Below are 54,883 nucleotides of genomic sequence, written 5' to 3' on the forward strand. Positions count from 1 at the left end.
GAATTACTGACTCTTCGGTAATTTAAATTGCCGCTCTAGAAATGTTTTACCGGCCTTCCATTTCGCCTAGCGCGTATGGCGATGGCGCCAGCTGCGATGACTATTGCTGGTAAATCTCGCACCAATTGAAACAATTCCTTACAATCTTGCTTTCTAAATATCATCATTTCTTTGTGTCGAAAAAACGACACTCAGGCTATCAACCGCAATTTAAGTGAAAATATGACAATTTTTTGCTTGAGACACCACCATATGCCACGCTAACGCTGGCTTGCGCGCCTGAGCAAGCGCATCAATCCACCGAGTACCGGCAGTTTCTGATACAGCTCTTCCGCCACATCCCAATAGTCCCGATGCACCGCCACGCGGCCCTGCGCATCAAAACGCACATGCGTTGCCCCACGCACGCATTGTTCACCCGCCACAAAACGCCGCATATGAAAGCGGAATTCCCAGGTCAGGAATGCCTGGCCCTGCTGCTGCATGCATTCGAGCACCACGAAGCGCGGCCTGTCGACTTGCACGAACATGTGTTCAAAAATGGCCAGGATAGCCGCATGGCCCTGCACTTCATTGAATGGATCCTTGAAACTGGCGTCTGGGGCATACACGGCACCCAACTGGGCCAGGTTTTCCAGGCTGAGGTTTTCATAAAACGCCACCAGGCGCGCCAGGGCGTGCTCGCCATCGAGCGGTGCCGCCGCTACTGTACTCATCATTGTTGCGTCACCTTATAAACCCGTCACCTTGTTGATCAGCCAAAAATATGCGCGATACGGCAATAGCCTCGCCAGCCGCATGCTATTCGTAAAACGTTTGGGAAAGTGAATATGAAACTGGCCCCGTTCGATGCCCCGCAGCATGGCGGCAGCCGCATCGTGCGCCGTCATCAGGGCCGGCATCTTGAAATCATTGCCAGCGGTCAAAGGCGTATCGACGAAGCCAGGATTGATCTGATACACATCGATGCCGCGCGGATGCAAGTCCAGGTACAGCGATTCCGTCAGGTTGATCAGCGCCGCCTTGCTGGCGCCATACACCAGCGCCTTGGGCAAGCCGCCATATCCAGCGACTGAAGCAACGATGCCGATACCGCCCGCCCCCTGCTTCAGCAGCAGCGGCAAGACCGGCGCCAGACAAGCAAAGACGCCGCCCACATTCAAGTCCATCAAACTCTGCGCTTGCGCCAGGTCAAAATCATCGGCGCGCATGGCGGTATAGCCACCGGCCACCACCAGCACCAGGTCGATGCGCGACCATTGCTGCTGCAGCGCCCCGCACACGGCCTGCACTTGCGCAGGCTGCGTGATATCGAGCGGCATGGCCAGCGCCAGCGGCTGCCCTGCGCATAGCTGTTCCAGCCTGGCCTGATGGCGCGCCGACAGGGCCACGCTGGCGCCCTGCTCGAGCAGCAAGCTGGCGCAGGCGGCGCCGATGCCGGTCGATGCACCGATGATCCACACCCGCTTGCCTACCCAGCTATCGATCTTGCGGTTCATGGGGCCTTATCTCCTTATATATATGTTGTAACGGCGCCCGCCACAACAGCAGCGCAGCGGCAACCTTCAAAATGCAGGGCAGCAAGGCATAGGCGGCGGACAAGGCGGGCAGCCCGCCGCCCTGCCCCGGCACATAGCCGAGCCAGGCCAGCAGGGGCAAGGCGATGCCGGCCGCCAGTGCCAGGCTCATCTGCACGCCCCAGTTCCACCAGCCAAAATACGCCGCTTCATGCCGGCCCGCGTGACCGGCCGCACCGATCAGGCCAGCCAGCAAGGCAGGAGGCAAGGCCAGGTCGGCGCCCAGCGCCAGACCAGACAACAGGCAGATGGTGCCAAAACCCCACATAGCTCCTGCATCCAGGCCATATGCCCAGACAAATACCAGTGCAGCGGCCAGCATGCTGGCCGACCAGGCGCGCGCCTCGCCATAGCGGCGGGCCAGCGCTACCCACAACGGCATCGAGGCGGCGGCCGCACAGAAATACACGATCAGAAACAGGCCGGCATAGGGACCCAGGCGCAGATAATCGCCGGCAAAGAACAGGAACAGGGTGGCAGGGATGGCGGCTGCCACACCGTTGATGAGCAGGATGGCAAACAGATGCCGGAAAGCACGCTGGCGAAATGGCACGCTCCAAGAGGTGGCCAAGATGTTGGGGGGCGCCACCGGCCGCGGCGGACGGGGTCCATAGCGCAGCAATACCGTAGCGCAAGCGAGCAGGCACACGGCAAACACCAGCGACAAGCCTTCATAGCCGAGTACGGAAGTCAGCCCTGCCGCCAGGATCACGCCCACCAGGCCACAGCCCTCGCGCACCGCCGTCACTCTGGAACGCTGGTCCAGCGCCTGGCTCAGCGCCGCCCCCCAGCTCTGGTGCGCGATGCTGGCCAGGCCGTAAGCGGCATACACCAGCAGCAAGGAGGCCAGGAACCAGGCCAGGGTGGCGCCTTCAGGCATGACAGGTGGATGAAACAGGGCGCCAAAACCCAGCAAGAGCAAAGGCAAGGCCAGCGCGATGCAAAGGGCATAGCTGCGCGCGCCACGGGCGATCCAGGCGCCCAGGGCAGGATCGATGAAGGCGGCAGCGATGCGGGCGGCCAGCAACACGGCGCCGATCTGCGCCAGGCCCAGGCTGCTGCGCTGCGTATAAAACGGCGCAACATATATATAGATAGGCAAGGCCAGCATGGCCAGCGGCAGGCCAAACAGGCCATACGAGAACACGGCAGGCAGCGCCAGCGGACTGCCTGATGTGCTCATGACATACTCATGGCAAGGCAGATGCCTGCGGCAGCGCATTCTGCAGCAAGGCGCTACGCAGCTTGGGCGCCGTGGTGTCGGGCGAGAGCCAGATGGCAAAGAAGGCGCGCGCAAAATCGCCATCGGTCACATCGGCCATCACCTTGCCGTCCAGATAGAAGCGTACGCCAGGCGCCACGCCGGCACGGTAGGCGCCGGCGATGCGCTGGCCTTGTTTCACGTCCGGGAAGATGCGCTGCATGGTACGCAGCCATTCCAGGCGCTGCGCTTCCGTGCCGGCCTGGATTTTCTGCATCTGTTCATAACTGGCTTCGGCGATCTTGCTGCCATCGAGCCCGCGCGCATAACGCAATTCCAGCACGAACGGTGCGGTGGCCGACGCAAGGCCCTGATAGCCTTGCGGTCCTACCCACAGCTGCGCCTGGTAAATACGCATGCCAAACCAGGTATAGTCGCCTTCGCCCGACAGACGGGCTTCGGGCACGTCGGCACTGATAAAAGCGGCAGGCGATGAGGGGCTTGCTGGCGGCGCGGCATGGGCCGCCACCGACAGGAATGAGAATAGAAAAACAGACAGCAAACGGCGCATGGTCATCCTTTCAGCAGGGTAAATTGCATGACATCCGTATTATGAGCCTGAAAGGCTGCCTCGCAATAGGCCAGATAAAATTCCCAGGTCAGCAGGAAACGGCCATCGAAGCCCTGTTTTTCCAGCGCCACGCGCTGGGCCAGGAAACTGGCGCGCCACTGGCGCAGGGTTTCCGCGTAATCGAGACCGAAGCTAAAGGCATCGACCACGCGCAAGCCCTGCGCTTCCGCGCCGCGGCGAAACTCGGCAGGCGAAGGCAGCATGCCGCCCGGGAAAATGTATTGCTGGATAAAATCAGTGCTCTTGCTATAGCGCTCAAACAGTTCATCGGCGATGACGATGGTCTGGATGCAGGCGCGTCCGCCCGGTTTCAGATTACGCGCGACACACTCAAAATAGCCGGGCCAATAACTTTGCCCCACGGCTTCAAACATTTCTATCGAAGCGATGGCGTCATACTGGCCGGCGCTGTCGCGGTAATCGCACAGCTGCAAATCAGCCTGCTCAGCCAGGCCGGCTGCCTGCAAGCGCTGGCGCGCATAAGCCAGTTGTTCGGTAGACAAGGTCAGGCCCGTGACATGGGCGCCCTGCTCGCGGGCCGCCGTTTCTGCAAAGCCACCCCAGCCGCAGCCGATTTCCAGCACCTTCGCGCCGGGATGCAGCTGCAACTGGCCGGCAATGCGGCGGTATTTGGCCAGCTGCGCCTGCTCCAGGCTATCTCCTTCGCTGAACAGCGCGCTGGAATACGTCATCGATGGGTCTAGCCACAGCTGATAAAAGGCATTACCGATATCGTAATGGGCGTGGATATTTTTCTTGCTGCCCGCACGCGAATTGCGATGCAGCAGATGGCGCAGACGATACAACAGGTTGCCCCACCAGCTGCCATAGATCAGCGATTCGATCTGGCTGCGGTTGCGTATCATCAATTCAATCAAGCCGGGCAGATTGTCGGTACGCCAGTCGCCGGCGATAAAGGTTTCGGCAAACCCAATATCTCCCGAACGCAAGACGGCTGAACACATATTCCAGTTATGCAAGTCCAGGTGGATGGGTGCGCTGCCGTCGCCATACAGCAGCACGGCGCCATCTGGGGTGCGCAGGCGCAAGGCGCCAAATTTCAATTTATCGAGCAGCGACAAAATCATGCCCGCGGGGGCGGACAAGTCCAGGTGCTCGTACGATGCGCTACTGCGCGCATGCAAGCCGTTGGGCAGGGATTCCGTATTCATCGTACACCTTTCATCGTGACAGCTTTTCTTGGGGAGGATGGGGTTTGCTAAAAAACGGCACGCGTCGTAGCCACAGCCGCAGCGCCTGCCAATGGATGCGGGCCATCACGCCGAACGTCATCAGCGGATAACGCAACAGGGCGCGGCCCAGCGCGCGGTCGCGCAAGGGCACGGCAATACCGGACAAACTCGTTTGCAGCAAGGGACCGCTGGTATCGTCGTAATCGACGCAGGCCAGGTGGCGTTCGCCCTGCCCTGCGTCATCCTTGCTGCGCAGAAAGCGGAAGCGGTAACCGCCCTCGACCTTGCAAAAGGGCGAAACGTGAAAGATCTTGTTGGCGCGCAACTCGCTGCCATAAGCAATCGCTGCGCCATGATCGAGCAGGTACAGATGACGTTCGCCAAAGGTATTGCGCACATCGCACAGCACGGCGCGCAAGGCGCCATCGGCACGGTGGCAAAACCAGAAACTGACGGGATTGAATACATAACCGAATACGCGCGGCATGGTTTGCAGCCAGATTTCGCCATCGGCATCGCTCACGCCTTGCTCATGCAGCAAGCCATCTATCCAGTCCAGCAAGGGCGTTACACCATCGCCATGGTCGCTATCGCGAAACGACAGCACATTGGCGCCGTTGCGCGAAATAAGCCGCGCGCTGAAATCCTGCCCCCCCATGCTGCGCAAGGGCAGGCGCAAGTAATAGATGCCATAACTAAAGAAATGCCGGCGCGGCCGCAAGCGCGTATGGCGTACTTGCCCCAGACACAGCTGCGGCTGCGCCATGGCGGGCAGCGACGAATCACGCGGCATGGTCCAGCTCCGACGCCGCCAGGCTCGCCAGGGTGGCAGCCACGGCCAGGCCCGATTTCAAACCATCTTCATGGAAGCCGTAACCGGTCCAGGCGCCCGCGAACCAGGTGTTTTGCATGCCCTGGAAGTTGGCCAGCCGCATTTGCGCCGCAATCGCCGCGCCATCGAACACCGGATGCGCATAGGAAAATTCAGCGATGACCTTGGCTGGATCGGGTTCGTCGAGCGGGTTCAAGGACACCATGACGGGCGTACTGAAGGGCAAGGGCTGCAACTGGTTCAGCAAATAATGCACGCACACTTGCGGCGCGTCGCCTTCTTCCACCGCCGGGCGGCCCTGGTAATTCCAGGCCGACCAGGCGCGGCGGCGTTCAGGCAAGCACGAGGCGTCCGTATGCAGTACAGCCCGGTTCGGCTGGTAGCGTACGGCTTGCAGCACCTTGCGCTCGTCGTCGCGCGCATCCGACAACAAGGCCAGCGCCTGGTCGCTATGGCAAGCCAGCACTACATGATCGACATGCTCCACACCGTGCGCCGTCAACAGTTCAACCATGCGCGCACCGCCCTGTGGCTGGCGGCGCACGCCCAGCACGGGGCAAGCCAGGCGCTGCTGGGGGATACCGGCCAGCAATTTCTTCACGTACACGCGCGAGCCGCCGCGCACGGTGCGCCACTGGGGCCGGTCATTGACTTGCAGCAAACCGTGGTTGTGGCAGAAACGGATGAAGGTGGCCAGTGGAAAGGCCAGCATCTGGCGCGCCGGGCAAGACCAGATACAGGCAGCCATCGGCAGCAGATACCAGTGGCGAAACTCAGCACCATAGCCATGCAGGTCGAGAAAATCACCGAGACTCATGGCCGGCGCCGGCAACTGGGCGGTGGCGATGGCGCTGGCCTGGCGGTTGAAACGTAAAATGTCGCGCAGCATGCGCAGGAAGGCAGGCCGCAGCAGATTGCTGCGCTGGGCAAACACGGTATCGAGATTGGCGCCCGCCCATTCCAGCACGCGCGCGCCAGGTTCACTACCGAGCGGCATCTTGACGGAAAAAGACATGTCGCTGTCGGCCGCCTCGACACCGAGTTCATCAAACAGCTGCACCAGCTTCGGATAGGTGGTGTGGTTAAACACCAGGAAACCCGTATCGACGCCGTGCGTGACGCCGTCCAGGGTGACATCCACCGTATGGCTGTGACCACCGAAATAATCTTCCGCCTCATACAAGGTGACATCCTGCCCCCCTTGCGCCAGGCGATAAGCACATGACAGCCCTGCAATTCCCGCTCCGACGACCGCGATTTTCATATCAGCACCTGTGTGATGTTAATCCTGGGAAAGATGGGCTGCATCAATAATTAATAGTCAGATAATTGTTGATCTATGTCAATGCGTGTTCCAGGAGTTCACAAACTTATACGCAGGCAACTTTCAATCGGATTCAGCTATTTCATAAACGCACTGCGGATACCGGTGCAATGTTGCTAATCGAACAGTAAAGAGGGTGGTCCGCTGTGTGCTCTGGTAGAATACCCAGTCCAAGTGTCCGGCGCCGCCGGGCCTAGCGTAAGCACCCGCCACCATCTATCCATGTTTAGTTTCTTCAAGAAAAAACCCGTAGCCCCTGAAGCCGCACCCGCTGCTGCGCCCGCGCTGCCGCCTGCAGCCGTGCCCGACACTGCGCCGGCCAGCCCACCTTCTTCCGCCAGCCTGAGCGGTGCTCCGGCCGAACTTGTACCCGCCATCGTGGCCGTCGAGCCGGAGAAAAAATCGTGGATGACGCGCCTGAAAGCGGGCCTGTCGAAGACCTCGTCCACCTTGTCAGTGCTGTTCGTGGGCGCGAAAATCGACGATGCGCTGTATGAAGAGCTGGAAGCGGCGCTCTTGATGTCCGACGCCGGCATCGACGCCACCGACTATCTGCTCACAGCACTGAAGAAAAAGGTCAAGGAAGACAAGCTGCTCGATGCGAGCGAGGTCAAGGCCGCCTTGAAAGCGCTGCTGATCGAACTGTTGAGGCCGCTGGAAAAACGCTTTGAGCTGGGCCGCCACAAGCCGCTGGTGATGATGATTTCAGGTGTGAATGGCGCTGGCAAGACCACCACCATCGGCAAGCTGGCCAAGCACATGCAGTCGAACAATCAATCGGTACTGCTGGCTGCGGGCGACACCTTCCGCGCCGCTGCGCGCGAACAGCTGATGGTCTGGGGCGAGCGCAACAACGTTACCGTCATCTCGCAGGAATCGGGCGATCCGGCCGCCGTGGCCTACGACTCGGTGCAATCGGCGAAAGCGCGCGGCATCGACGTGGTGATGGTCGACACGGCTGGCCGCCTGCCGACCCAGTTGCACCTGATGGAAGAATTGAAGAAGATCAAGCGCGTGATCGGCAAGGGCATGGATGGCGCACCGCACGAAACCCTGCTTGTCATCGATGGCAACACGGGCCAGAATGCGTTGACGCAAGTCAAAGCCTTCGACGATGCATTGCAGTTGAGCGGCCTGGTAATCACCAAGCTGGACGGCACCGCCAAGGGTGGCGTGCTGGCGGCGATTGCCCGCGTGCGTCCCGTGCCCGTGTATTTCATCGGAATCGGTGAAAAGATTGAAGATTTGCAGCCTTTCGTGGCTGCCGAATTTGTCGAAGCGCTGCTCGGATAAGCCTACATGATTGAATTTCAGCACGTCTCAAAGCAATATTTCCCCGATGCAGTGGCGCTCAGCGACATTTCGCTGAACATCGCCAAAGGCGAGCTGGTGTTTTTGGCCGGCCCCTCGGGCGCCGGCAAATCCACCCTGCTGAAAATGATTGCCGCCATGGAACGCCCCACTTCGGGCAAGCTGATCGTCAACGGACAAGATATCGGCAAGATCAAGCCGGCTGGCGTACCTTTTCTGCGCCGCAACCTGGGCCTGATCTTCCAACAACAAAAATTACTCAATGACCGCTCGATCCTGGCCAACGTCATGTTGCCGCTGCTGGTCGTGGGCGCGCACAAGGTAGCTGCAGAGCAACGCGCCCGCGCCGCGCTCGATAAAGTCGGCTTGCTGGACCGCGCACTGGCGCGTCCGCTATCGCTGTCGGGCGGTGAACAGCAGCGCGTGTCGATCGCGCGCGCCATCGTCAACCGGCCACAGATTATTCTGGCTGACGAACCGACCGCCAACCTGGACCGCGCCGCCGCCGACAAGGTGCTCGATGCCCTGAAAGCCTTCCATTCGGTGGGCGTGACCTGCCTCATTTCCAGCCATGACGAACAGATGCTCGATGCCGCCGCGCGCGTGATCCACCTGAAAAACGGTCAACTGGTCTCCATCGAAAAAGCCACGCAAGCACCCGTATTCGCGCCACCCGATCCGAACTTTGCACCAGGTCTGGGCAACATGGAAGGAGAGGCGCCATGAGAGGCTGGTTCCGTCAACACCGCTTTGCGCTCGGCTCGGCGCTGATTCACCTGCGCAAGTCGCCGAGCGGCTTTTTGTTGAATGTGTTCGTGGTGGCGATTGCCCTGTCGCTGCCGTTTGCCGGCTTGACCATGCTCGACAACGTACGCCCGATGTCGGAACAGATGTCGGTCGATCCGGAAATGAGCGTGTTCCTGAAAATCGATACGCCGCGCGAACAGGCCAAGGGCCTGGCTGGCGAAATCCGCAGGATTGTGCAGGGCAACAAGAAAGCCAAGATCGTTTTCATTCCCCGCGAAGACGCGCTGGACTCGCTGAAAAGCAAGAATGGCCTGGCCGATGTCTTGAATACCCTGGGCGAAAATCCCTTGCCCGACAGCTATGTACTGAAACTGGACGCCTTTAATAGCGCCACTGAAGCGCAAGACGTCGATGCGGTAGCGGAACAATTGCGCCAGTTGCCCGGTGTGGAGTCGGTGCAAGTCGATTCAGCCTGGGTCAAGCGCCTGGCCGCGCTGCTGGGCGTGCTGCGCCTGGTACTGTTGTTGCTGGCCATCACCCTGGGTGCGGCCGTGATCGCCGTGGTCTTCAATACCATCCGCCTGCAAGTGATGACGCAACGCGATGAAATCAGCGTATCAAAGCTGATCGGCGCCACCGACACGTTTATTCACCGGCCGTTTTATTACACGGGCGCCCTGCTGGGCCTGTGCGCAGGCGCGCTGGCGCTGGGCGCCGTGGCGCTGGCGTTGCGGCCATTGAATACGGCAATTGCCGAATTTGCCCGCCTGTATGCGTCCGAATTCCAGCTGGCGCCGCTGGCGCCGCTGCCGATGGCGGCTTTGCTGGCGATGAGCGCCGGCCTGGGCCTGATTGGCGCCTTCCTGTGCGTGCAGCGCCACCTGGCGCGTGTCAATTAAATCTGCTGTGAAAGGCGGCGCTGCCGGCGCCGCCTTCTTCCTCCCTACTCCCCACCCATTGCCATAAATTCACTTGATATTTAGCAAGTATTCTTAAGGTTCGCTTCAGGCAAGTCCCGTAGACTGGCCTCATCAAAAAGTGTCTGGCATATGCAACAACGGCTCAGGCTGCGGCTTGCAGGGGCTATGTGGTCTGATTATCAAGTATCACAGGGCCATAGTATTTAGGCTATCAGGGTGATTGGAGGAGCTGATTGGCACTCATCACCAGAGAGTGCTAATATATGGCATACCGTTAGCAGAACAGTCATGCGCACCAGGAGTAAATGGTGGCGCAATCTGCACCGAGCAACACAAACACAGAACACATAATGGCGCCATGTACAACACATGGCCACATGGAACAAAGCAAGACTACGAGGAGTAAACATGACTACGATGTCCGCACTGGTTCCGAGCAAGAGTAATGCACTGGGCCTCGGTTTTACAGGCAATCTGGGCAATATCGACGCCTACATTTCGGCCGTGAACCGTCTGCCCATGTTGACCCACGAAGAAGAAATCTCGCTGGCCACGCGCCTGCGTGAAAAGAATGATCTGGGCGCCGCCCAGGAACTGGTGCTGTCGCATCTGCGCCTGGTAGTATCGATCGCCCGCGGCTACCTCGGTTATGGTTTGCCGCACGCTGACCTGATTCAGGAAGGCAATATTGGTTTGATGAAAGCCGTCAAGCGCTTCGACCCGAACCAGGGCGTGCGCCTGGTGTCGTACGCCATGCACTGGGTGAAAGCCGAGATGCATGAGTACATCCTGAAAAACTGGCGCCTGGTGAAAGTGGCGACGACGAAGGCGCAGCGCAAGCTGTTCTTCAATCTGCGCAGCCACAAGACGGGCCTGGACGCGATGACGCCGAAACAGATCGATGCGCTGGCCAAGCTGCTCGACGTGAAACGCGAAGAAGTGATCGAGATGGAAACCCGCTTGAGCGGCCGCGACATTGCGCTGGAATCGCCTAGCGACGATGAAGATGACAAATTTTCGCCGATCGCCTACCTGTCGTCGGAGCAAAGCGAGCCGACCAAGGTGCTGGAAGCGGAGCAGGTGACGCGTTTGCAATCGGAAGGCCTGGAAACAGCGCTGGGCAAGCTGGACGACCGTTCGCGCCGCATCATCGAAGCGCGCTGGCTGGCCAACGATGATGGCTCCGGCGCTACCTTGCACACGCTGGCTGAAGAGTTCGGCGTATCGGCCGAGCGCATCCGCCAGATCGAAGTGGCGGCACTGAAAAAAATGAAGGGCGCGCTGGCGGCCTACGTATAAGTAATACGCTGGATAGCTAGTAAAAAAGGCGCCGCAAGGCGCCTTTTCCATTGTTCTTCGATATTTAGCAACAGGCCAATATTTCCTGCAGTTATGCTGCAGCGAGGCCCTTGGTCAACACTTCAGCGACGGCTTCATTCAAATCCACGCCGCGCTCCTTGGCCAGGTTTTGCAATTGCAACACCAGCTCGCTGTTGAGTTTGACAGCGAATGGCACCAGGCCCAGAGCCTGGTCGCGCTTGCGCTGCTCGCGGCGGTCGACGACCACCGCTTCCTTGCCGAAGGCGCCAGCGCCGGGAACGTTCATCTTTCCCATCAATTTCTTGGCATCGCTTTTGGCCAGGTCGGTTTTTTTCATGGTTGTTTCCTGATTTTCAAAACAGCCATTCTACGCAGTATTCAAGACGCCGCGTAGCCGGCGCCGCAATTCATCGCCATGGCGCCAGGAGAGCGCCAAAAAAATAACATCTTGTTATTATCATTTTAATCTTATGCGTGCAAAGCACGCCAAGGACGCCTTAGCGATCAGTACCTGAAAGGAAAAACATGTTTTATCTGACCCACACCTATCGCCGCTTGATCTTGCCTTTATGCATAGCCATGCTGGCTGTGCTTGCCGGTTGCGGCGCACCCAGCAGCGCCAGCGACGCCGAAAATACCCCGCGCACGGTGACGCAAGTACTGACACCTGGCCAGCAAGTCGCCATCACGGCCACCGATACACTGAAACTGGAGCGCGTCAACGACAGCCGCTGCCGCAAGGGCGCCGTGTGCGTCTGGAAAGGCTACGTCAGCTACAGTTTCAGCCTGATCGGCAAGAACGGCAGCAGCGACATCACCCTGTCCGACTCCATGCCCGGCGGCGCCAGCTCTGTCACGGTGAACCACCTGACCTTCACCCTGCTCGACGTCGACCCGGATTCGCCACCCGCCATGAATGCGGCGGAGCCTACCTATCGGGTGAAAGTCAAGATTACACAGAATGCCCTACCACGCTAAACACGTTAAGCGCTAAGCCTGGTGGCGCTGGCGGCTGTCTGGTGGCGCCTGCTGCCGGTCTTGCATGCCGTAATCGCGTACCACGCTGGCGATGCGCAGCCGGTAATCATCAAACACACCCTGCCGTCCCGCGCTCTGCGCCGCGCGATGTTGTTCCAGCTGCCGCCATTGCGCCAGCGCCGCCTCATCGCGAAAGAACGATAGCGACAATAATTTGCCAGGCTCGCTCAGGCTGCTGAAGCGTTCGATGGAAATAAAGCCATCGACTTCATCAAGCAAGGGGCGCAAGGACGCGGCCAGGTCCAGATAATGCTGGCGCCCATCAGTGCTGGGCCAGACTTCAAATATCACGGCGATCATGCGGCTTGTCCTTCCATAAATACGGGAATCCGGGCATTCAATGACGGCTGGTAGCACCAGGCCAGCGGCATGGCGGCGAGGACATCGGCCCAGGACTGCAGACAAGCCGCCGCCATCGTTTGCGCCAGTTGCTGGCCCGGACAGGCATGCCTTCCATGTCCATACGTGAGGATCGGCGAAACGGGACGCTGCAGCATGAAGCGGCCCGGCTCTGCATGCACGCTTGCATCGTGGCCGGCGCTGGCCAGCACCACCAGGAGCATCTGCCCTGGCGGCAAGGCCACGCCACCGATCTCGACCGGACATGCCGTATAGCGGCGGGTGTTGTGTATCGATGGATCGTGCCGGCTCACTTCACGCAGCATGGCTGGCCACACGCCGGGGTCGCTTCGCAGTCGTGCGTGCAATCCCGCCTGCGTGCGCAAGGCCAGCACCGCATTGCCGACCAGGCCCGCCGTCGCTTCGCAGGTTTGCGATAGCAAGCCAATCAGATTGGCCAGCAAGCGAGGCTCGCTTTGCCAGCCTGCCATCTTGATTTCAGCCAGCAAACTGCCCGGTACAGTATCGCGCAGCAACAGCGTAAACCGCTGCAATAGCGCGGCGGCCGCGGCTTGTGCGCCAGCCAGCTGATCGCTATTGGACAGTGGCGACAGGCAAGCGACAAAATCACGCGTCCAGGCGGCCAGTTGCGGCCATTGCGCAGGCGCAAAACCCAGTAAGCCTGCCATGGCAAACAGCGGTAGTTCAAACATCGCATTATGCAAGTCCACAGCGTTGCCTGGGATGTGGTCGCGGGCAATCTGCAGCGTACTTTGGTGCAGGCGCACCAAGTCCACCTGGCCCAGCGCACTGGCCAGCACCTGTTTCGGTACAGTATGGCGCGCACCTTCATTCATGCGCACCAGCTCGGCAAAGATCGTCCCGCAGGACGTGCCCGCCAGGTTTTCAGGCACCGCCATGCCGGGCGGGCGCACACGGCAATCGGAGTGAGACAGCACCGCCTGCACGCCAGCGGTTCCCGCAGCGATATAACAATCGAGCTGCGTATCAAAACGCAGCGGCGGGCCTGCCGCCAGGCGCCGATAATAATCATAGGGTGCTGCATGCGTGACGGCTGCGAGCGCGTGGACCGGATCATCAAGATACATGGCGCTTCCATTGCGGTAGGAGATGCTGGCGAGTATGCTGGCTATTCCACCACAACACTTCGCCCTATAACGAATCATGGATGACACGTTTCTTTCCCATACGGCCGACGCCAGCCTGGCGCAACTGGCCGGCGCCATCGCAGAACCGGCCCGCGCGCGCATGCTGTGCGCGCTGCTCGATGGCCATGCGCGCACGGCCACCGAATTGTCGGTGCTGGCCGAGGTGGGAGCTTCCACGGCCAGCGCGCATTTGAGCCGCTTGCGCGACGACGGCTTGCTCTCGGTCGTGGCGCAAGGCAAGCACCGTTACTATCGGCTGGCCAGCGCCGAAGTTGGCCAGGCGCTGGAAGCGCTGCTGGTGGTGGCCGGCGTACCGCGCCAGCCCTTCATGCCCGCCACGCCAGACCGTTTGCGCCATGCGCGCACTTGCTACGACCATATGGCCGGCACGGTCGCTGTCGCGCTGCACGACCAGCTGTGCGCGCAGGGCTGGCTGATCGCAGAGGAAAACAATTACCGTCTCTCGCCAACAGGCGCAGCCGCCATGGCGGCGCTCGGTATCGACGTTAGCGCACTGCAGCGCCAGCGCCGCCGCTTCGCCTGCCCCTGCCTGGACTGGAGCGAGCGGCGTCCCCACCTGGGCGGTGCACTGGGTGCTGCCATCTTGCAACTGGCACTGCGCCAGGGCTGGGCCGAACGCGAACTCGACAGCCGAGCCCTGCGTATCACGGCCAAAAGCCAACAGCGGTTAATAGAAGCATTTGGCAACTAATTTGGCAACAACCAAGTGTCAGGCTATTATCTTGCAACCTACTTATTCTTTCCAGGATGCAAGATGATCGCCTTCGAAGGTTTATCCAAGCAATATGGCAGTTTCGAGGCGCTCAAGCCGCTCAGCCTGCAAGTAGGCAAGGGGGAAGTGTTCGGCTTCCTGGGCCCGAATGGCGCGGGCAAGACCACCACCATCCGCATGATGATGGGCATCCTGGTGCCCAGCGCGGGACGGGTCTTGATCGATGGCCTCGATTGCCACCGCGATGGCGCCGCCGTCAAGCGCAAGGTGGGTTATTTGCCCGACAATCCCATCTTTTATGATTATCTGCGCGGCCGCGAAATTCTGCAATTCGTCGCTGAAATGCATGGCTATCCGCGCGCGGAAGCGGTACAGCGCACGGCGCGCCTGCTGAGCGAATTTGGCCTCGATGAAGCGGGCGACGATTTCGCCGTCAATTACTCGCTGGGCATGAAGAAAAAACTGGGCCTGGCTTGCGCGCTGATCCACGATCCCGCCGTGCTGATACTCGATGAGCCGATCAACGGCCTCGATCCGCGCGCTTCGCGCGAGGTGCAGGAACGGCTGTTGCGCATCGCCGCCGCCGGCACCACCATCTTCGTTTCCACCCACTTGCTGGATATGGCGGAAAAGCTGTGCAGCCGGGTTGCCATCATCCACCAGGGCGCACTGGCCGCTACCGGCAGCCTGGACGATATCCGGCAGCAACTGGCCAGCAAGGGCAGCCTGGAAGAACTGTTCCTGCAACTGACGGAACCTGCCGCATGAACACCGCGCATGTCACGCCCTTGCGCGCCATCTGGCTGCTGACCCGTTTGCGCCTGCAGCGCATGCTCAATGTCGGTGGCGCCCGCTTTGCATTCAAGCGCAAAAAAAACCATGAAAAATCCCGCCCCGCCACGGCCGGCAAGCGCCGCGGCATGTGGCTGGTCAGCGCCCTCGTGCTGGCGGCGATGCTGTTTTCTTTCGGTAATATCGCGCACCAAAGCGTACTGAACCTGCATTGCGGGCTGGACGCCATCACCACCTGCCATGGGCAAGACGGCATGGATGCAGTGGCGGCCCAGCTGACAGGCACACCGTTCAGTGCCGCGCTACTGGCAGGCCTGAGCTTGCAATTATGTCTGCTATGGCTGGTCAGCGTGCTGCTGCCGCTGGGCGCAGGCGACCTGGCCAAGCCGGACTGGGACCTGGAATGGCTGGTCACCCTGCCCACCTCCAAAACCACCTTGCTATGGGCGCGCGTGTTTGAGCGCAGCGTGGCCAACCCGGTCGGCCTGATTGCCCTGCTGCCCTCAACTACCGTGATCGCCTGGTATGGCGGCTATGGCTGGCTGGCGCCGCTGCCGGCCTTGGCCCTCAGCCTGTTGCTGTTGCTGGCAGCGGCCATGCTGCGCACCCTGGTCGACACAGGATTGCGTCTGAAGCTGTCGCCGTCCAGCCTGGGCAATTTGCAAGCACTGATTTCCATCGTCGGCATCGTGCCCATGTATATCGCCATGTCGTTCGGCATGAGCCGGCAGGGCTTTGCCTTCGGCTGGGCCGCCGACATGCCTGCCTGGAGCAGCTGGACGCCACCAGGCCTGGTAATACAACTACTGAATCGCCCCAGCGTGGCCTTGGCCGCAACGCTGCTGGTGCAAGTGGCCGTGCTGCTATGGCTGGGCATGCTGATCTTGCGCCGCCAGCTGCGCGATGGCGTGGTGGGGAGTGGCCAGCGTGCCAGCATGCGTACGGCCCCCAAGGCAAACGCGCCAGCACAGCCGTCCAGCCGCTGGCAGATTGGCACGGTGATACAGCGGCGCGAATTGAGCCTGCTCAAACGTGACCGCAACTTCTTCGTGCAAACCTTGCTGCTGCCACTCGTGATCCTTGGCAGCCAGGTGGTATTTACAGGCCGCCTGCATGATGTGCATAAGTTGCTGGAAAGCCCTGCCCTGCTGGTCTCGACCGGCTTTTTCCTCGGCACCTACACCCTGATGATGTCCGCCTTCCAGACCCTGAACAAGGAAGGTGGTTCGCTGTGGATGCTGTACACCTTCCCTGTTTCTGTCGAACAGGCTTTGAAGGAAAAAGCCCAGCTGTGGGCCGTATTATCCATGGTGTATCCGCTGATCTTGTTTGGAGCAGCCCTACTGTTCATACCGCAATGGCGCTGGGACATGGCTGGCCTGATGCTGCTGGCGCTGGCCGGCATCGCCCTGTATAGCGTGATCGCCGTGGCGCTGGGCGTGTTTGCCAGCGATCCGCTGGCCACCGAGGTGCAAGCGAAAATGCGCCCCACTTATCTGTATCTGTACATGCTGCTGACAGGCCTGTACATCGGCGCCCTGTCGGCCGGCAGCCTGGTGCAGCGACTGGTCTTCCTCGTGCTAACGGTGGCGCTGGCGCTGGCGCTGTGGCAAAAGGCGCGCGACCAGATACCGTATCTGCTGGACCCGGCTGCTTCGCCGCCGGCGCGCGTGTCGGCCTCGGACGGCTTGATGGCCGCCATGCTGTTCTTCGTGGCGCAGGTGCTGATCTTGCTGCTGCTCAAAGGCAAAGGCAGCGCGACCCTGCTGCACATCGCACTGGCCTTCGGCGCCGCCGGTGGACTGACCTATGTGCTGGTGCGCCTGCTGTACTGGCGCAGCAAGACGGCTGGCGTGCCGCGCATACTGAACGGAAAGCAAGCGCTGCGCTGGGGCGGTATTGGTGCTGGTCTGGCAGCCGTCTGCGGCATCGCCTATCTGTTCGCCTTGCAGGCGAACGGCCAGTTGCCGGCCGCACCGCTATTGCATACGGCCGGCTGGAGCCGGGACTGGCTGTGGCTGATCGGCCTGACCGTGCTTGCCGCGCCCTTGTGCGAAGAATTCATCTTCCGTGGTTTGATACAGGGCGGCTTGCGCCGCTCGCTACCCGCCTGGCAAGCGATTACCATCAGCGCCGCCATCTTCGCCATCGTCCATCCACCCGCTTCGATGCTGCCCGTGTTCGTGCTGGGTTTGTGCACAGGCTACGCCTACCAGCGCAGCGGCTCCTTGCTAGCGCCGATGCTGGCCCACGCCGGCTACAACGCCGCGATTTTGCTGTGCCAGCGGTTCTGGATAACGTAAGGATCATCCTCAACCGGCTGCAAAATAAAAAAGCCCGCACGCCGATGTAGACACATCGTTCGTGCGGGCTTTAGCGCAAGGATTTCCTGGCGCCCGGGGGATTTAAATCACCCGACTACGCCTGCGCATGTAGCTGCGGCTTACGGCCCCTTCCAGTTCCTGCTCCGTCTTGTGCTGGTTCACCGTGTGCAGGGCCCACAGGGCCCCCGGCACCCAGCCGATCACAGTGCACTGCAATATCAGGGCGGCGGCACCGGCCAGCGGGCGCCCCAGCAAAAAGAACGTGAGACATGGAAGCAGCAGGGCTATCAGCAAACGCATCACAACATACTCTCCTTCAATCTAAGAGCAGCGGGCAAGGCCCGGTATCCGGTCCGTGTCCCGCCCGCCGCGAACTACTCCTTGGGACGACTCCTTACAAATGCGCCGCGATCTGTGGCATCAAATCGTCAAAGGTACGGCCATTGCCGTTTTCGCCGATCGCGTGCATTTTCCATTCGCCGTTATGGCGGTACAGCTTGGCCATGATCTGCGCCGTGTGGGCGCCTTGTACCGACAGGTTGAAACGCGCGATTTCCTGCTGGTTGCTCGCATTAACGATGCGGCAATAGGCGTTTTCCACCTGCGAGAAATTCTGGCCCGTGAAACTGTTGACGGTGAAGACCAGGCTTTTCACCTGCGACGGCACTTTCGTCAGGTCGACATTGATCTGCTCGTCGTCGCCATCGCCGGCGCCGGTGCGGTTGTCGCCCGTGTGAACGATGCTGCCATCGCGGCTTTTCAGCTGGCGGAACCAGACGATATCGGCCAGCTTGCTGCTGTCATCGAACAGCACGCAAGACGCATCGAGGTCGATGGCTTCCGTTTTCGCACCGAAACCGAAAAAACCCTTGGTCTTGATCGAATCCCAGCCCAGGCCCATGGTGATACGGCTCAGGCTAGCGCCAGCTTCCTTGTCCAGCGAGATCTTCTGGCCCTTGCTCAAATTGACAGACATACGTTTTGCTCCTGATGATTAAATTGAATGTATGACTTACTTACGCCGGCTTGCTTTGTGTCCAGGCAAGGAAGGCTGCACGGTTGCGCGAACACACGAGGATCTTTCCTGTTCCCCTGAATTTCAGCACGATGCCTTCGCCGCTGGTCTGACTATTGATCAGATTGCCCAGGAATCCGCCGCTGCTGCCGGTGGTCATCGAAATTTCGTATTGCAGGCGGTTGTCCCAGCACACCACGTGCGAGTTATCGATCACCACGTCCTTGCCAGGCGCCACTTCCAGTTCGGACATGGCGCCGAAACCGGATACCGCCAACTGGCCGCTGCCTGCCGTCTCGGTGATGAAAAAGCCACCGCTCTGGGCAAACAGCGCATTGCCAAGGCTTTGCGTGCGCACCTTCAATTCCACGCCAGAAGTGGCCGCCACGAAGGCGCCATCGCTGATCATGTATTGCTGGCTACCAATGTCCAACACCCGCATGGCGCCTGGCAAGGTGGGCGACAGCAAACAATCGCCATCGCCGCGCAAGGCCTCGATATGCTGCTGAAAGAAAGACTCGCCGTTGGCAAAGGTGCGCATCAGCGCAGCGCCTATGCCACCCGTCATCTTGCCTTTCAGCTCGAGATTGGTTTCCATCATCACCATCGCATCGGACTCGCAATAAATCTTCTCGCCTTTGGCCAGCGCGATATGCAGAAACGGATCGACCTCTCCGGTCACATTGAAAATTGGCATACAGCAACTCCTTCTTGACGATGGTGACAATAGAACTATTGCAACTTAGACGCCCACACCGAACGATGCCGCTAATGGGCCGAGACCGCCCTTGTAGCCTTGTCCGATGGCCTTGAATTTCCAATCGGCGCCATTGCGGTAGATTTCACCGAAGACCATCGCCGTTTCCGTCGAGCCATCTTCCGACAAGTCGAAGCGGGCGATTTCCGTATTGCCGTTTTCGTTGACGCAGCGCACATAGGCCTTCGATACCATACCGAAATTCTGCTTGCGCGCTTCAGCGTCGTGGATGGTCACGCAGACGGCGATCTTGTCAACGTCGGCCGGCACCTTGGCCAGGTCCACCACCACGCTTTCATCATCGCCATCGCCGGCGCCGGTGCGGTTGTCGCCCGTGTGGGTAACGGAGCCATCGCTCGATTTGAGGTTGTTATAAAAAATCATGTCGATGTCGGCGCGCACCTTGCCGTCCGCCTTCAGCAGGAAGGCCGAACCGTCGATATCGAAGGCGGCGCCATCGGTGACGCGGGCATCCCAGCCCAGGCCGATGATCATTTTGGCGATGCCAGGTGCTTCCTTGCTCAGGTTAACGTTGCCGCCTTTTTGCAGATTGATAGCCATGATGTGTTACTCCTATTTAAAAATAAAAACACCTGGCGCCCTCCACCGGCCCGACTCCCCAGGCCGGCGGCGACGCTTGCTGCCTCATGCTGGCAAACGGGTGTGAACGTTTGCCGCGGTTTGCTTGCGATTAAGCCTTGGCCGCTTCCAGCTCAGGCTGATCCTCACCTTCCAGCAAAGCCATCCTGCGCTTGTAGCGGATCGACGACCACAGCGAAGCCAAAATAAACGCCACGCCGATCAGGCCCGTGAAGATCTCGGGGATGTGGAACTTCATGCTGGCCAACATGATCAGCGCCAGAATGCCGATCGCATAATGCGCACCGTGTTCAAGGTAGACAAACTCGTCCAGGGTGCCCTTGCGTACCAGGAAGACCGTCATCGAGCGTACAAACATCGCGCCGATGGCCAGGCCCAGCATGATGATCACGACATCCTTGGTAATCGCAAACGCGCCGATCACGCCGTCAAAGCTGAACGAGGCATCGAGCACTTCCAGATACAGGAAACCACCGATACCGCCGCGCTTGACGATGTCACCCACATTGCCGTTGCCGTTATCGCCTTCCAGCAAGCCACTGATCACATCCACGCCCACATAGGTCAGCACGCCCCACAAGCCGGCCGTCAGCACCACCAGTTTCTGGCCCGGCTCTATCATGCTCAGGCTAGCCATCAGGGTGCCCAGCGCGATCATCACGGAGATCGACGATACCTTGCCCAGCGCGCCCAGTTTTTCTTCAAAGCGGCCCAGCCAATGGGTTTCTTTCTCGTCATCGAGCAAGAAGTTCAGGAACACCAGCAGCAGGAAAATACCACCGAAGGCCGCCACTTCTGCGTGGTGATTAGTCAGGTGCATTGAATACTGCTGCGGATCGCTCAAGGCCAGGTCCCATACTTGCAACAGGCCCAGGTCTGCCGCCTGCGCCACGATCACCAGCGGAAATAACAAGCGCATGCCGAACACGGCGATGATGATGCCCACGCCCAGGAACAGGTTTTGCCAGAATTTGTCCCAGGTCTTCAGTACCGAGGCATTGACCACCGCGTTGTCGAAAGACAGCGACACTTCCATCACGCCCAGGATCACCGCGATACCCAGCGCCGACATCATGGCCGAGACGCCGCCATGGGTATAACCCCACCAGGCCGCAATGGCCAGGCAGACAAATGTCACCAGGAATGACACCCTGAAATGCTTCATCGAATTTCCTTGTTGTCATGATTGAATGACAGGCAGTATAGGGGCGCGCGATTGATTAAAAAATGGAAGATAATGGAAGCATTACTTCGTAAAAACAGAAGATAGGACGCAGGCATGAAAACCACGGGCTTCAATTACCGGCATTTGTATTTCTTTTGGGTCGTTGCCCGTGAAGGGGGCGTGACGCGGGCGGCCGAGCGCTTGGGGTTGGCCGTGCAAACCATCAGCACCCAGCTGGCGCTGCTGGAAAAGGAACTGGGCAAATCCTTGCTGCAGCCACAGGGACGCCGTCTGGTGCCCACCGAGGCGGGCCGGCTGGCGCTCGGTTATGCGGACCAGATTTTTCTGCTCGGCGAACAGATGCAGGATGCGCTCAGCGACGCCGATGCGGAAAAAATGCGACTGACCGTCGGCATTTCCGACTCGCTACCGAAACTGATGGCCTACCGCATGCTCGACGCCACGCGCAGCCTCGATAAACCCGTCAAGCTGGTGTGCCTGGAAGATGAGTTTGAATCCCTGCTGGCCGACCTGGCCCTGCACAAGCTGGACCTGGTGCTGACCGACCGCGCCGTGCCGGCCGGCGCCAGCTTGCGCGTCTCGAGCCATTTATGGGGAGAAAGCTCGATGAAGCTATTCGGCGCACCCGCGCTGGCGGCACGTTATCGGCCCGGCTTTCCGGATAGCCTGACTGGCGCACCCTTTTTGCTGCCGGCACGCAATAACGCCTTACGCGGGCGCATCGATGAATGGATGGTGCAGCAAGGCGTGCGGCCCGACGTGGTGGGCGAATTCGAAGACAACGCCATGCTGAACGCCTTCGGCCGCAAGGGCCTGGGCCTGTTCTTCGCTTCGGCCAGGCTGGCAGCCGACATTGAGGAACAGTTCGGCGCCGTGCTGGTGGGCGAGGCAGCGACCTTGCGCGAACAGTTTTATGTCATCTCGAACGAACGCAAGATCAGGCATCCGGCACTGGACGTGATCCTGGCGTCAGCAGAAGGGGCACAAATGCATTAAAACCGTTCGCCATCCATTTTCGTTCAAGCACCGGCCACCTGGGCGTAAGCGTCGGCAATCTGGGACTTGAGCATAGCGATGAATTCGCTGCGGGCCTTCAGCAAGTTAAGCAACTCGCTCTTCTGATCGAAGCTGGCTTCATTCAACAATTGCTTGCTCGACGCGGCATTCAGTTCGACGGCTGTTTGCAAGTGGGCATCGATCTGCGAACGAAAGGCGTTGGCCAGCAGTGGACGCACTTTTTGGTATATCTTCTCGGCAGTGGAAAAATCGGCCGTCATCGCACTGACCAAGGTGCGCAGGACGCTATTCGGGTCCGCTTTCGCCTTGTCCAAGTCCAATATCGCTGTTTCAGTAATGGCCAACAAGTCCGTATGCGCTTCACCAAGCCGCTTGGCACGTTCTTGCCTAGCAGAAAACTCATGCTTCAAACGCTCGATACGGGCAGCATTGAAAAAAGTAAAGATGCCACCGATCAAGGCAGCAACTACCGATGACGCTAAAATGACGGACCACCAGTTTGTGAGCATGCGCTGGACTCCTGAAGTAAGGTGAGGTGAACAAAATAATAAGGGGACGCCAGCATGGTAGCCATCGCCTCCACAGTCTATGGCTGCATCATTTGGACGTATTGATGATGATCAAATCCAGGCATGCGCGCGTACTGCCATGTGGAAAAAACGGGCGAGGAGCGTATCAGGCACAGGCAAAATTAGGTTATGCCGCCCTTCGTCGTTTAAGATGACGTTTTTATAGCCCATCTTATTGCGCCCCCATGCACAATGTCTTGCTAGTCCTGCTCGCCCTCTTCCTGGTCGCGCTGAACGGTTTTTTTGTTGCCGCCGAATTTGGCATCGTTACATTACGGCGCACACGCATCCGCGCCATCGCCAAGACACGGGGACTACGGGGACGCATCCTGGCCAAGGTACATGGCGAACTCGACGCCTACCTGTCCGCCTGCCAGCTGGGTATCACGCTCGCTTCGCTGGGCCTGGGCTGGGTAGGCGAACCGGCCTTTGCCGGCCTGGTTTCCCCACTGTTTGCCGCCCTCGGCGTCACATCGCAAGAGCTGATCCACGGCATTTCCTTCGTGCTGGCCTTCAGCGTGATTTCCTTCCTGCACATCGTAGTGGGCGAACTGGCGCCAAAATCGCTGGCCATCCGCAATCCGGAAGCGATCGGCCTGTGGAGCGCCATTCCCCTGTATGGCTTTTACTGGACCATGTATCCGGCCATCTACCTGCTCAACGCCAGTGCCAACTGGGTGCTGCGCGTGGCGGGCCTGTCCGGCAAGGGCAGCCACGACGCCCATTACTCGTCCGATGAGCTGAAGCTGATCCTGCGCACCAGTCAGCCTGGCGAGAAATTCACGCGCGACGAACGCAATATCCTGGCCCAGTCGCTCGATTTCGAACAGATGACGGTGTCCGACCTGATGCGTCCTATCAATGAAGTGAGCGCCCTGTACGCTTCGCAAAGCCTGGAAGAAAATCTGGAGACGGTGCTGCGCAACCGCTTCAGCCGCTACCCGTATTTCGATACCAATGGCGACGACGTGCTGGGCGTAGTGCATCTGAAAGACTTGTTCTTTGCGCAGCAAGCCGGCAAACCGATCACCGCGCTGACGCCGTTTTTGCGTCCGGTGGACATTATTTCCGCGCGCACGCCGGCACTGGAACTGTTCCGCCGCTTCCGCGACGGCGCGCCACACTTCGCGCTGATCGGCGAAAAGAACAAGCGTCCGCTGGGTTTTATTACGCTCGATAACTTGCTGGGCGCCATGGTCGGTGAAATCCGCGATGAATTCCGCCGCAATGAAAACGATTGGCTCAAGCAAAGCGACGGTACCCTGATCGGCAAGGCCAGCCTGCCCATCTTTTCACTGGAACGCATACTCGGCATCGATATCGAAAACGAGGAACTGGGACTGGAAGACGTGGAATCGGTGGGCGGCTTGATCATGGTCAAGCTGGGCGATATCCCGAAACAGGGCCAGCGCATCACCTTTGTCGACTTCGATATCGTCGTCAAGAAAATGAACGGGCCCCGCATCGTGCTGATCAAGGTGATCCCGAAGCAGGAACGGGATCTGGACGCCGACCTGCGCGACTAATTACTTAACCTGCGGCACGGAGGTCTCGCCCACCGTCCAGGTTTGCAGCAGGCTGTACAGCACCGCCAGCAAAGTCGGGCCGATGAACAGGCCCACGAAACCGAAGGCCAGCACGCCACCGAGCACACCGAGCAGCACCAGCAGGAACGGCAGGCTGCTGCCACGGCTGATCAGCATGGGCTTGACCACATTGTCCACGCCGCTGATCAGCAAGGCGCCCCACACCAGCATGAAAATGCCCCAGCCCGTATGGCCCTCGCTGAATAGCCAGATGGCGGCGCCGCCCCAGATCAGCGGAGGCCCTACCGGCACCAGCGACAAAATAAAGGTGGCGATACCCAAGAGGGCTACGGCAGGCACGCCGGCGATCAAAAAGCCCGCCACCGCCACCAGCGCCTGCGCCAGCGCCGTGCCCAGCAAGCCATACATCACGCCGCGCACGGTGCGGCTGATCGTCAGCAGCACGCCCGGCGCGCTGTCGCCGATGATGCGCGTGCTGCCCGTCAGCAAGGCTAGCTGCAATTGCTGGCCATCGCGATACAGGAAGAAGCTGACGAACACGGCCAGGCTGGTTTGCGCCACGCCGCTGCCCAGCACGATGCCGCCGGAAGCGAGGAAATGGCGCGCCGGTTCCAGCATGGTCTTGCCCAGTCTCAGCAATTCTTCGCGGTCGCCGATCAAACGCCGCAGATAGCCATCGATGGTCTCGCCCACCAGCGGAATGCTGGCCAGCCAGGAAGGCGGCTGCAAGCCACCCGCTTCCAGTGCCGCGCGGATCTGGTCATACATGCGGGAAACATTGTCGGCCAGGTTGTAGGTGACCAGTACCAAAGGCAGCACGACCACCAGCACCAGCGAGACCGTCATGATGGCGGCAGCCAGGTTGCGCCGGCCTTTCAACCGGTGCAGCAGACGCAGGTACAAGGGCCAGCTTGAGATGCTGACGCAGACGGCAAACAGCATCGCCGCCAGGAAGGGCCGCAAAACAAAAAAGCAGCCGATCACCAAAAAGATGATGGCTGCCAGGCGGGCATACGGCTCGAAACGTTTTTCCATAAACCCTTGTATCCTGAAAAAAGCGCCCATCGGGCGCGATCAGCTCAGGATAGCAGAAGTTTAAGATCGTGCGCTACTGCCGCCGGGGTTTCGCCGTGGCGGATGAACAAACGGATCTTGCCTTCGCGGTCAAACACATAGGTGCCGGCCGTATGGTCGACCGTGTAGCTATTATCGGTTTCGCCCTCGACCTTGGCGTAGTAGACCTTGAATTCCTTGGCCACCTTGGCCGTTTCATCGAGCGTGCCATACAGGCCCACGAAACGCTTGTCGAAGGCAGGCACGTATTCAGCCAGCAACTTTTGCGTATCGCGCTCGGGGTCGACGGTGACGAACAGCACTTGTACCTTATCAGCATCCGGCCCCATTTCCTTCATCACCTGGGCCATGTCGGCCATGGTGGTAGGGCATACGTCGGGGCATTGTGTGTAGCCAAAGAACATCAGCACCAGCTTACCCTTGTAATCGGCCAGGGTACGGCGCTGGCCCGTGTGGTCGGTCAGCGAGAATTCACGCGCATAGGCGGCGCCCGTGATATCCATGCTCTTGAATTCCAGCTTGGGCGCGGCCGGCTTGCCGCAGCCTGCCAGCAAGGCGGTGGCGAACAAAGCAGTCAACAGCAGATAAAAACGTTTTTTCATGGTCAGCATATTCAAAAGAAACTCAGAAGAAGAGGTAATGGTCGACCAGCAAAGCCACGAATAAGAGCGCCAGGTAGACGATGGAATAAGCAAAAGCCTTGCGCGCGATCAAATCCGTGTAATGGCGGTACATCTTCCATGAGTAATACAGGAAACCGGCGTTCAAGGCGATGGCGGAAAATAAATAGATCAGGCCACTCATGCGCACGGCGTACGGCAGCAAGGTGGTGGCGGCCAGCGCAATCGAGTACAGCCAGACGTGAAATTGCGTAAACTTCAAGCCATGCGTGACGGGCAGCATGGGCAAGCCGGAACGGGCGTAATCGTCACGGCGGTACATGGCCAGCGCCCAGAAATGCGGTGGCGTCCAGATAAAGATGATCAATACCAGCAGCCAGGCTTGCATCGGCACGTCGTTGGCGACAGCGGCCCAGCCCAGCGCGGGCGGCATGGCGCCGGACAGGCCGCCGATGACGATGTTTTGCGGCGTGGCCGGTTTCAGTATCAGGGTATAGATCAGCGCATAGCCGACAAAGGTGACAAAGGTCAGCCACATGGTCAGTGGATTGACCAGGTAATACAAGGTCGCCATGCCCAGGCCGCCGATCACCAGCGCGAACACCACCGTCTGCTTGACGGTGATATCGCCCATGGCCATCGGACGGCGGGCCGTGCGGGCCATGCGCGCATCGATTTCACGCTCGGCCAGGCAATTGACGGCAAACGCTGCGCCCGCCAGCAACCAGATGCCGATGGTGCCGAACACGACAGCATGCCAGTCCGGCAACTCGTCGCTGGCCAGAAACATGCCGATCACGGCGCAAAATACGGCCAGTTGCGTCACGCGCGGCTTGGTCAGCGCCCAATACTGGGCGATTCTAGGGGCAGGTTTACGGCTGAGTGTCTGAGTAGTCATTTATGGGGTACGGGAAATACTGCCGAGTGCCGGGGGCACTGTCGCGGCGGCGGAAGCGGAGGTCCGCGCAACATCGAGTTGGAATTTAGCCCTGTAGTTTAACATGGTCAGCAACAACACGAGCAGCGCCGCCCCGCCGTTATGCAGCACAGCAATCGCCAACGGCCAGTTCAGGTAAATGGTCGCCAGGCCCGTGCAGGCTTGCACGGCCAGGATCACGGCGATCCAGCGGGCGGGTTTGCGCAGCGACGGCAAGGACCATGCGCGGTAGACCGTGTAACCGATGCCGAGCAGCACGAAAAAGGCGAAATTGCGGTGCACCCAGTGGATCGCCGTCAATGCAGAAAACGGCAGATAGTGGCCGGCAGCCGTCTTGCCCAGTTCGCGCCACAAATGGAAACCGTGTTCAAAATCCATCTCCGGGATCACCTTGCCGCCACACAGTGGAAAATCGGTGCAAGCCAGCGTAGCGTAGTTGGTGCTCACCCAGCCGCCCAGCGCGATCTGCGCCGTCAGCAGCACGGCCGAGAAAATCGCCAGCGCGCGCACCGGGCGCAGCACGGACACATCGGCATCGGCGCGCAATACAGGCGCGACGGCATTATCCTGGCGCCCGCCCAGCCAGGTCAGCAAAGCCAGCAGCCCCATGCCCAGCAGCAAGTGAATAGTGACGATAATCGGCTGCAGCTTCATGGTCACGGTCCAGGCGCCAAACGCGCCTTGCAGGCAAACAAACAGGAATAGCGCTGTCGGCAGTGCGGGAGCGAACTCCTGCCGTCTGCTCTTGCGCCACTGACGCCACGCTTGCACCATCATCGCCACGATCAGCACGCCGATCGCCATGGCCAGGTAACGGTGCGTCATTTCGACCCATGCCTTGAACACCGTCACGGGTCCGGTCGGCATCAAGGCTTCCGCCGCCACGATATGTTCATGGGCCAGGAAAGGATTGGCCGAACCATAGCAGCCAGGCCAGTCCGGGCAGCCCAGGCCGGAATCAGACAGGCGCGTAAAGCCGCCAAACATGATCAGGTCGATGGTCAAAAACACGGCAACCCAGACCAGCTTGCGGTATTTATTCGCGTCGGACGAAATCCAGACGACGGTCAGCGGCAGCAAGGCCACCAGTAAACCAGTCAGACCCAGCTGGGCCAGTGCAGAAAAATGCATCGTAGGCATAGTAGATATCAACCTCTTCTTTAACCGATCGCCGAAGCTTTGAGCAGCTTGGCGATATCTTTTTTTACTTTGCCCGGATCGGCATCTTTCGGGAAACGCATCATCAGGTTGCCCAGCGGATCGATCAGATACAGATGATCCTGGGCACGATCACCGGCTTCCACCGGCAGCCAGGCTTTCAAGGCGTCGCTATTCACGCGCAGCATATTGGTGCCGTCGAATTCGCGCATGATCATGGTTTCCAACGGTTGAGCATCCGTTACCAGCCAGACTCTTTCGATGCGCTCCATTTCCTTGCCTTGCATCAGCCGCAGCTGCTGCATGGCAAACAGCTGCTTCTGGCATGCGTCCTGGCAATCGGACGGCCCTGTTTGCAGCAATATCCACTTGCCCTTGAATTGTGCCAACGGCGAAGCCTTGCCATCGAGTTCGGTCACGTTCAGCTGCGCTTCAGGGATAGGATGCAAACGCGGGTCGATCAGCGCGCCATAATTGTTGCGGCCGGTGGGCTTGATCACGTAATACGTCAGGTAGGAAGCGACAATCGGGAAAGCACACACGGCGATCACGGCCAGCAATTTGAGGCGGCCACTCTTTTGCGCCTGCCGTTCCTGCCTGCCTTGCTGTATTTCAGGGTTGTTTGTTTGCACGTCGAAATCCTGTCAAAACAAAAAATAAAAAAGCCATCAGAGCCAGTGCGTACCACTGGAATGCATAGCCACGGTGCTTGTCTGCTCCCAGGTCGGGCGCGGGCCAGTCGCGTACGGGAAGCTGGCTGGCGGCTGGCGCGTGGTTGGCATCGACTGTTTGTTCTATCAAAATGGGTTGGAAGACGAATCCGCTGGCATGGGCCAGCTGGGCGATCTCGGCATTTTGTACGATGGCGTGCGGTGTCAGCGGCGGTGCCGTGCCCAGTTGCATCACGTGGCCCGCATTCAGGCGGGCAATGCCGGTGATGGTGACGGTGCCTGTGGGCGTCGCGTAGTCGGGGATGCGTGTGCGCTCGACATTGTTACGCGGCAACCAACCTTGTGCCACCAGCACATGCATGCCGGAACCGTCAATCTGAAATGGCGTCAGTACGTGGAAACCAGCCTGGCCCTGGTAGGGGCGGTTGTCCAGGTACACCGTCCAGGCGGGCACAAAGTGGCCGGTCACGCTGACGCGGCGAAACTCGATGGCGCCAGCTTCGCTGGGTGGCAAGGGTGCGGCAGTCAGCATCAGCGGTGCGGCCAGGTTACCTGTTTGCAACTTGGCGGCACGGGCGAGTTTTTCTTCGGCGCGGCGCTGCTGCCATTGCGCCAGCGATACGCCCAGCGCTACCAGTAGCAGCATTACAACAAAGGGGATCCATCTAAAACGGAAGCGTATACGCATTACAATGGAACCTCCTCAAACAGGGCCTTGCCATCCATGAAAATCATTGTCGCGATTGCCTTTATCCTGATCCTGGCCAGCCTGGGTTCAGCCCTGTTTTTCCTGATGCGCGACAAGGGCAAGAGCAACCGCACCGTGCAAGCGCTGGCCATGCGCGTGGGCTTTTCGATCGCCCTGTTCCTGCTGATCTTGCTGGCGTACAAACTCGGCTATATCCAGCCGACGGGCATCCACTAATATTGCCTCATTGGCAAACTTTTCAGACCAAGAAAAAAGCCGTACCCGGGATATCCCGGCACGGCTTTTTTTCGCAGGCGCAAGCTTCAAGCCAGCGCGCCCTGCCCCGTCATTATAACCAATACACGACCACGTACAGGCCCAGCCAGACAACGTCGACAAAGTGCCAGTACCAGGCGGCGCCTTCGAAACCGAAGTGGTGCTCGGGTGTAAAGTGGCCTTTCAGCACGCGATACAAGATCACCGACAGCATGATGGCGCCCATCGTCACGTGGAAACCGTGGAATCCCGTCAGCATGAAGAAGGTGGCGCCATAGATGCCTGACGTCAATTTTAAATTCAGCTCGCTGTAGGCATGTACATATTCATACACCTGGAAACCCATGAAGACGGCGCCCAGAGCTATGGTGGCGAACAGGAACAGCGCCGTGACGCTGCGGTGGCCGGCGCGCAGCGCATGGTGGGAAATGGTCAGGGTCACGCCTGACAGCAGCAGCAAGGCAGTGTTAATCGTGGGTATCCAGAACGGCGTCATGGTGACGAAGTCCTGCACCGTGCCGGCCGGGCCCGTATTGCCCCAGTGGGCCGAGAAGTCTGGCCAGATCAGCTTGTGATCGAGGTCGCCCAGCCACGGCATCGAGATGCTGCGTGCATAAAACAGGGCGCCAAAAAAAGCGCCAAAGAACATGACCTCGGAAAAGATGAACCAGCTCATGCTCCAGCGGAAGGAATGGTCGATGCGTTCGCTATACAAGCCTTTTTCGGATTCCCCGATCGCGTCGCCAAACCAGAAATACAGCACCAGCAAGATGCCGGCAATACCAGCCAGGTTCAGATACGGTCCCCACGACACATCGTTGACCCAGGCCGAGGCACCTATCATGGTCAGCAGCAGGCTGGCGCCGCCCAGCAGGGGCCAGCGCGAGGGCCCGGGCACAAAATAATACGGGACGGCGGCGTGGTTGGAACTCATCATCATCTCCTCAAAAACTTGTAGGGTGGTTTTTATTTGTTATAGAGAACTTATTGAATCACTGATTATGGAACGACAAATTTCACGATGGTGATTAAAATGCCGATCAGGCAAGCCACGGCCAGCAAGGCCGCAATCACCACATGCACAGGGTTGAGCCGGGCCGAATCCGTATCGAAATCGCTCTTGCGGCGCAAGCCCGTAAACGACCACACCACCGCCCTGAGCGAATACAGGAACGAGGCTTGCGGCGGTTTGGCGGGCTTGTTCATGACTGGTCACTCATAAATTCCCCTGCTGCACGGAAGGCGCCGGCGCCTTGCTCAAGCCGGCGATCTCGAAAAACGTGTACGACAGGGTAATGGTCTTGACCTCTTTCGGCAGCGCCGGATCGAGGAAGAACACCACCGGCATCTGCCGCGCCTCGTGCGGTTTCAGGGTTTGCTGCTTGAAGCAGAAACACTCGACCTTCTTGAAATGCGGTGTTGCACTCTGCGGCGCGTAGCTGGGTATCGCCTGGGCATTGACGGTACGGTCTTGCGTATTGACTACTTCATACATGACGGTGACCAGCTCGCCCGGATGCACCTTCATGGACGAGACGACCGGACGGAAACGCCATGGCCCCTGCGCATTGCCATCGAATTCCACGGTGATGCTGCGCGTGGTATCGACCTGGGTATTGTTGTCGTAAGCTACCGTGCCATCTTTTTGCGTCAGCACATTGATGCCCATCACTTCGCAAATCTGCTTGTAGACGGGAATCAGGGCGTAACCAAAACCAAACATCACGCAGGCAATCACGAGCAGCTTGCCCAGCATCTTGCGGTTCAGTCCGCGTGTTTCCTGTTGTTCCGGCGTCGTCACGACAGCCACAGCCGCTTGGCGAACACGGACAGGAAGAAAAAGGCGGCCAGGGCAGCCAGTATCAGTCCGGTGCGCAGGTTGTTCGGTTTTTTACGTTCGGTATTATGGTCGTTCATGGCAGGCACTTTATTCAAAGCGGGCCGGCGCACACGCCAGCCCGTGCTACCTCGATTACTTCACTGTCGGTGGCGTTTCAAACGTGTGGAAAGGCGCCGGGCTAGGCACGGTCCATTCCAGGCCTTCCGCGCCTTCCCATGGTTTGGCTTCGGCAGCCTTGCCGCCGCGTATGGTCGGCAAGACCACGAACAGCAGGAAATACACTTGCATGAAGCCGAAACCGAAGGCGCCGATCGAGGCAATCATATTGAAGTCCGTGAACTGCGCCGGATAATCGGCGTAGCGGCGCGGCATGCCGGCCAGGCCCAGGAAGTGCATCGGGAAGAAGGTCACGTTAAACGTGATCAGCGACAGCCAGAAGTGGATCTTGCCGCGCGTCTCGTTGTACATATGCCCCGTCCATTTCGGGCTCCAGTAGTAGAAACCGGCGAACAGGGCAAACAGCGAGCCGGCCACCAGCACGTAGTGGAAGTGGGCCACCACATAATACGTATCCTGCAGCTGGATATCGATTGGCGTCACCGCCAGGATCAGGCCCGTAAAGCCGCCCATGGTGAACACGAAAATGAAGCCCACCGAGAACAGCATCGGCGTCTCGAAGGTCATCGAACCCTTCCACATGGTGGCGATCCAGTTGAACACTTTGACCCCCGTCGGCACGGCGATCAGCATGGTGGCGTACATGAAGAACAGCTGGCTGGTCACCGGCATGCCGGTGGTAAACATGTGATGCGCCCAGACGATGAAGGACAGGATCGCGATCGAGGCCGTGGCGTACACCATCGAGGCGTAGCCGAACAAGGGCTTGCGGGCAAACGCGGGCAGGATTTGCGAAACGATGCCGAAGGCCGGCAAGATCATGATGTAGACCTCGGGGTGGCCGAAGAACCAGAAGATATGCTGGTACATCACAGGATCGCCGCCACCGGCTGCATTAAAGAAGGAGGTGCCGAAGTGGCGGTCCGTCAGGGTCATGGTGATGGCGCCGGCCAGCACCGGCATGACGGCGATCAACAGGTAGGCAGTGATCAGCCAGGTCCAGCAAAACATCGGCATTTTCATCAGGGTCATGCCGGGAGCGCGCATGTTGAGGATGGTGACGATGATGTTGATCGAGCCCATGATGGACGAGGCGCCCATCAGGTGCATGGCGAAAATCGCCATGTCCATGCCGGGGCCCATCTGCGTCGACAGCGGCGCATACAGGGTCCAGCCGGCAGCCGTGGCGCCACCAGGCACCAAAAAGGAGGTGGCCAGCAGCAGGGCCGCTGGCGGCAGCAGCCAGAACGAAAAGTTGTTCATGCGCGCAAACGCCATGTCGGACGCGCCCACTTGCAGCGGGATCATCCAGTTGGCGTAGCCGACGAAGGCCGGCATGATGGCGCCGAACACCATCACCAGGCCGTGCATGGTGGTCAGCTGGTTAAAGAATTCAGGGTGGAAAAACTGCAAGCCAGGGTGGAACAGTTCCGTACGTATCATCAGGGCCAGCACGCCGCCCGACAGAAGCATGATGAACGAGAACCACAAGTAAAGCGTGCCGATATCCTTGTGGTTAGTGGCAAACAGCCAGCGGCGCCAGCCGCTTGGGTGATCGTGATGCGCATGGTCATGATGTGCGTGGTCGTCGTGACCGCTGTGGTCCAAAGTACTCGTGCTCATAGACAGCTCCTGGCTCCTGATTACTTGCGTGCAGCCACGACTTCGGCTGGTTGAACGATATTTTCTGCGGCCTTGTTTGACCAGTTATTGCGCGTGTAAGTGATCACTGCCGCGATATCCGTGTCAGACAGTTGTTTCCAGGCTGGCATTTCAGCCGGGAACTTGCCGCTCTTTTGCCCGTTCAGCAAGACATGTATCTGTTCCGCTTTCGGACCGTTCACCACAGGCGAACCGTCGAGCGCGGCGAACGCTCCCGGCACGCCCTTGCCGGTCGCCTGGTGACAGACCACGCAGTTGGCCGCGTACACTTTTTCACCCTTGACCTTCAACTCGTCTATGGTCCAGGTCTTGTTCGGATCATCGGCCAGCGCAGCCATTTCTTTTTGCTTCACATCCACCCACGCCTTGTAGTCTTCTGCAGACACGACTTTCACGACGATCGGCATGAAGGCGTGTTCCTTGCCGCACAGCTCGGCGCAATTGCCACGGAAGGTGCCGATATGGTCCGCCTTGAACCAGGTATCGCGTACGAAACCGGGAATCGCATCCTGTTTCACGCCAAACGCGGGCACGGACCAGGCATGGATCACGTCATTGGCCGTGAGCACCATGCGGATCTTCTTATGCACTGGCACCACCAGTTCATTGTCGACCTCGATCAGATAATTTTCGCCGCGCTTCTCGGTTGGCGGCGCGCCCGGCGCACCCACTTGCGAGCGCGGCGTGGACAGGTTGGACAGGAAGGAAATACCCTCGCCTTCGCCCTTCAGATAATCATAGCCCCATTTCCACTGCATGCCAGTCGCTTTGATGGTGAGGTCGGCGTTGGACGTATCCTTCATGCCGACCACGGTGCGCGTGGCAGGCAGCGCCATGCCGATCACGATCAGGAAAGGCACGACGGTCCAGGCGATCTCGACGGTGGTGCTTTCGTGGAAAGTGGCTGGCTTGTGGCCCACGGACTTGCGGTGCTTGAAGATGGAATAAAACATAACGCCGAACACGGCCACGAAAATCACCAGGCAGATGATCATCATCCAGGTGTGCAGATCGTAGATCTCATGGGCGATCTGTGTCGCCGGCGGTTGCAGATTCAACTCGAGCGGCCTGGGACCGCCGGTGCCGGGATAGGTGCTGGCAGCCGGTGCCGCCATAGCCCATCGTCCGACGCCTAGCGCTGTCAGCGACAGCCCGAGCATCAACGATTGAAGTCGCTTTGCATGTTTCATGTTTTCCCCAACCACCCAAAAATAATGATATTTTAAACGGCTGCGGAAAGCTCCGTACTACACCGCTGCCGCTCCTCCAGGAAAGCATCACGGCATTCATGCCGCCGCGAGCGCCAAGCACCAGCAAATCCCATGCTGTTTGCACACACAAAGTCTTGTACGAACAACCATGCTGGAATTCTATTTTTCTTGCACGGCCAATATGGCCCTGCATGCAAGATGGTTACTATACTAATGCAGTAACTTCTAATAATCTTGCTTTGTTTGATAATTTTTTTCTTGCCACTTGTTTTTATGGCTTAACAAGCTGACAAACAATCAACGATTATAAGCAAGAAAAGTTGAATGCATCAACAATAATCAGCGCGCGTGCGCGCACCCGTGCCAACGCCGGCGCGCTTTGCAACACTTGCTACTTGGATCAGGATGGAATGGCGGCGCGAGGCGGCGCCGCCTGCAAAGATCAGGGCTTGCGCGGCGTAAACTGGATGATGGCTTCACCGTTGCGCGTGACGCGCGGCGCCGGGCGGAAGGCATGGCCATAGATGACTTCAAAGCTCAGGCCCAGCTTGCCGTCGGGACGGCGCATTTTTTCCAGCGCGTCCAGCATGCGCTGCCAGGCGGCCTTGTCCATCAGGCCACGGCGGCGCGTGGTCAAGGGATTGCCGCCAAAGGCGCGCACGTCGGCCAGCAATTTTTCCGCCGTGTCATAGGTGACGGTGATGATTTCCATGTCCAGCACGGGCGTAGAAAAACCTGTCTCGACCAGCATGTCGCCAAAGTCGTGCATGTCGACAAACGGCAATGCATGGGGATACAAATCGGCTTGCGCAAACGCGTCGCGCACCTCGCGGAAAGTGTCGGGCCCGAAACAGGAAAACATCAGCAAGCCATCGAGGCGCAAGGCACGGCGCCATTCGGCAAACACGCGGTCGGGCTGGGCATGCCAGTGCAAGGCCAGGTTGGACCACACCAGGTCGATGCTGCTGGCGGCCAGCGGCAAGTCGCCCAGGTCGCCGCACAGCAAGTCCACGCCTGTTTTCGAGGGCAACAGTTTACTGAGAAACTGGTTCAGGCCAGACAGCTTGGAGGCCGGTGCGCGCGCCGCCTGCAACATCGCTTGCGATGCATCGAGGCCGATAATTTGTGCGGCCGGATAATCTTTATGCAATTGCGCCAGGTCAGCACCGGGACCGCAACCGGCATCGAGCACGCGCAAGGGCGTGATTTTCACCAGTTCCAGGCGTTCGTGCATGCGCGCGGACACTTCGCGGCGCAAAAAGTCCGATGGCGCAATCCGCGCCGGACGGGAAAATAAATCGCGTACTTGCACCGCATCGATGGGCGCACTCATTTTGGGCGGACTTGTGGGAACTGACATGGGCAATCGGGTGAGATGAGATAATGTCGGCAGTGTACATGGAACGGGGCCATCGCGATGGGGAGCGGCTTTTACCAGGTGGGAAGCAGCGCATTGCAATCGATCTTGCAAGCGCTGGGCGCCAGCCTGCTGCCGGCCCAGTGCGCACTGTGCGGCGGCGCTTGTGCGCAAGTGCTGTGTACGCCGTGCCGCGAGCAATACCTGGGCCAGCTGCGCCCACGCTGCCGCCGCTGCGCCAATCCGCTCGATGATGTGTCCACCTTGTGCGGACGCTGCCTGCGCCATCCTCCCGCGTATGACGCCACCAGCACGGCGGCCGATTACGCGGCGCCCGTCGACCAGTTGCTGCTGCAGCTGAAATTCGGCGCCCGGCTGGCGCTGGCGCCCTTGTTTGCGCAGCTGCTGGCCGAGGCGGTGCAGCGCCAGGCAGACTGGCAAGCGCCGCAATGGCTGTGTCCCGTGCCGCTGGGCCCTGCCCGCCTGGCTGAACGGGGCTTTAACCAGGCGCTGGAAATTGCCCGTCCGCTGGCGCGCCAGCTGGCCATCCCGCTGTTGCCCCGGCTGGCCATCCGGGTACGCGAAACCCGGGCGCAAAGCGGCGTGGCGCCACGCGAACGCAAAGCCAACCTGGCGCGCGCCTTTGTCGTGGCGCCAGAACAGACCGCCAGGGTGCGCGGCTGCCATGTCGGCATCGTCGACGATGTGATGAGCAGCGGCCACACGGTGGACGCGCTGGCCGCCGCCTTCAAGCGGCATGGCGCAGCAAAGGTAACGATATTGGTGATGGCCCGCACGCCACCGCATTGACTATTTTGAGTCGTACTCAGTTGTACTACAGTTGTACTAATTAGGAGAGCATCTTGTTTCACGTCGTTCTGGTAGAACCTGAAATCCCGCCCAACACGGGCAACGTCATCCGCCTGTGCGCCAACACGGGCGCGCAGCTGCATCTGGTCGAACCGCTGGGCTTTCCGCTCGACGATTCCAAGATGAAACGCGCCGGCCTCGATTACCACGACTATGCCAACATGAAGGTGCACAAGAACTGGGAAGCCTTCCTGGCGGATACCCAACCGGACCCGGCGCGCATGTTCGCCATGACCACGCGCGGCTCGCGTCCGTTTGGCGAGGTCGCCTTTTTACCTGGCGACGTGTTCGTATTCGGTTCGGAAACCAAAGGACTCGATCCTGCCCTGCGCGACGGCTTCCCCGCCGAACAGCGCATCCGCCTGCCAATGCGCCCGGACAACCGCAGCCTGAACCTGTCCAATACAGTCGCCGTGGTTGTCTATGAAGCGTGGCGCCAGTACGGCTATTTGGGCGGTGCCTGAATAACGTTAGCGCAGCGCCAGCTGCGGCGCGTTGCTGTCGGCGTCCAGTATCACCAGCTGCGTGCGCATGTCGCGCGTGGCGGCCAGCTTGCCGTTCACGTACAGATTGGTCTTGACGCCATACATGCCTTGCGACACGCCGGCCGGCAAGGTCAGCTCGAACGAGTTTTCAAAGCGTCCGCCCGTCCTGTTGGTGTTGGACAGTTCTTTCGAGCCTGACTTGAAGGGCTGGCCTTGCGGGTCCAGCACTACCAGTTCTTCGCGCACGTCGGTGACGTTTTGCGTACTGCCATTGACCAGTTCCACCACGGACGTGACTTTGAACGGCTGGCCGCGCTTGACGGTGCCGGCGCTCAATTGCGGCGTGTACGACACCACTTGCGGCTCGCGCGGCAGCGAACCGCGGGCGCGGATATAGTCGCGGTCGGCCTGGGCCGCCGTTTTGGTCTGGCGCGAATTGACATTGAAGGCCAGGCAACCGGCCGCCGCCAGGCCGCCGCCGATGGCTGCGCCTTTCAGCGCGCCATTCTTGCCGCTGACCAGCGCGCCCAGCAAGGCGCCCACGGCCGCACCGGCGGCGGCCGTCTTGCCTACGCTGCAAGGGTCTTCGTCGGTAACCTGCGGATACTGGCTATTGTCCTGGCGCACGCCATTCTGATTCATGGGCGCGGTAGCGCAACCGGCCAGCATGGCGGCCAGGGTCAATGCGGCAGTGGTCCGCACGGTGGTCTTGTTCAGCATAGCTACTCCCGAGTGTTTTTTTATTTGATCGTCGTTTCCGTCTGCAGCACTTGCCGCTCGCGCTCACGGATGCGGCGCGACAGGCTGTCGATGCGCGCATTATTCGGGTCGGCGCGGCGCGCACTGTCCAGATACGTCTTGGCGGCATCGAATTTTCCCTCATTCATCGAGCGCTCGGCATCGCGCAGGAAGGATTGCGCCATCTCGTTGCGCATGGCCGCGCCATTGTCGACGGGCGCAGGGTTAGTTCGTTCGACCACGCGGGGAGGCGCAGGTTCACTTTGTACAGGGCGCGCTGGCGCTGTCTCAATCACGGGCGGCGCCACTGGCTCAGGCGCAGGAGCGGACACGGCCGTCAAGGCTTGCAAGTCTGCCTTCAATTGTGGCAATTCAGGAAATTCGCGGTCCAGCGCTTCCAGCTTGACGATGCCACTGCTGGCCGCCACACTATCCTTGCTAGCTAGCGCCTGGCGCACGCCCACCTGGATCGATGCGGCGGCCGCCTGCTGGCGTGCCAACTGCTTGCGCAACGGGTCCACCGTCGATGCACCCGCGCAATCGCTATCCAATGCAGACAGTGCTTTACTGGCGCTTTGCAAACGGTGGCCATTCAGATCGCGTTCGATGGCGCGCACGCTGCGCTGGCAGCCGCCCGAGGCCACTACGGCTTTGCTGATCGCCGCCTGCAAATCGTCCACCTTGGCAGTGGACTTGCCGGTACAAACATTCTGCGCTTCCGACAGTTTGACGCGCGCCCCATCGAGGCTGCCCTTGGCGACCAGCGCCAGGCCGCTATCGATGGCGTCATTACACAAGGTATCTTGCTTGTTGGAGAACTTGCCATTGATATAGACAATCGCCAACCCTGCCACGATCAAACCGGCCAGCCAGCGCGGCCATTTTTTGGCGGGCACGGGTTCAGGCGGCGGTGCTTCCATCTTGCGCTCAGGCGCGGGTTCAGCCCTGGGTTCGACCCTGGGTTCGACCTTGGCTTCAACCTTTGACTGTACCTTGGCCACGACAACAGGCTCTGGCTTTACTTCGACTTTCGGCTCGGCTTTGACGGGCACAGGCGGCGGCACGAACTTGGGCGCAGCAACGCCGGCCACGGCATGGCCGCAAAACGGACAGAACGGCACGCCCTCCACCAGCGTCTCTTGACACTTGACACACTTGATCACAACACTTCCTTCATTCAAAGCAACGGCGGCGGCGTCATCAAGGGCGGCGGCGCACTGAACAGCAAAGCCGCCAATTCCGGGAACTGCGCCAAGTCCACCCAAGCCGGCAAACCTTCACGCCAGACCTTGGTGGTGGCCGGCACGATTTGCCCGGCGCGCACAAACTGCACGATATGCTGGGCCGTAAATGGGCCCTGCTGCTTGCCATCGACACCGAGGAAATACTGGTATTCCACCAGCGGAGGTGGCGAAAACAGCGGTGGCGGAGCGCTGTTCAGGGACGGTGCAGCAAACAGCGGTGCAGGGGCAGCGACCGGGGCCGGTGCAAACAGCGCTTGCAAGGTTCCCGCTTCCAGCACTTCCGGCTTGAGTGCGTACTTCAGGCGCGGCAAGCCATCTTCATCGGCTTCGCGCACTTCCCATTCATGCGCGTCGGCATCGGAATCGGCAATCACATTGGCCCACAACTTCAAGTTATCCAGCAGCTTTTCTTCCAGTCGCTTGATTTCGCTATCCGTCATACCCTTGCGGCGCGCGCTTTCACGCAAGTCGCCAGCGATTTCATTGGCGATGGCATTGCCGAAACCTTTGTTGTCAAGCTGTCCGCCCCCCGTCATGTCGACCAGGCGCGGCGTATAGACATTGCTGGCGTAATAACTGGCCAGCGCAGACAAGGCCACCGTCTGCACGTCGTCGAATTCGGCCAGGCGGGCCGCCACGCGCTCTTCGATCAAGCCACGGAAGACGGACAGCAAACCGTTCTGGCGTATCGAACGCTCATTGCCGATGCGTCGCATGTCGCCGCGCCCCATGGCAAACAAATATTGCCCCAGCGGCACCACCCGGCCGTTATGGCGCGTCAGCACGCCCAGCATGATGGCTTTCAGGAACAAACTGAAGTCTTCGGCCAGACGCCGAATCTCATCCGTGCTTGGCGCAATCGGGTGATTGAACTGGGTCGAGTCGATATGCGTGTGGATAGGCGCCTTGTCGTTATCGCTTTCCTTGCGATAACTGGTGCGCCAGCCTTCCAGGCCGCGCAGCACCGTCATTGGCACGCCAGCCAGTTCGCAATAAGCGACGGCGCGGCCCTGGATACCGGTTTCCACGATTTCCACCTGGCTGCTGGTGATGCCGGCCTGGGTTTGCACACAGGCATAAATTTCAGCGCCAAACTTGGCCTTGAACGCTTGCGCGCCCGCCACGCCGATCACGCATTTGTACTGGTCTGCCACGACCGTGAATTCGCCGACCATATTGGCGTCGATCCATGGCATGGCGCAGGCCAGCAATTTACGGAAATAATCCTGGCGCCGGCCTGGCTCCATCTGTTCCAGCGCGTCAAACAAGGGGTCAAGCTGGGCAGCGCCGCCATCATTGATGCCCATGCTGGCCAGGCGGTTTTCCGCCATGCGCTTGACCTTGTTCAATATCTCCGTGCGCTGGGCCGGTTCGCCCAGCATGGGGAACAGGGTTTTCGAGCCGCCGATGTCCTGGAACGCTTCGTCAGCCCACTCGCGCAAGGTGGCCGGGGCCGGCATGGCGATGTCGCGCACGGTGACGGGCACCAGGATGGCGGTGGCATGGTCTTTCTTTAAATCCTTTTGCACGATCACATTGGCCGTCTGCAATTGGTCCAGCATGTCGAGCACGCCAGCGCGACCAAGCTGCAATTCGCCCACCAGGCCATTCCACACGGCGCGGCCCTGGGCATCGACACCGGTGCGGTTGCCCAGCCAGCGCGACACATCGCGCAGCAGCAGCACGGCCTCTTCGGCAGCCCGGCCCCGCAAATGGAATTTGAGCGCATTGGCCATTTCCGTGCGCAGATGGTCCATCACCACGCCGGCCTGTTTTTCGCCGCTGCCGAAGAAGCCGCCACGCGTCTGCTCCAGGTTATTCAGCAAACGTTCGTATTCGCGCGTGCGCACGGCTTCCTTGATTTCGCGATAACGCTCGGCATTGGTATCGATCTGGACAATCAAGCCGCTGCCTGGCGCTTCGATGCGGTCCTTGATCTGTTCCACCAGCGACAGCACATACTCCAGGCCGCCGAATTGCTTGTTATCCAGATAGCCATACAACTGGTCGCGCACCACTTTCTTGATGTTCTCGAACAATTCCTGGCGCCGCTTGGCGATGCGGTCTTCCGTCGTGTCGGCCGTGGAATCCTGGTCGCGCACGGCGTCGCGCTCGAGCTGGCGCATGGCGTCGCGCACTTGCGTCGGCCACTCCTTGCGGTCATAGCCCGTACGGATATCTTCGATGCGGCGGTTGACCCGGTCTTCCACGCCACTGAGCAAGCTGCCCTGGCGCTCGGCCAGCAAATCATCGACGATCTGGAAATCCTCGAAAGCGCCGTTGGAACGTTTCAGTTCGATGCTTTTGTCGGAAAATACGGGGAAATCGTTGAATGGCGTGGGACGCATGCCCATGTGGGCAGCCAAAAAGGCATTGCGCTGATCGTCATTGGCGCGGTTCACGCCAGCGTCCACACCACCGACGCCAAAGAAGGCTTTCAGCATGGCCCCGGCCCAGCGGTGGGCCCGTTCGTCGCGCGCCGCTTCCTGGCGCGTATCGAGTACGGCCATGCCGAACGAGGAAAAACGCCGGGAAAAATACAGGCGCATGTCGCCGAAGCGGTTTTGCGGCACCGGCGCCTTGTACATGGAATTCTTGTGCTGCGCCTGGTTGACGGCGATAGAACGCTTGGCGCGGGCAAAATCGGCCGAGGCAAAGTCTTCGAACAGGGAATCGGCCACCATGTGATAGATGTCATCGACGCTGTCCGTGTGCTGCTGGGCCAGATTGCCCGAATCGACCAGGAACACTTCGTTATACGGCACGCGCGCCAGTTCCGGGCGGTCATATTCATCCCAGCGGCTCAGATAATTCTTGTTGCCCATCATCGCCGATTCCAGCTCCATCAGCGCCGCATAGGCATTGCCCTCGGTCCTGTCCTTGTTGTTCTTGCTAAAGCCGCTGGGCAGGAACAGCATCAGCTCCACGTCGGCTTGATCGACTTCATTCTCGGCGATCCAGCGCGCCAGGTAACCCATGTCGAGGAAGGAACCGGAACCGGTGCCGCCAGCTACCGAGCCGACCACCACGATGCGGAAACGGCCCGCTTCCATGCGCAGGCCCAGTTCACTGAGCTGGCGCTCGTGCGACAAACCGGCTTTCAGGGTTTTCAGTTTCAAACGGATCTTGTCGCGCACCTTGCTGTATTTGTCGAAGAAATACAAACGCGAGACGGCGCGCACCTGGCCCGCGCCCGATTGCATGTCGAAATTCAGGTCGCGGATTTTCTGCGGCGTCAGCGGCAGCCATTCCTTGATATGCGGATAACGTTCCAGCGAATCGTCATTGCGGCTATATTTATCGGCATCAAACGAACCGACCACTTTTTCATCGTCGGTAAATTTCAGCAAATCGAACTGCAAATCCTGCGCCTGCGATTCGCCGCTTTCCACCACTGCACCATTGTCGAGGTCAAAATGGATGAACTGTGCCACGGGAAACTCGGTCAGGTTCTCGACGCGCGTGCGGTGGCCGGCATTGCCCCACAGGGTGTTGAGGATGCGCCGGCGCACGCGCATCAGCACTTGCATGCCGGTACCGCCCACGCCGATGAACAGCGTGGGGCGCAAATCGATGATCTTGTCCTGCTTGCGCTCGCCCTGCGCGCCGACGGTCTGGTTCAAGGTGTCTGACATGATGTGTCCTATCGGCTCACTTAATTAGTTACGGCTGGAAGTAAACGTCAGCACCAGCGCCACCAGGCCCACCAGCAGCAGCGGTCCCATGAACAATGGCGCGAGGAATTTATGCGCATTCACGGCAGCCAGCACGACGGCCGTCGCCAGGCTGGCCAGGAAAATAAACAGCCACCAGCCCGAAGCATTGGCCTTGTTGGGCGGCAAGCGCTTGGCCACCAGGCCATTCGCATACGCATTTTTGGCAAAGAAAAAGGCGATGAACAGCACCAGCAGCACGGCGCCGCCGATCAGGGTATCGCGCGCCGAGGTATCGGTGGCGCTGGCCGGGTCCAGCGTAGCAGGCGCATCGACGCTGGCCGTGGTGGCAGGCGTGACGGGCGCGCTGGCGCTGGCATCGGCAGGCGTGCTGGCAGGCGCCGGCAAGGTAAAGCCTGCATTGTCTTTGGGAGTCTCTTGTGCCATCGTCTGCCTCGAAAAATAAGGGTGGTGTAATCAGGGGTAAAAAATAGATGCGGGCTTAACCCAGCGCCAGCGTCTGGCCATCGGCAACGCGCACGATCACGGGCTTGCCCAGGCCACGCCGGATGGTGCCGATCTCGCGCCCGCCATCATCTTTGATGACGAGACTCTTGTATGGTTTCAGCAAAACCTGGCGCGGCAGGCCATTGACCACGATCCGATAGCGCTTGCTGCTGGTCGACAAGAGGCCGAACAGCACGAAAGCCAGCAACAGCAGCAAAATTGCACCGGTGATCAGCAACACCGGCAGCAGCGGATACTGGATGCGCACCAGCAACGGCACCGTGGCTTGCGAGGCGCGCACGCTGTCGGGCGGCGTAAACACTTCCGAAATCGGGTCGCCGGGGAACAAGTCCTGCAATTGCTGTGAAAATTCGGGCGACAGGGCAAGTTTTTGGTCCGCCAGCCCCACCGTGGCCGTCATCGGCAACAGCACCTGCTTGCCCATCGCGGCCAGTGCCTGGGTCGACCAGGGCGAAGGAATCTGTGCCATCGGCAAGTCAAACCGCACTTCCACCTGCTGGCTGGCACCCGGCAACAAGCCGCTGATCTCGCCAGGGCTCACCTGCAGCGGCGCGGCCTGTCCCGCCAGGGTCGCTTGCACGGTGGCGTGTTCGATCACATACGGGAAAAACATGTTTTGCAGGGAGGCCTGCAAGACCACCTTGGGCACCAGTTTCTCGGCGTCCACATCGAGCACGATGGTGCGCCCGTCACGGCCCAGGCTGGCGTGTACATTGGCGCTGTTCTGCACCGATTGGGGCACGATGCGCACGGCGTCCTGGTCGACCGGTTTCAAGCGGGCCGGCGCGCGCGTGAGCACTTGCGACAAGCGGCCTTCTGCCTGGATGCGGTTGAGCGCTTCGGCGGCCGGCTGGCCATACGCCAGCGCATACACCATCAAGCCCTTGGCGCTATAAAGTTTGCCCTGCACCGGCATGCGCAAGGCATACACCAGGGTCTTGGTGATCGACGGTTCCAGATGCAGCAAACGGTAAAAGTCGCGGTTGCGCTCGGCCGTCTGGCTATCGTTGTTCGGGCTGTTCTTGTTGTTCGTAAAGATCCACACGATGCCGGACGCCGAACGGAACGGGCCGGTGATGGTTTTCGTCACGGCTTCCTGGAAATCGGTGTCCGCCAGCGCCTGGCCGCTGCCCTTGCGCGCCAGGCCCAGCGGCGCCAGCTGGCCCGCGATGGCGGATGCGCCACGGCCTTGTCCCAGCAGCAATGGCGAGACATTGCCGCCATTGCTCTGGCTAAAGGCCAGCAGGAACAATGGATCGTCGGGCGTGCTGGCCGCCTGCGCCACGGCGCCCACCAGCGCTTTCAATTGCGATTGCGGGTCCGTATAAAACGGTTCCATCCAGCCCGAGTTTTGCACCAAAAACGCTTGCTGGATGCCTGCCGCGTGCAGCGGCAAGGCCAGCGCGAAAGCTGCCATGGCAACGGCAGAGCGCAACAGACGGGACAGGCGCAGGGAGACCATCATGCCTGCAATTTCCAGCCATCGATGCGGCCCAGCGACGGGTGATACGCCCACAAGGTGCCCTGGTGCGTGAACAAGCGCATACGCCAGGGCTCATCGACCGAAAAGGTGTGGAAAGCCAGGATTTGCGCGTCGTCATCCTGCACCAGGGTGGCATACATGCGCTCTTTCGAACGCAGCACGCTGTCGAGGCTGACGCGCGTGTCGAAGCGTACGCCCAGCACGCTATCGCCCGCCTCCAGCAGCGGCATCACCGACCGGCTGCTGCCGCCATCATCGCCCTGCTCCGGTTCTTGCCATGGCGCATGCTTGAGCTTTCTGGAAAAACGGTAATTAAAGCTGCCCGAGCAAAGGCGCGGCTCCATCGCCACGGCGAATTCGCCCACCGTCCCCAGTTTCAGATAGCCATAGCGGTCGGCACCGCTGTCAAAACACAGCTGCCACAGGTCGCCGTCGCGCGACAGATACGGGCAACCAAAATCAAACTGCGGCAGCAAGCCGGCCGGCCATGGCGTCCAATTCGCCACCATGCTGCCATCCTGACGCTGCTGCAGGCGCAACTGGCCATGTTCGCACGGCCAGATCACGCTGCGGCCATAGGCGACAGGTGCGCTGACCTTGCCCAGCGCAACGGCGCCATCGAGCACCACTTCGGCGCCAAGCGTGTTTTGCACATCGAGGTTAAGGAAACGGATCACCCCATCGTCGCCTTGCAGCGGCGCCCACAGGCGGTTCTGGAACCAGATCGGAGCGGCTGCCGATGGCGCGTCGCCCAGATGCTCGACCTGGTAACTGAGCGAGGGAAAATCGGCGGTGATGCACGCCAGGCCATGGCCACTGGGCACATACAGACGGCTGTTATAGCCACTGGCCATCTCGGCGCGCCAGGCCATCTCGCCCAGCAGGCATTCGGACAGCAAGCCGCCCTGAGACGATTCGAGCGCCAGCCAGTGCTTCGATCCTGGCAGCCAGCCGTACAGCGCGCCCTTGCGCGCATCCAGCGCCAGCAAGGCAGCGCCGGTGGTGCCGAAGCGGGCCGAGAAAAACGCATATTCGCCAGGCGGTGGCGTGGGCATGCTGACATCGGGATCGGCATTCGCGCCGGCGTCGGCAGACCCATCTCGTGCGGCACCGCGTGCCAGCTTCAGCGCCTGGCCCGTCTGGCGCAGGCCGATGGCGCCCGGCACCACGTTGCTATTGATGGGCCGCGCGCCAAACGGCGGCACCCAGGCGCTGGCCTGGCCGCTCTGGATCGGCGTCTTCAAACTGATGCCGGTAAACGGACTAAACTGGAATTCGGGTGGAAAATGCACGTCGGCATCGTCAGGCAGGAGATGCGTACGCATCAACTGGCCGATATCGTCCGCGTTCAGGCGCGGCGATACCGCATGGCCCAAGGCGCTACGCTTCAATTGCAAGCCGGTCTGTGCTTCATCGGCTATCCAGACGCCCGACTGCAGCAGCCATTCTCCCGTGGTTTTATGATCCATTGATTTCTTCTGTCGCAAACGATGACCGCCATGGGACGTGGCGTATGACACAGGGAACAAATAAAGGCGGTACTACGCGCTGCGGCTGATTTTCACTCAGCCGTGGCATGGTGATCATAGTAACGCTTTTTTATCCTTGTGGAAACATTGACCACGTCTCAGCTGATACTGATGCGCTGCCAAACGAACATTCTTTGATATTATAAACATAACAAATAAGCATATCTTTGTGCGCGCGCAAGACGTCAGCCTTGATCTCGCGCTTGTTGAGCTACTTATCTGCTATTTCTCGCCTGCTATTTCTCGCGCACCTTGCTCAGCAGTTTGGTGGTCGAGCGGTCGTGCTTGAAATCGATGGCCACGGCTTGCCCGCCATACGCCAGCACGGCTTTGCCTTCCGGAATCGCCGTCATGTCGTAGTCGCCGCCCTTGACATAGATTTCAGGGGTGATTTCCTGCACCACTTCCAGCGCGCTGTCTTCCGAGAACGGCACTACCAGGCTGACCGATGCCAAAGCGGCCAGCACGGCCAGGCGGTCTTCGCAGCTGTTCAAAGGGCGGTCATCGCCCTTGCCCAGGCGTTTGACGGAAGCATCGGTATTGATGGCAACCACCAGCGATGCGCCCAGCGCGCGCGCCTGCGCCAGATAAGTTACGTGGCCGCGGTGCAAAATATCGAACACGCCGTTGGTGACAACCACCGGTTTCGGCAGGGCAGCGGCGCGCTCTTTTAATGTGTCGCGGCTGCAAATCTTGTTTTCAAAATCAGGCATAAAGATAGTCTCTTTTAATTCAGTATGGGTTTCAGTGCAGGTCGTGGATCAGCGCCAGGACGGCCGGATCCAGGCTATCTTGTTCGATGCTAGTCTGGTGACGGTAAATCATCAGCGCATATACGGTGGCCAGCCGGCTGACGGGCGGCGACAGCGCATATTCGTTGCCGCGTGCCGGTTGCCGCTCCCGCCAGTAATTGATTGCCGCTTCCAATGCCTGCAGACTCAGTTCCATGAACGCCTCCACCGTGACCCTGCCCGCATTATAGGGGCCGATCCGCTACAATACGCCATCCGCGCCACAGTTTGGCGCTTTCGGCAGTATTGGCCACCTTACATTTATTGCAAGTAATTGCAAGTAAGTACATCCTGTGTTTCAATCTCCTTATGACACTGACTGAACTGAAATATATCGTTGCAGTCGCGCGAGCGAAACACTTTGGCCACGCCGCCGAAGCCTGCTTCGTTGCCCAACCTACTTTGTCAGTGGCTATCAAGAAACTCGAAGACGAATTGGGCGTGGTGCTGTTCGAACGGGGCGGCGCCGAAATTTCCGTGACGCCCTTGGGCGCGCAAATCATTGCCCAGGCCGAACGTGTACTGGAACAGACGGCCGCCATCAAAGAACTGGCAAAACAAAACAAGGATCCGCTGGCAGGCCCCTTGCGCCTGGGTGTGATCTATACCATCGGCCCGTATCTGCTGCCGCCGCTGGTCAAGGCGATGATCGAGCAAGTGCCGCAAATGCCGTTGATCCTGCAAGAAAATTTCACGGTGCGCCTGCTGGAACTGCTGCGCCAGGGCGAACTGGATGTAGCCATTATGGCCTTGCCACTGCCCGAACACGGCATGGCCATGCAGACTTTGTACGATGAACCGTTCGTGGTCGCCATGCCGCGCCACCATCCGTGGGCGGCGCGCAAACAGATCGCCGCCCAGGATTTGAAGTCGGAAACCATGCTGCTGCTGGGCAATGGCCACTGCTTCCGCGACCAGGTGCTGGAAGTGTGCCCGGAAATGGCGCGTTTTTCCTCACCCGGCAACGGCATGCAGCGCACCTTCGAAGGCTCGTCGCTGGAAACCATCCGCCACATGGTGGCCAGCGGCATCGGCCTGACCGTGCTGCCGCGCGCCTCCGTGCCCGATATGGATGCCGCCGACGGCATGCTGGCTTACCGCCCGTTCGAAGAACCGGCGCCATCGCGCAGAGTGGTGATGCTGTGGCGCAAGAGCTTTACCCGCAAGGCGGCCATCGACGCCCTGTGCGCGGCGATTGCCAGCTGCAACCTGCCTGGCGTCGATACGATTTGCCTGGAAGCGTAAAAATCTAGCCGTACCTCCTGCAGCGCCATACTATTTGCGATAATCGGCGTTTCTCTTCAACAAGATTGAGTTACCCATGAATAAGCTGGCGCTGTATTTCCGCCTGATCCGGCTCGACAAGCCGATCGGTACCGTGTTGCTGCTGTGGCCTACCCTGTGCGCGCTGTGGCTGGCGCAGCAAGGTCTGCCGGACTGGCGTCTGATCCTGATCTTTACCCTCGGCACCTTCCTGATGCGTTCAGCAGGCTGCGCCATCAATGACTATGCGGACCAGGATATCGACAAATTCGTCAAGCGCACGGCCGAGCGCCCGATTACCAGCGGACGCATCAGCGGCAAGGAAGCGCTGGCGGTGGCCGGCGTGCTGACCCTGCTGGCCTTTTGCCTGGTACTACCCCTCAATACGCTGACCAAGCAATTGTCGGTGGCCGCCGTCATCATCGCCGCCACCTACCCTTACTTCAAGCGCTTCTTTGCCATCCCGCAAGCCTACCTGGGCATCGCCTTCGGCTTCGGCATCCCGATGGGCTTTGCCGCCATCACGGGCGCCGTACCCGTGGTTGCCTGGCTGCTGCTGTTGGGTAATGTGTTCTGGGCCGTAGCCTACGATACGGAATACGCGATGGTCGACCGCGATGACGACTTGAAGATCGGCATCAAGACCTCAGCCATCACCTTTGGCCGCTATGACGTGGCCATCATCATGTTTTGCTACGCTGCTTTCCTGCTGCTGTGGCTTGCCTGCGGCTGGTATCTGGGCTTGCGCGGATGGTTCGTGGCAGGCTTGCTGGTCGCTGCCGGTTGCGCCGTTTACCACTACACCTTGATACGCGCACGCGAGCGTATGCCGTGTTTTGCAGCATTCCGGCATAATAACTGGCTAGGAGCAGCAGTATTTGCGGGCGTAGTCCTCGATTTTGCTTTCCGCTAGCCATCCAAGCTGGCTGACAGCCCGTTTCGACGGTGGCCTAGGTTCCCGTTGAGACGGCGCAAGACAGCGTCGCCGCTGCTGCCTACACTGGTATTTCATTGTGCAGTTTCACTTCCATGAGGTAATACATGAGCTCAACACATACCGGCAAATCCAATAGCGAAAAAGTCCTGGCCGATGCCGACAAGGCACGCGACAAACTGATCGGCGACCTGAAAGACGTCATCGACGAAGCCGAAGGCTGGCTGGACGGCGCTACCGGGCAGACGGGCGAAAATATCAAGGCCGTCAAGGAAAAATTCCTGGCCACCGTGGAAACGGCCAAGCGCGACTTGCGCAAACTGGAAGAAGACCTGGTGCACCACACCAAGAAAGCAGCCAAGGCCACCGACGACTACGTGCAAGACAATCCCTGGAAAGCAGTCGGTGCGGGCGCCGTGGTCGGCGTGCTGTTCGGCTTGCTGCTGTCGTCACGCCGCTAACAACGCATACACAGGCGGCCTGGCCGCCATCTCGACTGGCCTGATTCATCCTGACGCGAAAGGCAGCCCATGGCAATCGCTCATCATGTCGCGCAAGTCGCAGCCACCATCGCCGCCATTGTCCAGACCCGTCTGGCTTTGGCGGCGGTGGAAGTAGAAGAAGAGTCGCTGCGCTTTCTTACCTATCTGGCGCTGGCCATGCTGGCACTACTGTGCCTGTTTGTCGGCCTGGTATTGCTGATCTTTATGGTCATCGTGCTGTTCTGGGATACCCACCGTATCGCCGCCATCGGCCTGACGGCCGCCGTCTTCATCATTGCCGCCATCGCCACCTTGCTGGGCGTGCGGACCAGTTTCCGCAGCAAGCCCAAATTGCTGTCGTTCACCATGGCAGAACTGAACAAGGACCTGGAAGGCTTGCAAGCCTTGACGCGCCGCGGATCGGAGCCATCATGACCACGCATCCCACCAAATTGGCGCGGCTCAGCAGCGCCGCAAGCCTCGCAGAGCGGCGCGATGCGCTGGTGGCCGAATGCGCGCTGCAGCGCCTGGCCCTCGATGTGCAAACCCGCCAATTGCTGGAGCCGCTAACAGCCGGCAATCTGCGCCATACCCTGGCCACCCGCTTCAAGGTGCCGCTGATGATAGGCGGCGCCATTGTGGGCTTGCTGCTGGTGCGGCCGCGCCGCTTCGTGCCGGTGCTGCTGGCCGGGGCGTCGCTGCTGAAACACGCCAACACCGCCCTGCCATTGATACGCACGGTGCTGGAACGCGTCGGCAAAAGAACGCCGCCACGGGTGGAACGGCCGCCGCCATAAATATTTTTTCTGAACTGCATCCAAACGTTCTCCTAGCGGGTAGTACAGGTATCAGCCAACCGGGCTGACATCGTTACCACCGCCAGGAGACCGCCATGACACCACGCGCCAACGTACTGCACACGCTTCCATCCACCTTGACCCTGCTATGTACCGCCGCACTGCTGTCGGCCTGCGCCCCCATGGGTGCGCGCTACTCGCAAGCCCAATTGCCTGCCACCGTACAAGTGCCTGACGGCCATCAGGTGGCATTGCAGACTGTGGGAATCGGCAAGATCGCCTATGAGTGCAGGGCGAAAAAAGATGCTGCTGGCCACGAATGGGCTTTCGTGGGACCGGACGCGGCCCTGAACAACCGCAGCGGCATGCAGGTCGGCACCTATGTCGGTCCACCCGCCACCTGGGCCAGCCTCGATGGCTCCAAAGTAACGGCCACACAGGTGGCGGTCGCACCGGCCGGCGCCGGCAATATCCCGTATCAACTGGTGAAAGCCAATCCGGCCATCGGCAGCGGCGCCATGGTGGGCGTCACTTACATCCAGCGCGTGGCCACCAGCGGCGGCGTGGCGCCGGGCAGCAGTTGCAGCGCGGAAACAGTGGGCGCCAAACAATGGGTGCCCTATCAAGCTGATTATATTTTTTGGAAAGCAGCATAAGGAGTGGGAACTGAACGGTTGGCAAAGTGTTTCTGACCTATAATCATTTTCAATTTACCAACCGTACTACTCCTGAGCGATTGCGCCAACCTTGCCGACACCTGCCGCCAATTTCGATTACGACGCCACCCTGCGCGCCTGTGCCCGGGGCGAGCAGCTGGCATTGCATCAGCTATACCAACAGGAAAGCCGCTACCTGCTGGGTGTGGCTCTGCGCATCGTGCGCCAGCGGGCACTGGCCGAAGACGTGCTGCATGACGCTTTTCTCAGCATCTGGCGCCGCGCCGGCAGTTTCGACGCTACGCGCGGCAGCGGCAAGGGTTGGATCTATGTGGTGGTGCGGCACCAGGCATTGAACCTGATGCGTGCCCGCGCCCATGAAATGTCGGCCGACGAGGATACCGTGGAAACCCTGCTGCAGCAACGCCAGGATGATGACCCCGGCGAGAGCTATGTCTTGCAAGCCGGGATGGGCAGGCTGCACGATTGCCTGGGCCATCTTGAAGCATCGAAGCGCCATTCCATCCTGTACGCCTATGTCGATGGCTGTTCCCACAGCGAAATTGCGCAACGCCTGCAAGCGCCGCTAGGCACCGTCAAGGCCTGGGTCAAGCGGGGCCTGGCCGCCTTGCGGGAGTGCATGGGATGACTGACAATGATGATCTGCAAGGCCTGGCCGGCGAATATGTACTGGGCACCCTGCCACTGGATGAACGGACCGCAGTGGCACAACGTTTAGCAAACGAACCCGCCTTGCGCGAGGCTATCGACGCCTGGGAACAGCGCCTGCTGCCCTTGACGGCGTTGGCGCCGCCACAAGAACCGTCAAGCCAGTTGTGGCCACGCATCAGCGCCAGCCTGTTCACGCCAGAAAAAGTACGCCAGGCAGGCGGCTGGCAAGCATGGTGGAATAATCTGGCTTTCTGGCGGATACTGGCCGGCGGCGGCCTGACAGCGGCACTCGCGCTGGCCGTGACGTTGACCTTGCAAACGCAGGATACGACCGGTCCCGGCTATCTGGTGGTGCTGGTGGCGCCGCAAGACAAGGCGGCCGGCTGGATTGTGCAGGCCGGTAGCCGGGGCGGCCGCGATCTGAGCCTGATCCCGCTGGGCTCAACTTCCGTGCCGCAGCAAAAAGCCTTGCAGTTCTGGACCAAGGGCAAGGATTGGGGCGCGCCTGTCTCGCTGGGCCTGGTACAACCGGGCCAGACCGTCAAGATGAATCTGGATAAGCTGCCGCCGCTGCAAGCGGAGCAATTGTTTGAAATCACCCTGGAGCCGGCCACCGGTTCGCCGACGGGCCGGCCGACGGGGCCGGTGCTGTATATCGGCCGCGCCGTCAAAGTGATGTGAGGAGTTACTTTCCCAGTTCGTCGCCCATTTCGCGGCCCCGCTCGGCCGCCGCCTTGACCGCCTTGACGATGGCCGCCTTCACGCCGCTCTCTTCCATGCTGGTGAGAGCGGCATAGGTGGTGCCGCCTTTCGAGGTGACGCGCTCGCGCAAGAGCGACACGGCTTCCGTCGACTGCGCCGCCAGCTGCGCTGCGCCGGTAAACGTGGCGATCGCCAACTGCGTACCCTGCTCCGCCGTCAAGCCCAGTTCGCTGGCCGCTTGCTGCATCGCTTCGATAAAGTAAAACACATACGCCGGGCCGCTGCCGGACACCGCCGTCACGGGGTCGATCTGCGCTTCGTCGTCGAGCCAGACGGTGGCGCCCACCGCCTGCAAAATGGCGTCGGCCTGGGCTTTTTGCGTAGCCGTCACGCCGCTGCTGGCCACCAGCCCCGTGATGCCCATGCCGATCAAGGCGGGGGTATTGGGCATGCAGCGCACGATGGCGGGGTAATTACCTAGCCAGCGCGACAGGTCCGTGGCGCGGATGCCGGCCGCGATCGACAGCACCAGCGGCTGTTTTTCCGCATGAATGAATGGCAGCAATTGTGCCGTCACTTCTTTCATGCTTTGCGGTTTCACGGCCAGCACGATCACGTCGACGGCACGTAAAGCATCGCCGGCGCTGCTGGCCGTGCTGACGCCGAATTGCGCCTGCAGTTTTTCCAGCGCCGGGGCATGCGGGTCGATCACGTGGATATTGGCGCCAGCCGTCAACTTGCCGGCCAGGCCCGCGATCAGGGCTGCCGCCATATTGCCGCCGCCCACAAATGCTATTTTCAATGCTGTCGTCATGGCTACTCTTTCAAATCAGGAATAATTTCGGGAACCAAAGATCGCGCTACCCACGCGTACGATGGTGGCGCCTTCCAGCACGGCGGCGGACAAATCGGCGGACATGCCCATCGACAAGGTATCGAGCGCCAAGCCTTCTGCGCGCAACTGTTCATACAGCGCGCGCAGCCGGGCAAACGCGGCGCGCTGACGGGTCAGATCCGTTTCCGGCTCCGGTATCGCCATCAAGCCGCGCAGCCGCAGTTTCGGCAGTTGCGCCACCGCACGCGCCAGCGCCGGCAATTCCGCGGGTGTGACGCCGCTCTTGCTGGCTTCACCGCTGATATTGACTTGCAAACAGATATTCAAGTCTGGCAAGCCATCGGGGCGTTGTTCGGATAAGCGCACGGCAATCTTTTCGCGCTCGACCGTATGCACCCAGTCAAAATGTTCGGCGATGGGACGGGTTTTATTACTCTGGATGGGGCCGATAAAATGCCATGTCAGTACCGTTTGCGGCAAGCTGGCTTTCACAGCGGCAATCTTGTCGAGCGCTTCCTGCAGATAGTTTTCGCCAAATGCCGTCTGGCCTGCTTGCACCGCTTGCAGCACGGCGTCGGCACCAAAGGTTTTCGATACGGCTAGCAGAGTGACGTCTTGCGCTGGGCGCTGCGCCTCGTCAGCCGCCTGCGCGATACTGCCGCGTACGGCTTGCAAGTTCTGTTCGATTGTGGACATAATCATTTTCTAGTGGATTCGGGCAGAGGCTAGCTTCATCAGCCAGGTCGACAGCCCATATTGCAGGCACAGGGATTATAAATGGACATTTCCGAACTACTCGCATTCTCCGTCAAGAACAAGGCATCCGATTTGCATCTGTCGGCCGGCTTGCCGCCGATGATACGGGTCAATGGCGATGTGCGCCGCCTGAACGTGGCGCCGCTGGAGCACAAGGAAGTGCACGGCATGATCTATGACATCATGAACGACAGCCAGCGCAAGGCCTATGAAGAAGCGCTCGAATGCGATTTCTCATTCGAGATTCCCGGCCTGGCCCGCTTCCGCGTGAATGCCTACAACCAGGAACGGGGCGCCTCGGCCGTGCTGCGCACGATCCCGTCGAAAGTACTGACCCTGGAAGAACTCAATAGTCCGCGCATCTTCGGCGAACTGGCGATGCGCCCGCGCGGCCTGGTGCTGGTGACGGGGCCGACCGGTTCCGGCAAGTCGACCACCCTGGCGGCAATGGTCAACCATGTCAACGAACGGCTCAACCATCACATCCTGACGATAGAAGACCCGATCGAGTTTGTGCATGAACCGAAGAAATGCCTGATCAACCAGCGCGAAGTGGGATCGCACACGCACTCGTTCAGCAATGCCTTGCGCTCGGCCCTGCGCGAAGATCCGGACGTCATTTTAGTGGGTGAATTGCGCGACCTGGAAACCATCCGTCTGGCGCTGACGGCGGCGGAAACAGGCCATCTGGTGTTCGGTACCCTGCATACCT

61 protein-coding genes (1 of these 61 running past the window's edge) are annotated in these 54,883 nt (G+C 60.0%); 22 read left to right on the plus strand and 39 right to left on the minus strand.

Features of this window, described 5'->3' with window-relative positions; all coding sequences use genetic code 11:
• Nucleotides 1–260: 260 nt before the first annotated feature.
• The 7 genes from HDE75_RS20645 to HDE75_RS20675 are packed head-to-tail and all read right to left on the minus strand — an operon-like array spanning nt 261 to nt 6,698.
• Nucleotides 261–716 (minus strand): nuclear transport factor 2 family protein, encoded by a 456-nt coding sequence (locus HDE75_RS20645; RefSeq protein ID WP_183680369.1) that lies wholly within the window; start codon nt 714–716, stop codon nt 261–263.
• A 15-nt stretch (nt 717–731) separates the two neighbouring features.
• Nucleotides 732–1,499 carry an SDR family NAD(P)-dependent oxidoreductase gene (locus HDE75_RS20650; RefSeq protein WP_183679999.1) on the minus strand — a complete coding sequence of 256 codons (768 nt, stop codon included), beginning with the start codon at nt 1,497–1,499 and terminating at the stop codon, nt 732–734.
• The gene (locus HDE75_RS20655; RefSeq protein ID WP_183680001.1) at nt 1,480–2,760 is read right to left on the minus strand and encodes an MFS transporter; all 1,281 of its coding nucleotides are present in this window, start codon (nt 2,758–2,760) and stop codon (nt 1,480–1,482) included. The genes HDE75_RS20650 and HDE75_RS20655 overlap by 20 nt, the downstream gene beginning before the upstream one ends.
• Before the next feature lie 7 nt (nt 2,761–2,767).
• Nucleotides 2,768–3,349: a chalcone isomerase family protein gene (locus HDE75_RS20660; RefSeq protein WP_260174246.1), complete on the minus strand. Its 582-nt coding sequence runs from the start codon at nt 3,347–3,349 to the stop codon at nt 2,768–2,770.
• Nucleotides 3,350–3,351: 2 nt separating this feature from the next.
• Nucleotides 3,352–4,581 carry an SAM-dependent methyltransferase gene (locus tag HDE75_RS20665; RefSeq protein WP_183680004.1) on the minus strand — a complete coding sequence of 410 codons (1,230 nt, stop codon included), beginning with the start codon at nt 4,579–4,581 and terminating at the stop codon, nt 3,352–3,354.
• Between the two features lie 10 nt (nt 4,582–4,591).
• The gene (locus HDE75_RS20670) at nt 4,592–5,395 is read right to left on the minus strand and encodes a DUF1365 domain-containing protein (RefSeq protein WP_183680006.1); all 804 of its coding nucleotides are present in this window, start codon (nt 5,393–5,395) and stop codon (nt 4,592–4,594) included.
• Nucleotides 5,385–6,698, minus strand: coding sequence for an NAD(P)/FAD-dependent oxidoreductase (locus tag HDE75_RS20675; RefSeq protein WP_183680008.1), 1,314 nt, complete (start codon nt 6,696–6,698; stop codon nt 5,385–5,387). The genes HDE75_RS20670 and HDE75_RS20675 overlap by 11 nt, the downstream gene beginning before the upstream one ends.
• A 282-nt stretch (nt 6,699–6,980) precedes the next feature.
• On the opposite strand from HDE75_RS20675, the gene ftsY reads away from it, so the two are divergent.
• The 4 genes from ftsY (at nt 6,981) to rpoH (ending at nt 11,035) form a co-directional block, all read left to right on the plus strand.
• On the plus strand, nt 6,981–8,051 hold the full coding sequence (gene ftsY / locus HDE75_RS20680) for a signal recognition particle-docking protein FtsY (protein WP_183680010.1): 1,071 nt from the start codon (nt 6,981–6,983) through the stop codon (nt 8,049–8,051).
• A gap of 6 nt (nt 8,052–8,057) precedes the next feature.
• On the plus strand, nt 8,058–8,795 hold the full coding sequence (locus HDE75_RS20685; RefSeq protein ID WP_183680012.1) for a cell division ATP-binding protein FtsE: 738 nt from the start codon (nt 8,058–8,060) through the stop codon (nt 8,793–8,795).
• Entirely contained in the window at nt 8,792–9,715 is a 924-nt protein-coding gene (gene ftsX, locus HDE75_RS20690; protein WP_183680014.1) for a permease-like cell division protein FtsX, read from the plus strand. The genes HDE75_RS20685 and ftsX overlap by 4 nt, the downstream gene beginning before the upstream one ends.
• A gap of 429 nt (nt 9,716–10,144) precedes the next feature.
• Nucleotides 10,145–11,035, plus strand: a complete 891-nt coding sequence (gene rpoH, locus HDE75_RS20695) for an RNA polymerase sigma factor RpoH (RefSeq protein ID WP_183680016.1) — start codon at nt 10,145–10,147, stop codon at nt 11,033–11,035.
• Between the two features lie 91 nt (nt 11,036–11,126).
• Here the strand turns inward: rpoH and HDE75_RS20700 are convergent, their stop codons facing one another.
• The gene (locus HDE75_RS20700) at nt 11,127–11,393 is read right to left on the minus strand and encodes a hypothetical protein (RefSeq protein WP_183680018.1); all 267 of its coding nucleotides are present in this window, start codon (nt 11,391–11,393) and stop codon (nt 11,127–11,129) included.
• Nucleotides 11,394–11,581: 188 nt separating this feature from the next.
• Between HDE75_RS20700 and HDE75_RS20705 the strand changes: the two genes are divergently transcribed.
• Nucleotides 11,582–12,034, plus strand: a complete 453-nt coding sequence (locus tag HDE75_RS20705; RefSeq protein WP_183680020.1) for a hypothetical protein — start codon at nt 11,582–11,584, stop codon at nt 12,032–12,034.
• Between the two features lie 12 nt (nt 12,035–12,046).
• On the opposite strand, the gene HDE75_RS20710 is transcribed toward HDE75_RS20705, so the two are convergent.
• Together HDE75_RS20710 and HDE75_RS20715 are read right to left on the minus strand one after the other, a co-directional pair.
• Nucleotides 12,047–12,394, minus strand: coding sequence for an antibiotic biosynthesis monooxygenase family protein (locus tag HDE75_RS20710; protein WP_183680022.1), 348 nt, complete (start codon nt 12,392–12,394; stop codon nt 12,047–12,049).
• Nucleotides 12,391–13,542: a cytochrome P450 gene (locus HDE75_RS20715; RefSeq protein ID WP_183680023.1), complete on the minus strand. Its 1,152-nt coding sequence runs from the start codon at nt 13,540–13,542 to the stop codon at nt 12,391–12,393. Before HDE75_RS20715 ends, HDE75_RS20710 begins: the two co-directional genes overlap by 4 nt.
• A gap of 76 nt (nt 13,543–13,618) precedes the next feature.
• Between HDE75_RS20715 and HDE75_RS20720 the strand changes: the two genes are divergently transcribed.
• The 3 genes from HDE75_RS20720 to HDE75_RS20730 all read left to right on the plus strand — a co-directional run bounded on the left by HDE75_RS20720 (nt 13,619) and on the right by HDE75_RS20730 (nt 17,430).
• Nucleotides 13,619–14,314: an ArsR/SmtB family transcription factor gene (locus tag HDE75_RS20720; RefSeq protein ID WP_183680025.1), complete on the plus strand. Its 696-nt coding sequence runs from the start codon at nt 13,619–13,621 to the stop codon at nt 14,312–14,314.
• Nucleotides 14,315–14,377: 63 nt separating this feature from the next.
• Nucleotides 14,378–15,103, plus strand: a complete 726-nt coding sequence (locus HDE75_RS20725) for an ABC transporter ATP-binding protein (protein WP_183680027.1) — start codon at nt 14,378–14,380, stop codon at nt 15,101–15,103.
• Complete coding sequence (locus tag HDE75_RS20730) at nt 15,100–17,430, plus strand: CPBP family intramembrane glutamic endopeptidase (protein WP_183680029.1); 2,331 nt, start codon at nt 15,100–15,102, stop codon at nt 17,428–17,430. The genes HDE75_RS20725 and HDE75_RS20730 overlap by 4 nt, the downstream gene beginning before the upstream one ends.
• Before the next feature lie 102 nt (nt 17,431–17,532).
• On the opposite strand, the gene HDE75_RS20735 is transcribed toward HDE75_RS20730, so the two are convergent.
• The 5 genes from HDE75_RS20735 to HDE75_RS20755 form a co-directional block, all read right to left on the minus strand.
• Complete coding sequence (locus tag HDE75_RS20735) at nt 17,533–17,751, minus strand: YqaE/Pmp3 family membrane protein (RefSeq protein WP_183680031.1); 219 nt, start codon at nt 17,749–17,751, stop codon at nt 17,533–17,535.
• 94 nt (nt 17,752–17,845) lie between these two features.
• Nucleotides 17,846–18,427 (minus strand): TerD family protein, encoded by a 582-nt coding sequence (locus HDE75_RS20740; RefSeq protein ID WP_183680033.1) that lies wholly within the window; start codon nt 18,425–18,427, stop codon nt 17,846–17,848.
• A gap of 40 nt (nt 18,428–18,467) precedes the next feature.
• Nucleotides 18,468–19,163 carry a TIGR00266 family protein gene (locus HDE75_RS20745; protein WP_183680035.1) on the minus strand — a complete coding sequence of 232 codons (696 nt, stop codon included), beginning with the start codon at nt 19,161–19,163 and terminating at the stop codon, nt 18,468–18,470.
• Nucleotides 19,164–19,208: 45 nt separating this feature from the next.
• Nucleotides 19,209–19,784: a TerD family protein gene (locus HDE75_RS20750; protein ID WP_183680037.1), complete on the minus strand. Its 576-nt coding sequence runs from the start codon at nt 19,782–19,784 to the stop codon at nt 19,209–19,211.
• A 130-nt stretch (nt 19,785–19,914) separates the two neighbouring features.
• Nucleotides 19,915–20,988, minus strand: coding sequence for a DUF475 domain-containing protein (locus HDE75_RS20755; protein ID WP_183680039.1), 1,074 nt, complete (start codon nt 20,986–20,988; stop codon nt 19,915–19,917).
• A 114-nt stretch (nt 20,989–21,102) separates the two neighbouring features.
• On the opposite strand from HDE75_RS20755, the gene nhaR reads away from it, so the two are divergent.
• Entirely contained in the window at nt 21,103–22,005 is a 903-nt protein-coding gene (gene nhaR, locus HDE75_RS20760; protein WP_183680041.1) for a transcriptional activator NhaR, read from the plus strand.
• 23 nt (nt 22,006–22,028) lie between these two features.
• On the opposite strand, the gene HDE75_RS20765 is transcribed toward nhaR, so the two are convergent.
• Nucleotides 22,029–22,484 carry a hypothetical protein gene (locus tag HDE75_RS20765; protein WP_183680043.1) on the minus strand — a complete coding sequence of 152 codons (456 nt, stop codon included), beginning with the start codon at nt 22,482–22,484 and terminating at the stop codon, nt 22,029–22,031.
• A gap of 296 nt (nt 22,485–22,780) precedes the next feature.
• On the opposite strand from HDE75_RS20765, the gene HDE75_RS20770 reads away from it, so the two are divergent.
• Entirely contained in the window at nt 22,781–24,121 is a 1,341-nt protein-coding gene (locus HDE75_RS20770; protein ID WP_183680045.1) for a hemolysin family protein, read from the plus strand.
• Here HDE75_RS20770 and HDE75_RS20775 read toward each other — a convergent pair whose 3' ends face one another.
• The 6 genes from HDE75_RS20775 to HDE75_RS20800 are packed head-to-tail and all read right to left on the minus strand — an operon-like array spanning nt 24,122 to nt 29,290.
• Entirely contained in the window at nt 24,122–25,177 is a 1,056-nt protein-coding gene (locus HDE75_RS20775; protein ID WP_183680047.1) for an AI-2E family transporter, read from the minus strand.
• Nucleotides 25,178–25,221: 44 nt separating this feature from the next.
• Entirely contained in the window at nt 25,222–25,818 is a 597-nt protein-coding gene (locus HDE75_RS20780; RefSeq protein WP_183680049.1) for an SCO family protein, read from the minus strand.
• A gap of 22 nt (nt 25,819–25,840) precedes the next feature.
• Nucleotides 25,841–26,734: a heme o synthase gene (gene cyoE, locus HDE75_RS20785; protein ID WP_183680051.1), complete on the minus strand. Its 894-nt coding sequence runs from the start codon at nt 26,732–26,734 to the stop codon at nt 25,841–25,843.
• A complete protein-coding gene (locus tag HDE75_RS20790) occupies nt 26,735–27,904 on the minus strand; it encodes a COX15/CtaA family protein (RefSeq protein ID WP_183680371.1) in 1,170 nt (389 codons plus the stop codon).
• A gap of 29 nt (nt 27,905–27,933) precedes the next feature.
• Entirely contained in the window at nt 27,934–28,563 is a 630-nt protein-coding gene (locus HDE75_RS20795; RefSeq protein WP_311735147.1) for an SCO family protein, read from the minus strand.
• Complete coding sequence (locus tag HDE75_RS20800; protein WP_183680052.1) at nt 28,544–29,290, minus strand: SURF1 family protein; 747 nt, start codon at nt 29,288–29,290, stop codon at nt 28,544–28,546. Before HDE75_RS20800 ends, HDE75_RS20795 begins: the two co-directional genes overlap by 20 nt.
• 36 nt (nt 29,291–29,326) lie before the next feature.
• On the opposite strand from HDE75_RS20800, the gene HDE75_RS20805 reads away from it, so the two are divergent.
• Nucleotides 29,327–29,527: a twin transmembrane helix small protein gene (locus tag HDE75_RS20805; protein WP_183680054.1), complete on the plus strand. Its 201-nt coding sequence runs from the start codon at nt 29,327–29,329 to the stop codon at nt 29,525–29,527.
• Between the two features lie 112 nt (nt 29,528–29,639).
• Here the strand turns inward: HDE75_RS20805 and HDE75_RS20810 are convergent, their stop codons facing one another.
• The 7 genes from HDE75_RS20810 to HDE75_RS20835 form a co-directional block, all read right to left on the minus strand.
• Nucleotides 29,640–30,500, minus strand: a complete 861-nt coding sequence (locus HDE75_RS20810; RefSeq protein WP_183680056.1) for a cytochrome c oxidase subunit 3 — start codon at nt 30,498–30,500, stop codon at nt 29,640–29,642.
• Between the two features lie 65 nt (nt 30,501–30,565).
• Complete coding sequence (locus tag HDE75_RS20815) at nt 30,566–30,772, minus strand: DUF2970 domain-containing protein (RefSeq protein WP_183680058.1); 207 nt, start codon at nt 30,770–30,772, stop codon at nt 30,566–30,568.
• 10 nt (nt 30,773–30,782) lie between these two features.
• Nucleotides 30,783–31,367: a cytochrome c oxidase assembly protein gene (locus HDE75_RS20820; protein WP_183680374.1), complete on the minus strand. Its 585-nt coding sequence runs from the start codon at nt 31,365–31,367 to the stop codon at nt 30,783–30,785.
• Nucleotides 31,364–31,483, minus strand: coding sequence for a cytochrome oxidase small assembly protein (locus tag HDE75_RS26605; RefSeq protein WP_221291959.1), 120 nt, complete (start codon nt 31,481–31,483; stop codon nt 31,364–31,366). Before HDE75_RS26605 ends, HDE75_RS20820 begins: the two co-directional genes overlap by 4 nt.
• Before the next feature lie 55 nt (nt 31,484–31,538).
• Nucleotides 31,539–33,146, minus strand: a complete 1,608-nt coding sequence (gene ctaD / locus HDE75_RS20825; RefSeq protein ID WP_183680059.1) for a cytochrome c oxidase subunit I — start codon at nt 33,144–33,146, stop codon at nt 31,539–31,541.
• Nucleotides 33,147–33,166: 20 nt separating this feature from the next.
• On the minus strand, nt 33,167–34,375 hold the full coding sequence (gene coxB / locus HDE75_RS20830) for a cytochrome c oxidase subunit II (RefSeq protein WP_183680061.1): 1,209 nt from the start codon (nt 34,373–34,375) through the stop codon (nt 33,167–33,169).
• A gap of 463 nt (nt 34,376–34,838) precedes the next feature.
• Entirely contained in the window at nt 34,839–35,729 is an 891-nt protein-coding gene (locus HDE75_RS20835) for a methyltransferase domain-containing protein (RefSeq protein WP_183680376.1), read from the minus strand.
• An 84-nt stretch (nt 35,730–35,813) separates the two neighbouring features.
• Between HDE75_RS20835 and HDE75_RS20840 the strand changes: the two genes are divergently transcribed.
• Together HDE75_RS20840 and trmL are read left to right on the plus strand one after the other, a co-directional pair.
• Nucleotides 35,814–36,563, plus strand: coding sequence for a ComF family protein (locus tag HDE75_RS20840; protein WP_183680063.1), 750 nt, complete (start codon nt 35,814–35,816; stop codon nt 36,561–36,563).
• 53 nt (nt 36,564–36,616) lie between these two features.
• Entirely contained in the window at nt 36,617–37,087 is a 471-nt protein-coding gene (trmL, locus tag HDE75_RS20845) for a tRNA (uridine(34)/cytosine(34)/5-carboxymethylaminomethyluridine(34)-2'-O)-methyltransferase TrmL (protein ID WP_183680065.1), read from the plus strand.
• Nucleotides 37,088–37,093: 6 nt separating this feature from the next.
• Here the strand turns inward: trmL and HDE75_RS20850 are convergent, their stop codons facing one another.
• The 8 genes from HDE75_RS20850 to HDE75_RS20885 all read right to left on the minus strand — a co-directional run bounded on the left by HDE75_RS20850 (nt 37,094) and on the right by HDE75_RS20885 (nt 47,231).
• On the minus strand, nt 37,094–37,828 hold the full coding sequence (locus HDE75_RS20850) for a hypothetical protein (RefSeq protein ID WP_183680067.1): 735 nt from the start codon (nt 37,826–37,828) through the stop codon (nt 37,094–37,096).
• 20 nt (nt 37,829–37,848) lie between these two features.
• A complete protein-coding gene (locus HDE75_RS20855; RefSeq protein WP_183751110.1) occupies nt 37,849–38,976 on the minus strand; it encodes a hypothetical protein in 1,128 nt (375 codons plus the stop codon).
• 47 nt (nt 38,977–39,023) lie between these two features.
• Nucleotides 39,024–42,725 carry a tubulin-like doman-containing protein gene (locus tag HDE75_RS20860; protein ID WP_183680071.1) on the minus strand — a complete coding sequence of 1,234 codons (3,702 nt, stop codon included), beginning with the start codon at nt 42,723–42,725 and terminating at the stop codon, nt 39,024–39,026.
• Nucleotides 42,726–42,749: 24 nt separating this feature from the next.
• Nucleotides 42,750–43,190 (minus strand): hypothetical protein, encoded by a 441-nt coding sequence (locus tag HDE75_RS20865; protein WP_183680073.1) that lies wholly within the window; start codon nt 43,188–43,190, stop codon nt 42,750–42,752.
• Nucleotides 43,191–43,245: 55 nt separating this feature from the next.
• Nucleotides 43,246–44,736 (minus strand): hypothetical protein, encoded by a 1,491-nt coding sequence (locus tag HDE75_RS20870; RefSeq protein ID WP_260174243.1) that lies wholly within the window; start codon nt 44,734–44,736, stop codon nt 43,246–43,248.
• The gene (locus HDE75_RS20875; protein WP_183680075.1) at nt 44,733–46,223 is read right to left on the minus strand and encodes a hypothetical protein; all 1,491 of its coding nucleotides are present in this window, start codon (nt 46,221–46,223) and stop codon (nt 44,733–44,735) included. The genes HDE75_RS20870 and HDE75_RS20875 overlap by 4 nt, the downstream gene beginning before the upstream one ends.
• Nucleotides 46,224–46,519: 296 nt before the next feature.
• A complete protein-coding gene (rfaE2, locus tag HDE75_RS20880) occupies nt 46,520–46,996 on the minus strand; it encodes a D-glycero-beta-D-manno-heptose 1-phosphate adenylyltransferase (protein WP_183680077.1) in 477 nt (158 codons plus the stop codon).
• 31 nt (nt 46,997–47,027) lie between these two features.
• A complete protein-coding gene (locus HDE75_RS20885) occupies nt 47,028–47,231 on the minus strand; it encodes a DUF3717 domain-containing protein (RefSeq protein WP_183680079.1) in 204 nt (67 codons plus the stop codon).
• Between the two features lie 152 nt (nt 47,232–47,383).
• Here HDE75_RS20885 and HDE75_RS20890 point away from each other — a divergent pair, with 152 nt between their 5' ends.
• The 8 genes from HDE75_RS20890 (at nt 47,384) to HDE75_RS20925 (ending at nt 52,559) form a co-directional block, all read left to right on the plus strand.
• Nucleotides 47,384–48,319: a hydrogen peroxide-inducible genes activator gene (locus HDE75_RS20890; RefSeq protein ID WP_183680081.1), complete on the plus strand. Its 936-nt coding sequence runs from the start codon at nt 47,384–47,386 to the stop codon at nt 48,317–48,319.
• 76 nt (nt 48,320–48,395) lie between these two features.
• On the plus strand, nt 48,396–49,250 hold the full coding sequence (gene ubiA, locus HDE75_RS20895; protein WP_183680083.1) for a 4-hydroxybenzoate octaprenyltransferase: 855 nt from the start codon (nt 48,396–48,398) through the stop codon (nt 49,248–49,250).
• A gap of 128 nt (nt 49,251–49,378) precedes the next feature.
• Nucleotides 49,379–49,732 (plus strand): ElaB/YgaM/YqjD family protein, encoded by a 354-nt coding sequence (locus tag HDE75_RS20900; protein ID WP_183680085.1) that lies wholly within the window; start codon nt 49,379–49,381, stop codon nt 49,730–49,732.
• Nucleotides 49,733–49,801: 69 nt separating this feature from the next.
• Entirely contained in the window at nt 49,802–50,188 is a 387-nt protein-coding gene (locus HDE75_RS20905; RefSeq protein ID WP_183680087.1) for a phage holin family protein, read from the plus strand.
• Nucleotides 50,185–50,550, plus strand: a complete 366-nt coding sequence (locus HDE75_RS20910; RefSeq protein ID WP_183680089.1) for a hypothetical protein — start codon at nt 50,185–50,187, stop codon at nt 50,548–50,550. The genes HDE75_RS20905 and HDE75_RS20910 overlap by 4 nt, the downstream gene beginning before the upstream one ends.
• A gap of 95 nt (nt 50,551–50,645) precedes the next feature.
• Entirely contained in the window at nt 50,646–51,206 is a 561-nt protein-coding gene (locus tag HDE75_RS20915) for a DUF3455 domain-containing protein (protein WP_183680091.1), read from the plus strand.
• Nucleotides 51,207–51,297: 91 nt separating this feature from the next.
• Nucleotides 51,298–51,855, plus strand: coding sequence for a sigma-70 family RNA polymerase sigma factor (locus HDE75_RS20920; RefSeq protein WP_183680093.1), 558 nt, complete (start codon nt 51,298–51,300; stop codon nt 51,853–51,855).
• On the plus strand, nt 51,852–52,559 hold the full coding sequence (locus tag HDE75_RS20925) for an anti-sigma factor (protein WP_183680095.1): 708 nt from the start codon (nt 51,852–51,854) through the stop codon (nt 52,557–52,559). The genes HDE75_RS20920 and HDE75_RS20925 overlap by 4 nt, the downstream gene beginning before the upstream one ends.
• A gap of 4 nt (nt 52,560–52,563) precedes the next feature.
• Here the strand turns inward: HDE75_RS20925 and proC are convergent, their stop codons facing one another.
• Together proC and HDE75_RS20935 are read right to left on the minus strand one after the other, a co-directional pair.
• On the minus strand, nt 52,564–53,394 hold the full coding sequence (gene proC, locus HDE75_RS20930) for a pyrroline-5-carboxylate reductase (RefSeq protein WP_183680097.1): 831 nt from the start codon (nt 53,392–53,394) through the stop codon (nt 52,564–52,566).
• 15 nt (nt 53,395–53,409) lie between these two features.
• Entirely contained in the window at nt 53,410–54,111 is a 702-nt protein-coding gene (locus tag HDE75_RS20935) for a YggS family pyridoxal phosphate-dependent enzyme (protein WP_183680099.1), read from the minus strand.
• An 81-nt stretch (nt 54,112–54,192) separates the two neighbouring features.
• Between HDE75_RS20935 and HDE75_RS20940 the strand changes: the two genes are divergently transcribed.
• Nucleotides 54,193–54,883 carry the 5' portion of a type IV pilus twitching motility protein PilT gene (locus HDE75_RS20940; protein ID WP_183680101.1) on the plus strand. 353 nt of this gene lie beyond the right edge of the window, so only the first 691 of its 1,044 coding nucleotides appear in the window; its start codon is at nt 54,193–54,195; its stop codon lies beyond the right edge, outside the window.

This window comes from Janthinobacterium silvisoli (assembly GCF_014200725.1).
Taxonomy (GTDB): Bacteria; Pseudomonadota; Gammaproteobacteria; order Burkholderiales; family Burkholderiaceae_D; genus Janthinobacterium.

What these genes read in the sequence shown, in the direction of transcription:
- HDE75_RS20810 (WP_183680056.1), bottom strand. Translation starts at nt 30,500, where the DNA reads ATGAGTTCCAACCACGCCGCCGTCCCGTATTATTTTGTGCCCGGGCCC.
- HDE75_RS20865 (WP_183680073.1), bottom strand. Translation starts at nt 43,190, where the DNA reads ATGGCACAAGAGACTCCCAAAGACAATGCAGGCTTTACCTTGCCGGCG.
- ftsX (WP_183680014.1), top strand. Translation starts at nt 8,792, where the DNA reads ATGAGAGGCTGGTTCCGTCAACACCGCTTTGCGCTCGGCTCGGCGCTG.
- cyoE (WP_183680051.1), bottom strand. Translation starts at nt 26,734, where the DNA reads ATGACTACTCAGACACTCAGCCGTAAACCTGCCCCTAGAATCGCCCAG.
- rfaE2 (WP_183680077.1), bottom strand. Translation starts at nt 46,996, where the DNA reads ATGCCTGATTTTGAAAACAAGATTTGCAGCCGCGACACATTAAAAGAG.
- HDE75_RS20755 (WP_183680039.1), bottom strand. Translation starts at nt 20,988, where the DNA reads ATGAAGCATTTCAGGGTGTCATTCCTGGTGACATTTGTCTGCCTGGCC.
- HDE75_RS20720 (WP_183680025.1), top strand. Translation starts at nt 13,619, where the DNA reads ATGGATGACACGTTTCTTTCCCATACGGCCGACGCCAGCCTGGCGCAA.
- HDE75_RS20780 (WP_183680049.1), bottom strand. Translation starts at nt 25,818, where the DNA reads ATGAAAAAACGTTTTTATCTGCTGTTGACTGCTTTGTTCGCCACCGCC.
- rpoH (WP_183680016.1), top strand. Translation starts at nt 10,145, where the DNA reads ATGACTACGATGTCCGCACTGGTTCCGAGCAAGAGTAATGCACTGGGC.
- HDE75_RS20660 (WP_260174246.1), bottom strand. Translation starts at nt 3,349, where the DNA reads ATGCGCCGTTTGCTGTCTGTTTTTCTATTCTCATTCCTGTCGGTGGCG.
- HDE75_RS20740 (WP_183680033.1), bottom strand. Translation starts at nt 18,427, where the DNA reads ATGTCTGTCAATTTGAGCAAGGGCCAGAAGATCTCGCTGGACAAGGAA.
- HDE75_RS20925 (WP_183680095.1), top strand. Translation starts at nt 51,852, where the DNA reads ATGACTGACAATGATGATCTGCAAGGCCTGGCCGGCGAATATGTACTG.
- HDE75_RS20775 (WP_183680047.1), bottom strand. Translation starts at nt 25,177, where the DNA reads ATGGAAAAACGTTTCGAGCCGTATGCCCGCCTGGCAGCCATCATCTTT.
- HDE75_RS20890 (WP_183680081.1), top strand. Translation starts at nt 47,384, where the DNA reads ATGACACTGACTGAACTGAAATATATCGTTGCAGTCGCGCGAGCGAAA.
- HDE75_RS20645 (WP_183680369.1), bottom strand. Translation starts at nt 716, where the DNA reads ATGAGTACAGTAGCGGCGGCACCGCTCGATGGCGAGCACGCCCTGGCG.
- HDE75_RS20700 (WP_183680018.1), bottom strand. Translation starts at nt 11,393, where the DNA reads ATGAAAAAAACCGACCTGGCCAAAAGCGATGCCAAGAAATTGATGGGA.
- HDE75_RS20730 (WP_183680029.1), top strand. Translation starts at nt 15,100, where the DNA reads ATGAACACCGCGCATGTCACGCCCTTGCGCGCCATCTGGCTGCTGACC.
- HDE75_RS20905 (WP_183680087.1), top strand. Translation starts at nt 49,802, where the DNA reads ATGGCAATCGCTCATCATGTCGCGCAAGTCGCAGCCACCATCGCCGCC.
- HDE75_RS20650 (WP_183679999.1), bottom strand. Translation starts at nt 1,499, where the DNA reads ATGAACCGCAAGATCGATAGCTGGGTAGGCAAGCGGGTGTGGATCATC.
- HDE75_RS20770 (WP_183680045.1), top strand. Translation starts at nt 22,781, where the DNA reads ATGCACAATGTCTTGCTAGTCCTGCTCGCCCTCTTCCTGGTCGCGCTG.
- HDE75_RS26605 (WP_221291959.1), bottom strand. Translation starts at nt 31,483, where the DNA reads ATGAACGACCATAATACCGAACGTAAAAAACCGAACAACCTGCGCACC.
- HDE75_RS20835 (WP_183680376.1), bottom strand. Translation starts at nt 35,729, where the DNA reads ATGAGTGCGCCCATCGATGCGGTGCAAGTACGCGATTTATTTTCCCGT.
- HDE75_RS20860 (WP_183680071.1), bottom strand. Translation starts at nt 42,725, where the DNA reads ATGTCAGACACCTTGAACCAGACCGTCGGCGCGCAGGGCGAGCGCAAG.
- HDE75_RS20885 (WP_183680079.1), bottom strand. Translation starts at nt 47,231, where the DNA reads ATGGAACTGAGTCTGCAGGCATTGGAAGCGGCAATCAATTACTGGCGG.
- HDE75_RS20790 (WP_183680371.1), bottom strand. Translation starts at nt 27,904, where the DNA reads ATGCATTTTTCTGCACTGGCCCAGCTGGGTCTGACTGGTTTACTGGTG.
- HDE75_RS20935 (WP_183680099.1), bottom strand. Translation starts at nt 54,111, where the DNA reads ATGTCCACAATCGAACAGAACTTGCAAGCCGTACGCGGCAGTATCGCG.
- HDE75_RS20915 (WP_183680091.1), top strand. Translation starts at nt 50,646, where the DNA reads ATGACACCACGCGCCAACGTACTGCACACGCTTCCATCCACCTTGACC.
- HDE75_RS20900 (WP_183680085.1), top strand. Translation starts at nt 49,379, where the DNA reads ATGAGCTCAACACATACCGGCAAATCCAATAGCGAAAAAGTCCTGGCC.
- HDE75_RS20665 (WP_183680004.1), bottom strand. Translation starts at nt 4,581, where the DNA reads ATGAATACGGAATCCCTGCCCAACGGCTTGCATGCGCGCAGTAGCGCA.
- HDE75_RS20725 (WP_183680027.1), top strand. Translation starts at nt 14,378, where the DNA reads ATGATCGCCTTCGAAGGTTTATCCAAGCAATATGGCAGTTTCGAGGCG.
- HDE75_RS20840 (WP_183680063.1), top strand. Translation starts at nt 35,814, where the DNA reads ATGGGGAGCGGCTTTTACCAGGTGGGAAGCAGCGCATTGCAATCGATC.
- HDE75_RS20655 (WP_183680001.1), bottom strand. Translation starts at nt 2,760, where the DNA reads ATGAGCACATCAGGCAGTCCGCTGGCGCTGCCTGCCGTGTTCTCGTAT.
- HDE75_RS20805 (WP_183680054.1), top strand. Translation starts at nt 29,327, where the DNA reads ATGAAAATCATTGTCGCGATTGCCTTTATCCTGATCCTGGCCAGCCTG.
- HDE75_RS20710 (WP_183680022.1), bottom strand. Translation starts at nt 12,394, where the DNA reads ATGATCGCCGTGATATTTGAAGTCTGGCCCAGCACTGATGGGCGCCAG.
- HDE75_RS20685 (WP_183680012.1), top strand. Translation starts at nt 8,058, where the DNA reads ATGATTGAATTTCAGCACGTCTCAAAGCAATATTTCCCCGATGCAGTG.
- proC (WP_183680097.1), bottom strand. Translation starts at nt 53,394, where the DNA reads ATGACGACAGCATTGAAAATAGCATTTGTGGGCGGCGGCAATATGGCG.
- ubiA (WP_183680083.1), top strand. Translation starts at nt 48,396, where the DNA reads ATGAATAAGCTGGCGCTGTATTTCCGCCTGATCCGGCTCGACAAGCCG.
- HDE75_RS20675 (WP_183680008.1), bottom strand. Translation starts at nt 6,698, where the DNA reads ATGAAAATCGCGGTCGTCGGAGCGGGAATTGCAGGGCTGTCATGTGCT.
- HDE75_RS20705 (WP_183680020.1), top strand. Translation starts at nt 11,582, where the DNA reads ATGTTTTATCTGACCCACACCTATCGCCGCTTGATCTTGCCTTTATGC.
- HDE75_RS20800 (WP_183680052.1), bottom strand. Translation starts at nt 29,290, where the DNA reads ATGCGTATACGCTTCCGTTTTAGATGGATCCCCTTTGTTGTAATGCTG.
- HDE75_RS20735 (WP_183680031.1), bottom strand. Translation starts at nt 17,751, where the DNA reads ATGCGTTTGCTGATAGCCCTGCTGCTTCCATGTCTCACGTTCTTTTTG.
- ftsY (WP_183680010.1), top strand. Translation starts at nt 6,981, where the DNA reads ATGTTTAGTTTCTTCAAGAAAAAACCCGTAGCCCCTGAAGCCGCACCC.
- HDE75_RS20870 (WP_260174243.1), bottom strand. Translation starts at nt 44,736, where the DNA reads ATGATGGTCTCCCTGCGCCTGTCCCGTCTGTTGCGCTCTGCCGTTGCC.
- ctaD (WP_183680059.1), bottom strand. Translation starts at nt 33,146, where the DNA reads ATGAGCACGAGTACTTTGGACCACAGCGGTCACGACGACCACGCACAT.
- HDE75_RS20715 (WP_183680023.1), bottom strand. Translation starts at nt 13,542, where the DNA reads ATGTATCTTGATGATCCGGTCCACGCGCTCGCAGCCGTCACGCATGCA.
- HDE75_RS20750 (WP_183680037.1), bottom strand. Translation starts at nt 19,784, where the DNA reads ATGGCTATCAATCTGCAAAAAGGCGGCAACGTTAACCTGAGCAAGGAA.
- HDE75_RS20910 (WP_183680089.1), top strand. Translation starts at nt 50,185, where the DNA reads ATGACCACGCATCCCACCAAATTGGCGCGGCTCAGCAGCGCCGCAAGC.
- nhaR (WP_183680041.1), top strand. Translation starts at nt 21,103, where the DNA reads ATGAAAACCACGGGCTTCAATTACCGGCATTTGTATTTCTTTTGGGTC.
- HDE75_RS20745 (WP_183680035.1), bottom strand. Translation starts at nt 19,163, where the DNA reads ATGCCAATTTTCAATGTGACCGGAGAGGTCGATCCGTTTCTGCATATC.
- HDE75_RS20850 (WP_183680067.1), bottom strand. Translation starts at nt 37,828, where the DNA reads ATGCTGAACAAGACCACCGTGCGGACCACTGCCGCATTGACCCTGGCC.
- coxB (WP_183680061.1), bottom strand. Translation starts at nt 34,375, where the DNA reads ATGAAACATGCAAAGCGACTTCAATCGTTGATGCTCGGGCTGTCGCTG.
- HDE75_RS20670 (WP_183680006.1), bottom strand. Translation starts at nt 5,395, where the DNA reads ATGCCGCGTGATTCGTCGCTGCCCGCCATGGCGCAGCCGCAGCTGTGT.
- HDE75_RS20815 (WP_183680058.1), bottom strand. Translation starts at nt 30,772, where the DNA reads ATGAACAAGCCCGCCAAACCGCCGCAAGCCTCGTTCCTGTATTCGCTC.
- HDE75_RS20875 (WP_183680075.1), bottom strand. Translation starts at nt 46,223, where the DNA reads ATGGATCATAAAACCACGGGAGAATGGCTGCTGCAGTCGGGCGTCTGG.